The sequence below is a fragment of the Candidatus Eisenbacteria bacterium genome (assembly GCA_018831195.1).
Lineage (GTDB): Bacteria > Eisenbacteria > RBG-16-71-46 > CAIMUX01 > JAHJDP01 > JAHJDP01.
On record JAHJDP010000074.1, the window covers coordinates 1 to 57,671 of the forward strand.

Here is a 57,671-nt window from a genome sequence, read left to right on the forward strand (position 1 = left end):
ACGTCGAATCTTGCCATTTGAATACTGTTGCATTTGATCCTCCAAGCTTGAATGGATATAAAATCCAGCATTTTGCTGGGATAGCTATTTTATAATCCATTGGCTTAGAGGGTGGAAGGCTCCGTGAAATGACCGCTTACAATGCAGATAGATTCGGAAATGTGCTGGGACTGAGTCAAGAAGGTACCGTATTTGAAAACCTTGCATTCACTCAAGGACACATGGACAGAGGTGGAATAGGAATCTTATTATCGCGTGAAATCTGGTTTAGAGACTGTGAATTCTTTGGCAATACAGCCAACATTGAGGGCGGTTGTTTTGCCATCCAAAATAACGCAATCGCTCATTTCGAGAATTGCAGTTTCGAAGATAACCTAGCTTGGGGAACTGGGGGAGGGGCCATTCAGGTCGATGAAGGTGGATCAATAGAATTGGAACATTGTGTATTCAGAGGTAATCATGTGGTTTGGGCTTGCCCCGAAATAATGGACACACAGTTTAGACATCTCTGGCTGCCTCGAAGGCAGTCGGGCTGACGTACCCGAGGTACGAGTGAAGACGTTTCCGATTGTAGAATTCCTCGATGTAACGGAACACGTCGGCCATGCCCTCTGTGATCGTATTGTACCCGTTTTCCGGCATCCACTCCGTCTTGTACGACGAAAAGAAACTTTCAGCCACGGCATTGTCCCAGCAGTCGCCCTTTCGGCTCATGCTCGCCGTGATGCCGAGCCGCTTGAGTTCGTCGGTGAACGCCGTCGCCGCATACGTGCTTCCTTGATCCGAGTGAAAGACCAGGTCGACCCCAGGACACCGATTCTTGACTGCCATATCGAGCGACCGACGGACCAGCTCCGTGTCGTTCTCCGTGCCCATTCCCCATCCGACGATCTTCCGCGAGTAAAGATCCAGCGTCGTGGCAAGGTAGAGCCAACGCTCCCGGGTGGGAATGAAGGTCACATCCGCGACCCACACCCGGTTCGGCTCCGAAACCGTGAACTCGCGAGCGACCAGATTCTCGGCGCAAGGGAGCGAATGGTTCGAGTCGGTGGTCTTGCGGAATCGCTTCTTCCGCCGCGCTCCCAAGCCGTTCTTGCGCATCAGACGTGCCACCCGATGGCGACCGCAGATCTTCCCGCGGGTCCGCAGCTCTCTCGTCATTCGCGGACTGCCGTAGGCCTGCCGCGTCGTTTTCTGCACCGCCCGGATCTGCTCAAGCAACAGCCGATTCTTCAGCTCCCGGTCGCTGGCCGGCCGGGTCCGATACGAGTAGTAACCGGCTCGCGAGACTTCCAGGGTCCGGCACATCAAGCCGAGCGGATACTCGTTGGCATGCTGCTCGATCACACGGAACCTCGCGAGCGTTCCTTCGCGAAGTACGCCGCCGTTTTTTTTACAAATTCCAGTTCCATGCGGAGTTGCCGGTTCTCTCGCTCCAGGCGACGCAGTTCCTCGTCCGCAACCTTGAGACGACCCTTCCCTGGAAACGCCTCCTCTCGGTCGGCCAGAACCTGCTGCTTCCAGCGGCCCAACAGACCGGCACCAATCCCGAGTTCTCGGGCCACCTCCGACATCAATCGATTCTGCTCGACAACCTGGCGCTGCGCCATCAACTCATTGTCCTACAACGCAAAGCCAGGAAACCACGGCTGAAAGACCGGGACCGGCTCCTCTGGAGCCTTCTGGCCCGCTTCTGGACGGACTGGAGGAGGCACCTCATCCTCGTCCAGCCGGAGACGGTTATCCGTTGGCATCGCCAGGGATTCCGTCGGTACTGGAGATGGAAGAGCCGGGGGCCGGGACGGCCGAAGGTGCCGCAAGAGATCCGCGATCTCATCCGTCAGATGTCCCAAGCGAATCTTCTGTGGGGCGCGCCGAGGATTCATGGGGAGTTGTTGAAACTCGGCATCGAGATAAGTCAGGCCGTGGTGTCCAAGTACATGGTGCGTCGTCGGAAACCGCCATCGCAGACCTGGCGCACGTTCCTCTCCAATCACGCCAAGGACATTGTGTCGATCGACTTCTTTACCGTTCCAACAGTGACATTCCGGGTTCTTTATGTGTTCATCGTCTTGAGCAATGATCGCCGGGAGGTTGTTCATTTCAATGTTACCGGCTCGCCGACCGCCGCCTGGACCGGACAGCAGATGATCGAGGCGTTTCCTTGGGACACAGCGCCGAGGTTCCTGATTCGGGATCGGGACAAAATCTACGGCGCAGACTTTATTCGGCGACTCGGATCGATGGGGATCGAGCAGGTTTTCATCGCCCCGAGATCTCCGTGGCAGAGCCCATATGTGGAGCGCGTGATCGGTTCTATCAGAAGAGAATGTCTGGATCATGTGATCATCTTCAACGAACGGCATCTGCGCCGGGTGCTCAGGTTGTACTTTGATTATTATCATAGATGTCGCACGCATCTGGGCTTGGAGAAGGATTGCCCCGTAGCGAGACCGGTGGAACCTCCGGAGCGGGGGTTAGTTGCCTCTGAGCCGATGGTCGGCGGTCTGCATCACCGCTATTTTCGGCAAGCCGCTTAGTTTAGGGATCGGCTGCATGGGCATCGTGTACATGGGATTACTGGCCATAATCCTGACTAAGATTGCTGACGTCATTCCATTCTGTCCCTCCGCCATCCGATCTGATATCATAGAGCCGGTTCCATGGCGAGGCCGGGCTGGGTAAGAGTCGTGGATCTTGGGTTGGATGGCATTTGTGGAAGCGACAGGGCCTGAAAGGATCGGGGGCAATACTGGAGGCGCTGCAGACAGGGTGTTGGATCGGGGTGAGGTGTAATCATTTTCTATACAGGAGCTTAAGACTACCCCACGTAGCATTTTTCGTCGGTGTTTGGTCGCAGGCGGGATCAAGACGGCCGATGAGATCGCAGCCTTCCGGGGAATTTCCGGGAGCACATGGGCTTTGGAATGCAATATGGAAGTCTCCCAATTCAGGATCACAGAACCTGGGGTCAAGTGAAATATTGTCTTCTATAAAGGCGTTATCAGGATTTGTCAACTCGAGTGAGTCGGGCCAGAAGTTGTTGCAGGTTATGTGCATCCCGACAGATGAAGATGCGACAACAGGCGATTCAAAAAATATATTATTGCTGCAAATTGGATGATTCCCATGATCTGAATTGAAGACCACGAATGTACCCACTATGGTGTTGTGATCGAATTGTATTGCGGAATTAGAATAATTCATCCAGAATTGAAAATCAGTTCCCACCGTGTGGCCGACGCTATTCCATACATGATTCTCTGTGAAGATCAGTGAAAAGTGTGGATCTCCCACGGTTAGGCGGGGAGCAAGCTTAATGCGCGTCGCACATGGTCCGTCCAAATCCAAAAACGAATTACCCTTTATAGTCGCTGAGAGGTTGGCCACGCGTAAACCTGTACGGCCATCGCAAGATCCAGATCCTTGAAAACGACAATCAATTATTGATATGGGGCCGGTGCCACTGGAATATAATGCCGCCCCGAAAGCTCGCGATCCTGAGTGGATATAAAAATCACAGTCCTTTACAATGCTCTCTTCAAAATTATAAATGTAAGCAGAGCCACCGACGTCGTCAGCATCATTGTTATCGAATACGCACCCGACCATCGTAACCGTGAAGATGTCCGACAAATAGACGGCCCCGCCTCCCATAGATGAATCATCCAGCAGATAATTGTCATGAAAGTGACAATCTTGAATTGTCGCCGATCCTCCAAGGCCCCGGCTCCACCAAGATATGGCACCACCTGAAATAAGCCCATATTCTTCCGGGGCCCCACCCCCATTCCGGAGCGTAAAACCCTCTACAATGAGATCTTCGGCATCCCCGCCAACCATGTAGATGATACTTTTCTCTCTTCCTTCGATAATGGCTGAACCATCCAATATGGTATTCTCTTTGCCTTCAATGCCAATGAAAGCCAGGGATTTGCTTTCAAGCGGGATGTGCTCATAGTAAGTCCCAGGACCGACAAGAATAGTGTCCCCAGAGGCTGCGATTTCCGCTATGGCGCCGATCTGATTTTCAGGCTGAGCCGGGTTCCACTCCACTGTCCATGTCGTGGCCTTTGAATTGCTGCTGACTAATAACGTTCCAAACGATATTAAGGCAACCATAGCCCGCGATCGGAAAAGCGATAGCAGGCTAAATGGTGAGTCAAGGGGATTCACATTCACCCCATTTCCTGCCATTCCAATTCTCTGCATAGCCCAATTACCGAATTAGGACGAGACGTCGGGATTCGCTTTTGATATCAGTGCTTGCGGTTAACCAATAGACACCCGATGAAAGCATATGGTCGCTATCATCCATCCCATCCCACATAATATCAAAGGCTCCGGGGGCTTTGTGGCCATCAACTAAACGTCTTATTATCCTTCCGGTGACGTCAATAAGAGAAATCTCTACATGACCAGCTGACTCTATTGAGAATCGGAGATTACTATGCGGACGAATTGGGTTAGAGAATGGAGCGATCGATATGGCGCTTGTTGCCAAATTCCCTCCGTCTGAAACACCACTCGTCGGTCCCGTCAAATACACCACGTGTATCTCAAGGTCATCGAGTGATGTCCCGACCCAAATAAAATTTTCGCCTTCATAGTACCCGTATAAATACCCGCTGACAAGAGATTCTCCTGTTTCTTGATTTATCGTTGTCATAGAGCAATCATGTATGCCCTCTTCCACCATTGCGACCAAAATCTCATCGTCCTCAAACGTTGGAAAAGTATTCGAGCTTACGCGCCTCACCCAAGCAACACGATCGGGCGAATGCTCCGGAGAGGGGTTTTGAAGAACAGGTACCCAGAAATAAGCTGATGCCAGCCATTGAAGCCATTCCGTATCGCCTATAGTAAAACTCCTGACCGGTAGAATGGAGTACATATCATCCGCGGTGAAGACTGTCTCATGCCAAATATAGTCCAATGCTGATTCGACCGCGCCTCCAACATTCAGTCTTCCCTTCCCATAATCTTCGGCCTCACAGGTTTCACAAACTCGACTATAAGTATCTGGGTCCCACGGATCCTCACTGAACGGAAGCGCCGTACCTTCCAGTAATCCGATGACATCCTCGGCCTCGATATAATAACCCCTTTCCGCATGATGGATCGCCTGCAATAATCCGATGGCTCCTGACGCTTGCCCGGCAGCCCCTGATGACCCTATCCCAGTTGAAAAGTAGTAGTCGGCATATCCTTCTTCTGGAAGTTCAACTAATAATGGATGAGTTGTAACCGCTCTTCCGGAGGATGGGGCACAAATTTTTACATTGCCTGGTCCTGCTAAATTAAGAGTCGTGTCTGGACACAGGCCTGTACTTTCGGCAGTATAACAGGTGTTATCCTCTTCCCAGAACTGGCCAAGCCAGGTATATCCAGCGACGCCGACAACAAAGGGAAATGCACAGGGATACCCTACTGCCGGCGTTGGATATTCGTGGCCGGCACTGGAGGCCGCTGTCACAATGCCTATTTGAAGGGCATTCCAAAAAGCAAATATCGAATCCTCCAAATGGTCTTCCAATCCGACATCACCGAATGAACAATTCAGTGCAACTGTGCGTCCTGGAATATGTCCATTCAACGTCTCGGTTACCAGATTATTAACGTATGTACGGTACATATCCGTGACATAGCCACAACCCTCGACCAATAGCCCATCCTGATAATCGACGCAATCCCAATAGCTGCAGTGGGGGATGGCAATATCCAGGATTGAGCAATCTGGACAGATCCCCGCAACGCCTATCTCATTATTTGTTAAGGCGGCCGCGAGGCCAGCCATTTTTGTTCCATGATCGCCACAGAAATCAATATCATAGTAATGAAATCGTGAGAAAAGCTCGGGATCCGGCAGCTGGCTGTTGATGGATCTCAAGTCTTCATGTCCAATAGGGTCATGCCCAACCCAATTGTCAAAAATCCCAACATCGGCGACAGCAATGACAATATCCGGATCACCGACCCCTTCATACCAATATTGAAGAGCGTCTAAATCGAGATCGTACTCGGAAAGGGCTTGCTGACAGCATACCTCATCGGTCCTAAGACCTTCGTTTTTAAGATTCCATTGAGCGTCGTCTGAAATGTAGCGCCAACTGTCAAAATACTCGTCATTTGGAATGCTTTGGAGTTTTAGTCCGCGGTTGCCTACGGACCCAATGCTTCTTATGCCTGGCACACGCTTAAGTGCCCGCAGCGCCCCGGTTGCCTCCTCTATTCCGGGGAACGTCACCTGAAAATAGCCCGATAGGTCAATGAGCTGAACTCGCTTGCCGTTAATCCCGACGCCAGTCGTATCTGAAGGGCTGGATTGGGGGAAAGTTTTCATGAGGGTCAGGGCCCCGTGATTGGCCAAAGCTCTCCGAATGTTGGAATTTCTAAAGTCTACCTCCTCAATCGGAATTGAGTTCCCCGTATAGAATGTTGGATGTTGGGGCTGGACACTAGTTGAAAAGCGGATGGACAAAACGTCAGAGGTAGCCACCGGATCCTCGGGCGCGTCTTCTTCGCCTCCATCAGCCCAGGGCTCTTCGTCGTCCCCACCTCCATCTAACCCGCCGGGACAGGGATTATTCCCTGCCACGCCAAATCCCATCACGCCATAATCCATGATTGCGTCTGTCCCGGCTGTTTGAGTGCAGTCAACGAATGCTCCGCCTTGGACTGAATGAGCCGTGAGCGGAATCGTTCCATTCGAATAGGCATAGGTCAGAAACCAATAAACCGGAACCATTTCGCCACCCAGGCAATCAGGCGCCCAACTCACCGCTGTTCCCTCACCGGGATCAGGCCAGTTAGCCGTGGCGACTTCTAGGGGAGATCCAATAATGTCACATGGCCCCCAGCTGCCCATCGCCAAATTTTCTGGATCATATTGTCCAAGCCCGAAGGTGAACGTATTGAGCCGATCAGATACATCATCGGGAAAGGCGGCGATCACAAACCATTTCTGGGGAGTGCCATCGGCGGCTGCGGTTGGATTGAGTTGGCTGCAATCTCCCGGGAGGGTCAGATCCCCGCAGGAAGCAGAGTAGACCAACTGTGGGTCATGGTGGACGACAAGAACCCCGCCTTCATTAATCCCAGCAAATGCGCTTGATACAAAAGCACATAGGGCAAACAGAACTGTTACCGGTCTCATCTCACCCTCCTAAATCACCCCAGTCGTTGAGTCAGCTCACAGTCCAGATAATGGGATTCAAGCGATGCCGGAAGCCTCACCCTAGAAACACAAAATCCGTCACCCCATCGCTGGAATGAACGGATTCATACTTCCTTCGGCTGCTTCGATGGCACGGCTCCATCTACGCCTCCGCTTGATTTCCAACTGCCAATTCAGACTAACGGGCAACCCCTGGAATTGTCCCAGTAATGCGATCTGCAGGAAGGATATGCCAATCCCTACTTGGTGTCAATCCCAATTGTGCGACGGCTGGATTGGGAGGGATTCGCTTGACTGGCGATGGCGAGAGATAGGGAGGGGTGATCCAGTGGCCAAGCCGCCGACGATGGAAGCACATTATTGCCCTTCCAGGTTGTCCGCCCGGCTCTCATCTTATACATCCGGCTAATTCTTAACCCCTGGTACCGACTCGCACGGATGTGGGTTCGTGCGACCAAAGTGGGTTTCGGTGGAGGATCGAATTTATAAGTGACATGCACAATGGCTCGCTTCTTCCCGCCTTCCTCAACTGTCTCCACCCGGATTTGTTCAACCAGGGTCTCGAGGACGGGACCGGGATCACGAAGGAAGGCTTCCAGATCAGCCCAGATCAGGTTCTCGATTTCACTGACACGCCCCCGTCTCTTGGCTGCCAAACGGAGAAACCTCGGGCCGCGCCAGTGGGAGATGGCGTGGCCCACATTTTCCCGGCTCAGCCTCAGCTCCCAATCCTTTGCTGCCCATAGAAATCCAGCCCCGAATCCCGGCCTGGCACTTGGCCCCAATGAATGTTATTATTCTGGTGCGACGATATGCAGCTCAATCCCACTTAAGGGGGGGGTCCCATGTTGATTCGCTTAATACTGTTTGGACTGTTCCTATTCCTTATCCCAGCTATCTGCCCAGCTACTACTTGGAATGTTTACGAAGATAGTTCGGGTGACGCGCCCACTATCCAGGCCGCTATAAATGCGGCTGAGGAATATGAGACCATATTAGTTAGCCCAGGAATCTATAATGAATCAATTGACTTCCACGGCAAGGTGTTACGCATTCTTAGCACAGATGGACCAAGCGTCACAACAATCACGGCGCTGGGCTTAAATAGCAGAGTTGTCACGATGCAGGAATCATGCGGATCTTTCACCGAACTGGGTGGATTCACAATCACACAAGGTAACGACCGCGTGGGTGCAGGCATACGATGCGATGCACCTGCCCTTATACAAGGCTGCATTATTGAGTGGAACACTGCTACGAGAGATTCGGGTTCTATATACCCAAAGGGTGGGGGTGTTTTTGCGGGTGGAGGCTGCCGTATCATTGGGAATGTGATTAGACATAACCGTTCACTCTTTTGGGATCCTGGCCCCGGGCCGGATCCATGTGATATGCCGTACGGTACTGGAGGAGGCGTTGATTGTCGTGGCTGCATATTGGAGCGCAATGAGGTCACCGAGAATATTTCGAAGATGGGCGGTGGTGTATTGGCGTTGGGGGCCAGTCTAAGGGGCAATCTATTCCGTGGAAACGTAGGTGTCTCAGGCTCAATAATTGACCCACGATGTCTATATGCTGGCCGGAGTGGTGGCGTATATGCTGAAGATTCGGAGCTTGAGAGAAATGCATTTCTTGGGAATACCGCCTATGTAGCCAGTGAGCTGGTTGCAACTACAAGCTGTGAAATTAGAAAAAACATCTTTCATATTGAGTCCTGTAGCTACAGAACTTTTTGTCCCGGAGTCAAAATCCATGGCTCGAATATTGTGGTTGAACGCAATACATTTGTCGGACCTGGCGCCCCAGTCGACTTCCCCATTTGGGGTGTGAATGGAGAAAAATCTTGGGTTGGGAATATCTTCTTTAGAGCACATGTTGGTTATGAACCGCCAGGGGGGTTTTTAAATGCTAATAGTGAAGAGAGCGAAATGATGACGCCCGGGCATGTTCTCTTTTCAAATGCTATTCCTCCACAGTCAATGATTCCTGAAGATGACTTTTATCTCACATCAGGCCAGTTCGATCAAGGGAGCTTTGAGGGAAATATCATCCATGATTCCTTGGTCGCCGAGAATGTTAATATCTATTTCCCTGATTGGCAGACCAATAATCTCATTGGCGATCCCCTTTTCTGTGATCAAGAGGAGAGCGATTTTCGCCTACTTCCCGACAGTCCGGCCCTGCCGGGCAACAATCCTTTCGGCTGGCCAGACACGATCGGGGCGTTCGGAATTGGTTGTGATGCAGTTCCTGTATTGCTATGGGGATTTACAGCTCGTTGGGAAAATAATCAAGCGGTGCTCACATGGTTTCTGGCGAGTGATCTCGGAGGCGGAGGGCTGCATATTTATCGGAAGGCCATACCCGAAGGAGAATTCAAAAGACTGACTTCAAGACTGTTGCCGGTGTGCTCATCCTGTTGCTTCACAGATTCAGATCCTCCTGCCGAAAGCTCTATTCGCTATGTCGTCCGGTTCGTCGGCCATTCGGGTTCCGAAATGTTTCTGGGCGAGACTGATCTTCCACCACGAAAAGCAGAGATATCGCTCGAAGAGCCATTTCCTAATCCCGCAACCGGACTTGTTGCTTTTAAGTGTCGGGCGCCAATTGGAAGTTGGGCAACAATTACGGTTTATGATGCCGCCGGACGTCTTGTGCGAACCCTCTGGGATGGTCCTGTTGCGGAGTATTCCAAAATTGTCACATGGACTGGACGAACGGAAGAAGGGATTCCGGTAGTATCGGGTATGTATTTCGTCAGGTTTCAAAGTGGTGGTCAGGCGTTTACGCAAAAGGTGCTCATGATCCAATAGTCTTTTTCGATCCAGCCCGCCAGGGCATGGCCAAAATTGGTTCAAATTTTAGCTATACCCTGGTGTGGTTATAAGGCGGATTTTAACGCCCACTGTGCGTTTGCATGCGTTTAAATTACTGGCCAGTAATCCCCCACATCCACCCACATCCGAACGCAATACGCCGCCCAATTTTTACCCCCGGCACCGACGCGCACGGGTGTCCGTGTGAGCCGTAGGGATTTTGTAAAGAGAAGGAGAATAGCGCCAACTCAGGCTGAGGCGCACCTCGTGACAAACCGCGCCAGATCACTCCAGCTCTGGGCGCGGGAGATATCCGTCTTGGCAATGCCGGATAGGCTCAGTACGCCGGCCGAAGGTGATGAAGAGGAGTCCTTGTACAAAACAGGCGCGATTTGCTCAAGAATCACGCGGCCCAGGGCGGGGAAATGCCGGGCTCTGGAGGCAAGATATCCGGTGGGGTAGATTTCCGGCTTCAATCTATAGATGGCGGCGTCGCGGGCGAACGCACCGGCCGAGCCGCCGCGCATTTCATGAAACCAGAAACCGGATATGGAGCGGGGAACAAGTTGACCTTCCTCAATCGACTGATAGAGACGGGTCAACCCAAGAGTGGCGGAAAGAATCCGCTTGGTGTCGAGCCAGGTGATCTGTTCATCGCTTGCGGCTCGTCCAGCCCGTTTGAAGGCTCGGCGATAACGCCGCCCTCCCGGTTTAACAAACAAACGCTCCACCACCCGCCGCCCTTCGCGAAGAATCGCCTCGCTGAATACCGGCGCTCGCAAAAACTCTCCGGGCGGATGACCCAAAAGACAACATCCGACACGTGTTAAACTGGTTAAATCCATTTCGGAGAGGGGTGAGTTCCACAGAGCGCGGCAGAGCACCCGTCCGTCGGCCCAATGTGTGCGAATTTGGAAGCCGGTGGGGGATATTTCACGGACAATGGCATTGTCATTATTGATGCCGATTTCGCGATCGCCCTTTTCGTCAATGACTCCGGGAACAGGTGTGAAATTGATGACAAGCCGGCGGGCCAACCCCGGATAGGCCCGCACCAGGTGGCTCCACAACCGCAGAGACATGGCGGTGTTTTCAGATGTCATCGGCTCGCTTGAGAAGGCCGTAAGATTGATATCGCTGAATCCACGGGAAAACTCGCCGAGCGCGATGCCGCCGTAGAGCACGAAAGAATATAGATGCGGGACGATATGGCGCGCCTCATGGACGAGGATTTCAAGCAGTGACGCCAGATCTCTATCAAGCGTGTTCAATCCCTGCCAGATTCCGCGGGGGGCGACAACAAGGGGCGTCCATGTCAAAGGCAAGTCTTTCAAAACAAATCTCGCGCGTTTAATGCCGTTGAACAAACATCGGCTCAATCTCAATTATAACACCAATCCCCGGAAAACGCTTCTCAAGAAGTGACGTTATCTTCGCTTTTAATGAATGTTCCTCTTTCTTTCCCAAATGGGACGGGACGGCTATATCAAATAGAACGTTAAAATGCTCTGCCGACCCGATAATCCGGAGATCGTGAAATGACTCGCATCGGGAATCCTCGGCGACGGCCGTATCGAGAAGACGCCGTATCGCTTCGTAATGGGGGTGATCCCGATTGACCGGATCGATATGCGCGACGACCAGACGCGGCTTTCCCTGGGAGATTCGATTCTCCACGATCTCGGATATCGTATGGAGATCCATCGGATCCTCATTGCTGTCCACCTCGATATGCAGCGAGATGACTTCGGATTCGCCGTACCGATGCACGATGATGTCATGAACCCCCTCGACCCCGTCAACAGCAAGGGCTGTGCGGCGAATGTCTTCCACCTCCTCATCGGTTGGAGCCTCGCCAAGGAGATGGCTCACCGAGCGGCGGCCGATGGTGAATCCGGTCCAAACGATAATGATCGAGACGCCGATCCCGGCCACGCCGTCGACCCAGAGGACCCCGAATCGGGCCAAGATGAAGCTGACAATGACCAGTCCGGTGGCGATGGAGTCTGTCCGGTGGTGCCAAAAGTCGGCCTCAAGGGCATCCGATCCGATCTGCCGGCCCAGTTTCCGGGAGAATCGGGCCAGCCATTCCTTAATCACAAGGGTGACAAAGAGTATGCCCAGCATGAACCAGGAGATATTCAAAATCCGCGGGTGGATGAGCCGCTCGATGGAGGAACGAAGGAACTCGACGCCGGCTACGATGAGAAGTACCGCAACAACAAGTGTAGCAATTGTTTCCGCTCGTCCATGCCCGAACGGATGTTCCTCGTCAAACGGCTTTCGGGCGATACGAAATCCGACAATAACAACGATAGATGTGGCCATATCGGCAAGGGTATGAATGGCGTCGGCGATGAGGGCGATCGAGCCGCTCATGACCCCCATGGCCCCCTTGATCAGGAAGAGGATGATATTGACGATCACTCCCACCCAGCCCTCCAGAATGCCGACACGGGTTCGGAATTCAGGATTTTTTACGGGATCCTCTGGTCCAGCGAACCGGTTGACCAGCCGCTTTGTCAGCATTTCTGAAAGATCCTCCTCGCTTTCGAGAATTGTGATCAGGGGGGAACGGCTGTATCTTAAGGGATTATATAGGCCCCGGCAACGCGGTGGCGTTTCGGGGCCTGCCTTATCTGGAAAAGCAGAAGGATGGAATCGAGAACCATGACCGCAAAGTCTGAAAATAAATACGATCCGGCCGCGATAGAAAAGAAATGGCATAAGATTTGGGATGAACAGCGCCTCTTTGCGCCGGATCATAAAACGGCCAAGAAGCCCTTTTACAATCTCGTGATGTTCCCTTATCCCTCGGGTGAGGGGCTGCATGTCGGGAACTGCTTCGCCTTTATCGGGGGCGATATCTACGGCCGCTATCAGCTGATGAACGGCTATGATGTTTTTGAGCCGATGGGATTTGATGCTTTTGGGATTCATTCAGAGAATTTCGCGATTAAAAAGAAAACCCACCCGATGAAGCTCATCCCCTCCAATATTAAAAATTTCCGGCGGCAGCTCAAACAGCTGGGGTTTATGTTCGATTGGGATCATGAAGTTCAAACAATCGACCCCGATTACTATCGTTGGACGCAGTGGGTTTTTCTTCAGTTACACAAAGCCGGATTGGCCTATCGCGACAAGGCGCCGGTCAACTGGTGTCCCGAATGTCAAACGGTGCTCTCCAACGAGCAGGTGATCAGCGGGATGTGCGAACGGCATCCCGAGACGGCGGTGGAGCGGCGCGACACGGAGCAATGGTTTTTCCGGATTACAGACTATGCGCAAAGGCTTTTGGACAATCTGGAGTGGATTGATTGGTCGGATATCACAAAAACGGCGCAGCGAAATTGGATCGGTCGGTCAGAAGGCGCTGATATCGAATTCCAGCTTGAGGGATGCGATAAGCGCATCTGTGTTTTTACAACGCGCCCCGATACGCTCTTCGGCGCCACCTACATGGTGCTCGCGCCGGAGCATCCGATAGTCGACGAGCTGACAGCACCGGCGCAGCGCGAGGCGGTGAAACGGTACCGTGAGGAGGCCTCGCGCAAGAAAGAGATCGATCGCCTGGCCGCCGGACAGGAGAAGACCGGTGTGTCGCTGGGGGCGCACGCGATCAATCCCATTACAAATAAGCCGATCCCCATCTGGATTTCTGATTATGTTCTGATGGATTACGGAACAGGCGCGATTATGGCCGTTCCCGCGCATGATCAGCGGGATTTTGAATTCGCCACGGTCTTTAAGCTTCCTATTGTTCAAGTTATTGACGGACCGGATGTCAAACAGCCGCTGGAGGAAGCCTATACGGGCGACGGGAAAATGATCAATTCCGCTCCGTACGATGGCATGGATTGCCGCGAGGTGATGAAGAAAATCACCGCCGATCTGGAGGCCAAAGGACTGGCGCGGAGCCAGGTGCAATATCGTTTGAGAGATTGGTGTATCAGCCGGCAGCGGTACTGGGGCCCGCCGATTCCGATGATTCACTGCGAGAAGTGCGGGATTGTTCCGGTGCCGCAGGAGGATCTGCCGGTGCGTCTGCCCGAGGCGGATAACTTCATGCCCGACGCATCGGGGCGGCCGCCGCTGGCCCGTTTTGAGGAATTTTACAAGACCACCTGTCCCAAGTGCGGCAAAGAGGCGCGCCGCGACACCGACGTCAATGACACCTTCCTCGATTCGGCCTGGTACTTCCTACGCTATCCCAATACCGGTAATGATAAGGTTGCCTGGGATCCGGAGATCACTAGGAAGTGGCTGCCGGTCGACATGTATATCGGCGGGAATGAACATGCGGTGCTGCACCTGATGTACACGCGGTTCATCTATATGGCCTTCAAGGATATGGGACTGGTTGAAGGCCAGGAACCGTTCAAGAAATTCCGGGCACATGGCCTGCTGATCAAAGAAGGGAATAAGATGTCGAAGAGCCGGGGGAATATCGTAACCCCGGATGATTATGTCGAACGGTACGGCGCCGACACGCTGCGGATGTACCTCATGTTTCTGGGGCCGTTCCAGGAGGGGGGCGATTTCCGGGATACCGGGATCAATGGTGTCCGGCGGTTCCTCGAACGAAGCTACAGGTTCTTTGCTGAACATTGTGAAAGAAGCAAAGACAATGGTGTGCGGATGAAGAATGAGGGAGAGTTGGCGAAGCCGCTCCTCACAAAGATCCATCAGACGATACGCAAGGTGACGCAGGACATCGAAAATCTATCTTATAATACGGCGATTGCAGCGATGATGGAGTTGTTCAATGAGCTGAAAGCCGCAGAAAAGATCAACCGCTGGACGCTGGAATCGTTCGCCCTGATGCTGACGCCTTTCACGCCGCATCTGGCTGAAGAGTTGTGGGAGTTGCTCGGTCACTCCGAAACGATTCATCGAGCGACATGGCCAGAATACGATCAGGCGCTGGCCACGACCGATACGGTCGATATCGCCATTCAAATCAACGGCAAACTGCGCGGCACTATTCAGGTGGCGAGGGATACCAACAGGGAGGTTGTTGAGTCCGCGTGTATGGAACACGAAAAGGTCAAGCAGCACATCGAAGGGAAGACCATACGCAAGGTTATTTATATACCCAACAAAATCGTGAACATCGTCGCCACATGACGCCAAGGGATCGGTGGGGAATGAATCACCGCGGACGGAGCATCGAAAGGTACGGACCGGCCGGCTTGCCCGGACTCCTCCTGCTCGCGATATGTTGTGTCGGCATCGGGTTATCCAGCGGCGCTATATCAAACGACGCCGATTTTTATCCCGCGGTCTACTGGCCGTCGGGCGCCACCCCGGAAGAGGGTGATCCGATCATTCTGGCCGCGGGTGAGATCCGGGAGGACCTTTCTTTCGCCCTAACGCCGAGTGGCGGAGCGATTCAGGGTATGGTGCGCGATCGATTCGGAGCGCCCTTGAGCGGGGTCATGGTTGTCGCTGAATCCGGGCGCTTCAGATCCCACGACCTGACGGATGATCTCGGCGCCTTTCACATTGATGGGCTGCCCCCCGGTCAGCACACGGTCAGGGCCTGGACGTTTGAACCCGCTTCCAGTTTCGGGGAGATGATGCCCCTCTATGCGCCCCAGGCTCAAGACGAGGCCAACGCGCAGATCTATACCGTCGAGGATGGGGGCGTATTAACAGGGGTTGAATTGACCCTGTCGCCCGGAGCGGTTATTATCGGAGCCGTCTTTGACGCGATCACGGACGGGCTGTTACCCAATTACCGGGTTGAGGCGCTGCACATTGAATCGGGAATGGTTTTCTGGACAAAGACCGACGCCATGAGTATTTACCGGCTGGAGGGTTTGCTGCCGGGAGCCTATAAAGTCGTTGTCCGAACGGGAAAGACGACGCATCTGGATGAATATTATGGCGGCGTCCACGATCCTGATGATGCGACGCTGATTTCCCTAAGCGATCCAAATGCAGGTTTTCAAGCGGATTTCGAACTGGATCCGGAGGGCCGGCTGTTCGGCTCTGTCCGGGAAGGAGATGATCCACGGGTTGGCGACGGAATCCCGAATATTGAGGTTATTGCAACAGAGCAAACGCTTGAAGTTGAACGATCCGTCTTCACCGATGAAGACGGGTTTTTTATGTTTGATAAACTTCAGACCGGATCCTATTACATCTATGTTCCGGCGATATCGCGTTTTTTCCCCAATGCCGTTAACATCGAAGAAGCCAGAACTGTCGAGATTACCGAGGGACTCGATAATTACGGCGCGGGGATGGCCGGAAACATCTTGCCGGATTGTCCAGGTATCCCAGAGCTTCTTGGCGGCATCTCAGGAACAATTGATCCGGAGGGTGACGATCCGCCGGGAGGCTGGCTTGTGCGCGCCGCATCTCAAGCATTCACCCGTGAGATCCTCGCCGAATCCGAGGGGATTTATGTGATCGATTGTCTTCCCGACGGCGACTATATCGTCAGTCTCCGGGCCGATTCTTCGCATTCGAGGCAATACTTTGATGAAGTTCCCTTTGAATATGACGCGAGTCTTGTCTCGGTGACCTTGCCCGATACAACCCGGGAGATTGACTTATTCCCTCTCAAATCAGCGGCGATCGGCGGCACGGTCATAGCTATGTCTTCATCTCTTCCTGTAAGCAACGCCCCGGTTCAGCTCCACTTGCAGGAGACGGGCGAGATCATCGACACACGTACCGATGCGTCCGGCCATTTCTCGATCCGGCGGCTCTCTGACGGAACAGGCCTTCCTCCCGGCACCTACACTGTTTCGATCGATTCATTCACAACGGGACAGATTGCGCCGACACCGGTGCGGTCCCTCAGGGCGTGGGTCGAAACGGTCCATCGCGGCGGCCGTTGGATTGTACAAGTTTTCGCTGAGCTGCCGCTCGGGGCCGGACCCTATGATGTTCGGCTCTCGCGCCAACCGGAGAATGGCGATGAAAGCATCGTTGCCATGCAGGAGACGACCGGTGCGGGAGGTGAATCCATCCTTCTTGAAGATGACGAACCGATGCCGGGTGTGTCTATTTACCAAGTTTCAGCCGCCGCCGGCGAGTATCGTTTTGAGTCGGAGCCGATGGAGGTCCGGCTTTCACGGGAAGATCCTCCCGATATTGTCTCATGGTTTTCCTGCCCGAATCCCAGCCGCAAAGAATGGCGGATGATTCTCAATGCCGGCCGGCCGATCAGCGTCGCGCTTCAGATTATTGATGCAAACGGCCGTCTTATCTGGCGGGACGATCGTGATTTGCGAGAGGGTGAGAATACCTTTATCTGGGATGGCTGCCGAAATGACGGTCAGACCTGTGCGCAGGGAATGTACTTCTTCGCATTGCGGGAATCAAGATTACTTGATTTGGTCGGCGGCGGGCAGGCAACAGAGGCCGGGACTGTGCTCGCATCCGGCCGTGTTGTTTGGATTCGGTGACAGGGAATATCAATATGCCTTGGAGTTTGGAGGGCCGAGCGGCGGTTTGTCTTGCTGCCAGCAAGGGACTGGGCCTGGGGATTGCGCGGGAGATGGCGGCGGCCGGGGCGAGAATCCTTCTGGTCAGCCGCCGCCGGGAGCCGCTCGAGTCCGCCGCGGCGCTTATCGTTAAAGATCTTGAATCAGGGGCGGCCTATCCAGGCGTCACGGTATGGCACCGGCCTGAACTTATCGCGGCCGATTTAATGGAGGAGGAAGCGGCGCCATCGATCGTCGCTCAGGCGAAGAAACATTTCGGCCGGCTCGATATACTTGTGAACAATATCGGCGGGCCGCCGGCGGGCCTTTTTCATCAACACTCGATGGAGCGGTGGGAAGAGTCATATCACCGCCTTTTCGGCTCGGTGGTGCGGCAAATCAAGGCCGCTCATCCGTTGCTGCAGAAGAGCGATGCTCCGCGTGTCCTTACAGTGACGTCCGTCGCGGCGCGCCAGCCGATCGAGGGCCTCGTCCTCTCCAACACGTTCAGGCCCGGTCTTGTCGGCCTGGTAAAAACGCTGGCGCAGGAGTGGGGTCCCGACGGGATCCTCATTAACAATTTAGCACCCGGGATGTTTGCAACAGAACGCATCGCCGAGGTTGAGGAAGCCACGGCCAAGCAGAGGGGCATATCCCGCGAGGCCGTCCGCCAAGAGAGACTCGCATCGATTCCACTGGGACGTTTCGGGGACCCGCGGGAACTGGGGCGCGTGGCGGTTTTTCTCGCCTCTCCGGCGAACAGCTACATTACGGGACAGACGATTCTTGTTGATGGTGGATTTTATAAGGGTCTGTAGCGCCGGGAGGTGTGGGGCGGGGCTCCCATTTGGGGTAAATGGAAGCCCCGTGGGGTCAGCGAGGATTGTTAAGGCTCGATCTTGTTTGGGCGCAAGACGGCCTACTTAGCTTTCGCTGAAAATCCTGATATTTCCCGAACCGGTATCCAGCTCAATATCCAGATCGCCGTCACCCAGCGTGAGCTCCAGTTCGTCCTTTGATGTCGTGACATCGACAGCCTCGGGCAGCTTGAAATGAATCTTTCCATTACCGGTATCGGCCTGCAATTCCGCGCTGGCATCGCGGGGGAGTTCCAGATGGATGCCGCCGGAGCCGGTGTCAACGAGGAGCTTCCCGCGGGGGGTTTCATCAAGGATAACCTCGACATCTCCGGAGCCGGTATCGATATTGATATACCCAGCCGAAACCCCATCGAGTGTGACATCTCCGGAGCCGGTATCAACATCGACCTTATCCGAGATGAAATTAAAGAGCTGTACGGATCCGGAGCCGGTATCTACGAGGATCTGAGCGCACTGCATCTCTTTGAGAAAAACATCCCCGGATCCTGTGTCGATGTCAATGGGGCCTTTGATGTCGGTTCCTTCCACATCGCCGCTGCCGGTATCAATGAGTATCTCACCACCGACTTGCTTCACTGAGACGTCCCCTGATCCGGTATCCGCCGTCAGCTCGCCTCTGCAATTGGTAAAGGATAGATTTCCCGAGGCCGTATCCAGAGTGATGTCGCCGACGGCATCGACCGCATCCATTTTTCCGACGCCGTTTTCCACTTTCAAGACTTTCCCCTCGGGAATCTGGATATGAAAATCACACCAAACCTCGACTTCACCGGAATTATTGCTGACGGTGATTTTCTTGTTCGAGGCCCGGAAAACTTTCGAGAGCACCGAAACATCATCATCGAAATTCCAGCCGGAGAAGCTGGTCTTCCCTTTGTGCTCCGGGTATTTGTATTTCCGGTATTTATCCAAGGGATAAACGACATTGAGCAGGGTGCTTTTCCCTTCATCGAGCTTGAACTCCAATAGATGTCCGTCGGAATTTTTGCCTCCGATAACGGCTGTAACAACAAATTCATTTCCCGATGCCGGTTCAACTTTAACGCTCCCGATCATGTTCCGGATCGTCAATGAGCGGGCGTCGATATGCCAGCTCCTTTCCCGATCCGCGGCATTTGTCGGGCTATTGAAGGCCCCGAGGATAGCCAGGATTGTGAAAGCGAAGAGAGTCAGACCAACTATCGAGGCGCGGCCATTGTAACATTTTATCTTTTGCATAATCCCCCCAGGAAAAAAGGCCATCAGCTCAGAGTCTGTAGAGAAATACGCTTTCTGACGCCCAGGGTTGCATCCGATGACGGGCTCCTTTTCCCGCGAATCCTTACCGGAACTCTTTCTGGAAGGAACGGGCATGGAGCGCTAGAATACCCAATGGTTCCTGACGCGGGGACATCAGCCAAGGGCGGGAGACTATAACATGAAGACAGTCAAAAGATTACGTGGTTTGATCGGGTTTGTTCCGGCTTTCCTCCTATGGGGCCTCGGCTTATCGGCTCAGACCGCGATTGCGGATATCTTCCCCATCAGTGCGTACGCGAATTTTGCGGAGGAAGGGGAGTTTGAGGCGGCGATCCCGTCCCCGAGCCAAGGGCTCGGTTACCCGGTGGGCTCCCGGCCGGCGACACACCGGGAAATTCTGGACTATTTCGAGTCCTTGGCCGGCGCCAGTCCGCGGGCCGAACTCATCAAGTATGCAGAAACGCATGAGGGGCGGGAGCTGATAGTCCTCATCGTCTCCTCTGAAAAAAACATCGCCCGTCTAAATGAAATCCAAGCCGCAATGGCCCGGCTGAGCGATCCCCGGGGGCTTTCCGGCGCAGAACGGGAGCGGCTGCTGGAGTCCACTCCCGCCGTCTGTTGGATGGCTTATACAATACACGGTGATGAAATGAGCGGAAGTGATGCGGCGCTGGCCCTGGCGTACAAGCTGGTGGCGGGGAAGGATTCCGACGCCGCCATGATACGCGAGCAGGCTGTTGTCATCATCGATCCCCTTCAAAACCCCGACGGCCGTGACCGCTTCATCGCTCAAATGCGATCGTTTAACGGCAAAGTTCCAAACCCCGACACGCAGAGCCTCGGCCACGAGAGCGTTTATCCCTGGGGACGCTCGAATCATTATCTTTTCGATCTCAACAGAGATTGGTTTACCATGGTGCATCCGGAAAGCCGGGGCCGCGTCAAGTTGATGATGAAATGGCACCCGCAGCTTGTCGTGGACGGACATGAGATGGGAGCCTTTGATACCTATCTCTTTTCGCCGCCGCGGGCTCCATTCAATCCGTATATGACGCCGGAATTGTTGAAGTGGTGGGGTCGATTCGCCGGAGACCAGGCAAAGGCCCTGGATCGGTATGGATGGAGTTATTACACCCGTGAGTGGAACGAGGAATGGTTCCCCGGCTACGGCTCGAGCTGGGCGATTTACTCAGGCGCCGTCGGCATTCTCTATGAGCAAGCCGGAACAGAGGGTACGGTGATTAAGCGGCCCGACGGCACAGTGCTCGAATACGGCGAGTCGGTCCACCATCAATATGTCAGCTCGATGGCGAATCTCATGACGGCGGCCTTGAACCGGCGCGGGCTGCTCGAGGATTATGTTAAAGAAAGAGACGGATCGCTGGCGCTGGGCCGTGACGGCAGGATTAAAGAATTCATCTTTCCGCCCGGGCCGGATCCCGATCGAACACGGCGTTTGATGGAGGTATTGTCAACGCAGGGGATCGAGATTGAAGTGGCGTCGGCCAGATTCAAGAGCGATGACCTCTTTGATCCCTGGGGAGAGGCCGGATCGAAGGAGTTTCCCGCGGGAACTTACAGGATCTCGCTATCCCAGCCTTCAGCGCGGCTTGCCCATGTTCTGCTCGATTTTCATCTGCAGATGCCCGATTCGTTTCTTGTGCAAGAGAGGGACTACCTTGAACGGCGGAAGGGATCGCAACTTTATGAGGTGACAGCCTGGTCGCTGGGGCATGCCTATGGTGTTCCAATCTACTGGTCGGGGCGAAGATCAAGCGGATCGTTTAAAATGGTCTCTTCTTTTCCACCGGTTGAAGGGAAGTTTGAGAATGGTGCTGCCGATTACGGCTTTGTTTTTGACGGCGAAAGTGACGCCGCCATCCTTGCCGCGGCCCGTCTCGCGACCGAAGGGTTTGTTGTCCGCGTTTCAATGGAACCCTTTCGTGTGCAAGGCCACGCCTATCCCCGCGGCAGCTTTCTGCTGCGAAACGACGCCAACCCCGGTGATCTGGCGGAGCGATTGGAGGCGTTGAGCAAAGAGCTGGGGATTACCATTCGAGGTGTCTCGACCGCTCTCGCCAACGGCGGTCCCGATTTGGGTGGCGAGCAGTTCCGCGCTCTTGTTGAACCCCGCATCGCCATGTTGAGCGGAGACGGGGTGAGCGCCGCATCGATGGGAAGCCTATGGTATCTGCTTGATTACGAAATGAATCTCCGTATTTCATTGTTAAAGACATCCTCTTTCCGGGATAAAGATCTTTCAAAATACAATGTGATCATCCTTCCTTCGGCCTGGCGCGGCGCCGGCACGTACCAGCGCATCTTGGGTAATTCGGGTGTCGCCAAACTCCGCGCATGGGTCGAGGCCGGCGGAACCCTCATCGGTATCGGCGCCGGCGCGGCCTTCCTGGCCGATACGTCGGCGGTTTTGAGCCAGGTCCGCCAGAGGCGGGATGTGTTGAAAGATTATCCGATCCCTGATTGGGGGTTGGGTCTGGCGGCGGCGGAGCGGATGGGTCGTTTTCAGGCCACGGGGATAGAGCCGCAGAAGCCGGCGGCCCCCGTCGTTGAGGGCGCCGCGCCGGAACCTGAACCTGAACCCGTGATTGAAGGTCTTGGGATACCCGGTCCGGCCAGCCCGGTTCTCGGCGCGGGGGCCGTTCCCTTCGCCGGTGAAGCCGGTCGCAACGGCGCTTGGACTCCACCCGAGGCTATAGCCCCCACTCTATCCGCGGAGGATTGGCCGCCGGTCGACGAACGGCTGCGCCTATTCCATCCACAAGGGGCTTTTCTCCGCGTCGATGTCGATACGGATGACTGGATGACGAGCGGGCTTCCTGAAAAAATCCCGGTACTTCTCGCCACCAGTTACGCCTATGTCGCAAAGGATCCGGTTCGCACGGTCGCGCGCTTTGCCCAGCCGGATCAATTGCATTTGGGCGGCCTCTTGTGGCCGGAGGCGGTAGCCCGGCATTCATTGACGGCCTGCGTCACACGCGAAGGATTGGGCCGGGGGCAGATTATTCTCATTGCCGTCGATCCCTATTTCAGGGGATATATGCACAGCACAAAGCGGTTTCTTCTGAATGCAGCGATTCTGGGGCCCGGCTTAGGGACAACTCAAACAGTGCCCTGGTAAGGAGTTTGAATCGCCGGGGAATGGATCCCCGGCGATTTTTGCGGCCGCTGTTTTGCAGCCGTTATTTTGTAACCGTCACCGTCCGTGAGTTCACAGTGACAATGCCCGTGAAGATATTGATTATGATATCCAACGGCTGCTGGGACGTTGTGATTTCATAATCTTTGGCTCCGGCCGCCATGACATTGGAGTCAACCTCATTGAGGGGAACCAATCCCCACAGGATATACCATTGGCGCGCTTCAACAATATCATTGCCGGATGGTCCCGCCCCGACCTTATGCACATGCGCCGCGCATCCGGCCAATGTCATTGCGCCCAAGATAAGAACAATAAATACCAGCCTTCTTAACATAAACTATCTCCTTTCTTTGGTATCCAGATGGTTCAAGGAACCGATTGAAGATTCCAGCGCCCCAAGTTCATCTTTATATATGCTTAATGGAAGAAAGTAATCCATTTGATAAAGGATGGTTTCGGGGCGGTCGGCAAAAAGCTTGATCAATACCATTTCGGATGTAATGACCATAAACTGGTTAATAATGAATCCCTTGTACTTGAATGTAGTAGGATGAATTTCTTCTTCCGCATAGGATGTTCGGATGAGCCGCTCTTGGTTTGTGATGATTGAGTCGGAAGACACCTCGGTTTTTGGGTATTTAGAGACGGAGAGATAAGCCCCGGTTTTTTCGTTGCGGAAAACAGCGCGTAGAACCGGGGTGACAGGGGGATCATATGCCTCCGCCCGGCGGACGTGTTCCATTACCGCCCAAACGATTGAATCGGGAAGCGCCTTCCAGCCCGACGGCGCGTACAGAGAAAATCCGGAGGATAAATCCAATAATGAATCCCCCAGCAGGGCCGGATTGACATTGAAGTTCATATCACTGGATTTGTCGGGAGCGTCGGACGAGCACCCGCACAAATAGAGATATATGATCACGAGACATGGGATCCAGCGATAAGCAGGTCTCGATACACACGGTGATTTCATGGCAAACGAATTTCCTCGATTTTCCGGTCAAGCGCTTTAAACAATCGGGTATTGCCTTGGCGGCGGGAATGGTCGTTCCTCATATTTTTACGGTAATAGGGAAGACCTTCAAGAAACATTAAAAATCGTTTTCGGATGGGGACAAGATCATAAAGCCCGAAACCCAATTTCTCGAGATAGTACCCATTCACCATCTGCTCGAACTGCCGGCGAATGGGGATAGAATACACCGGCTTGCCCAGACAGATCGCCTCACTCATGAGGGTGTAGCCGCCGTTTGTGACGACCGCGGCGGCCGAAGCCAAATCATCGAGAAATTCCCCTGTGCCCGTCTTTTTAAATGTAATATTGCCCTTTGTGCCGCTGCCTTCGTCGAATCCGTATCCGATGTATTGATATTTCGTTTTCTGAACGACATCCAGCACCATTCTGGCGTCCGTTGTTGTCGCGTAGATCAATATGGGTCCGTTGTCCGCCAATTTGCGATCTTGAACTTCATTCCTCAGGATCGGAGGGATCAATGTAGATTTCTTGCGAAACATTTCTCTCGCTCTGGGATAATAGAAACTCGTCACATAGTAGTGGTCGGCGAACCAGTACATATTGTCTACTATTGTTTTTGCCCGCAGATAGTCGGCTCTCCATTTATAAGGGTACTCAAGATGATATTGGGAAATGATATGTTGATGATTGATGCTGAGGAAAGGAATATTTCCGAGTCCTTTTAAATAGGGCACAAAAGGTTCGAAATCCGTAATAGCGAGGTGGGGTTGGAATTCCTTGAATGTTTTGTATAATAAGTACATCGTCTTGCCGGCATCGATAGTCCCATCCTGAAGATTCTGCTGCAATGTCTTGGAAATATCGAGTTTGCCGCCATCAAAAACAAAGCCCAGCCCGAGGATATTGGTCACGTCGTCGAAGATTGTGCTCAGGTAATCGTAACCCTTGTGCGAAGTGAAGATCTTGACGTCATGCCCCTGTTGGAGAAGGTGCTCAATAATGATTTTGCTGCGCGAGCTATGCCCCCGTCCCTCGCCCTGCACGCCGTAGATGATCCGCGCCATTAGTTCCCCCGAAATGAGCGGACGATATGTAGGTGGTGTGAACGCTTCGCCCTTGTACCCTAACCAGTTTAAATACATAACCTTCTCCGGGCAAAGAAGATTCGAGCCCGGTCATCCCCGAGACTGGCAACGCGGGGTGATGAAATGGTAGAATGAGGCATCGACTTCCCGTCTTCATATGGAGGCCTTCGTGATCCGCCCGCAGAAGGGAAAGATCATCTCTCATCCCGCCAGATGGTGGTCGCTGGAAGAGGATGGAAAGATTCGGTGCGAGCTCTGTCCCAGATTGTGCCGGATCGGCGAGGGGCAAGCCGGGTTTTGCACCATCCGCCAAAACCATGGCGGGAAACTCGTGTCGCTCGGCTATGGGCGGCCCACCGGGTTCGGTGTCGATCCCATCGAAAAAAAGCCTCTTTTCCATTTTTATCCCGGAACTCAAATTCTCAGTTTCGGGACCGTGGGCTGCAATTTGGGTTGCCAGTTTTGCCAGAACTGGGATATGAGCAAGGCCAAGACCGAGAACCATCGAGCCATTGAGGTCACGCCGGAAAAGGTTGTCGGTTTGGCGCTGCAGGAGCTGTGCCCCGGCATTGCCTATACATATAATGATCCGGTGATCTTCGGCGAGTTCGTCGTCGATGTTTCAAAATGTGCTCATGAAAAAAATATAAAGAATGTCATGGTCACGGCCGGCTATATTGAACCCAAGGCGCGGGAAGAGGTATTTCATTATATTGATGCGGCGAATGTCGATCTAAAATCATTCTCCGAGGAATTTTACTTTAAGTTGACCTTATCGCACCTGAAACCGGTGTTGGACACCCTCGAATGGCTTCATCGTGAAACCGAGGTCTGGATTGAAATCACGACACTTCTCATCCCGGGGCGGAACGATTCCGATGATGAGATCCGTCGGGAAGCGGAATGGATTCTGAAGCATGTCGGCGACGCGGTGCCTCTGCATCTCACCGCGTTTCATCCAGCATACAGAATGACCGACATCCCCCGTACGCCCGCGGATACCTTATTGCGGGCCCGCGCCTTGGCCAGGAAGGCGGGGCTTAAATTTGTATACGTGGGGAATATTCTTGATACCGAGGGGTCAACGACCTATTGCCCATCCTGCCAGGAAGTTCTTATCGAGAGAAATTGGCACACTATTTCAGAATTCCGTCTCATAGAGGATCGGTGTCCTGCTTGTGGTCTGAAGGTTCCTGGCCGGTTCGATGCCGCCGGAATTCCGCGAAAAGGATAAGGGCCAGGCCGGATAAGATCAGCATATCCGCAACATTAAAGATCCCGGTTCGCACCACTCCAATACCGACATTCATGAAATCTCTGACAACGCCGTGAAACATCAAACGGTCGATGAGATTGCTAAGGCCGCCACCGAGAATCAGGGAAACGGCGATTATATATTCTGTTCGAAGTCTGCGATTCCAAAGGGTGTAGAAAAACAACGCCGACAGCGCCAGAGAAACCAAAATGACAAAGACAAGAAATCTGGCGCCTTCAGATAACCCGGATCCCATTCCCAGCATGGCGCCGGCATTTTTGACATGTTGCAGCCGGATCGTTCCCCAGAGCCAAACAATGGGAGTTCTTGAGGGAATGTACCGTTCCGATATGATTTTGGTGGTTTGATCAATGAGGATCGAAGTTCCAAGGATGGAGAGGATCAAACTCAGGCGATATTTAAGATTTCTTCCCGGCATTTCCATACTCTGCATACCTTCAACCTCGGTTCATACTTGAACTGGCTTGGGCGGCGCGGGGAAGATCCCCCTTGAGGCGGTCCAAACGCAGGCGATGTCGGGCATCGAACAATCTGTGCGACGCCAGCCAAATAGTCAGTATTGTTCCGAATCCTGTGCCCGCCGTGATGAGAAACATAATAAGGATTTGGTATTTCACCGCTTCCACAGGCGGGCTTCCAGCCAGAATTTGACCGGTCATCATCCCCGGAAGACTGACAAGTCCCGCGGCCGACATGGCATTGATCATTGGGATCATACCGGTTCGCAAGCATTCACGACGGATGTCGGAAATAGCCTGACTCCTCGTATGACCCAGCATCAACCGTTGCTCGATGACCATGCGCTGCTGCCAGGCGCTCTGCGTCAGGCGGTCCGTCGCCAGCGCGATCCCGTTCATAGTATTGCCCAGCATCATACCGAGAAGGGGGATCGCATATTGCGGCGTATACCACGGATCGGGCTTGATGATGAGATTCAGGGCGAGGATGGTAATGGCGAAGGAGGAGATGAACATTGAAGAGGATCCGACACCGTAACCCCGCCATCCGGCCAGCGGCCGCTTTTGCCGTGAAACCACCTCGCGGCCGGCCGCCGCGAGCATGATCAAGGCCATGAGGGCGACCCATCCCAGGTGGATATGGGCAAAGAGCGCCTTGAGCACCCATCCGATCAGAAGCAATTGTACCGTGGTGCGCAGCGCCGCGATGAGAATTTGCCGGCCGACACCGAGACGGATCCAGGCGCTGAGACCAGCCAATCCCAAAATGAGGAGCGCGGCAACGCTCAGGTCGACGGCCGATAGGGAGATGACATTCATCGTTTCGACGACTCCGTGAGCTGTTTCCCTGAAAATGTAAAAGCTCTATCTGCGATTCGGTGAATCTGATCCGGATCGTGGCTGACCCAGATGACCGGCGCCTCCATCTTGTGTTTGTATTCTGCGACCATGAGTTCCACTTCCTTTGCATTGGCGGCGTCGAGGCCGGAGGTCGGCTCATCGAGGAGCAGTACCATCGGCTCATTCTCGAGAAGCCTGAGAAAGGAGAGGCGCTGGCGCTCCCCAGTGGAGAGCCGGCGGATCGCCCAGTTCATTACATCCACATCGAAACCAAGACGGTTCAAGCAATCACCTTGAACATTCGGCATGTGCGGGCCGACATGATCAAACCACCAGCCGCTCTCGGCCGGGAGGAGGCTGACACGGCGCCGCCAATCCGGCGCGTCGAAACTTTCACAAGCCTTGTCATTCAGAAAAATCCGCCCTTCGTGGAGGTCGAGATCGGCGATCGACCGCAGCATCATCGTCTTCCCGGAACCAGAGGGTCCGGAGAGGGCGATACATTCACCCGGTTCAATACTGAGATTGATAGGTTCGAGGTCGAGGAATCGAAGCGCCTCGATCCGAAAGCAGCTCAATGGAAAGGTCTCCTTATGACGGATAAATCGGCGCGAATCCCCCATCAGTCGATTCCAGGGATCCTCGGGCGCTGTAGGGCCCCGGTCCTTTGCGGCTCCGGCACCCTGTTTTTCCGGATCGAAATGATCACTCCGGTACTCTACCATTCCCGAATGAGATCTCCCAGGGTGCTGTTGTCCCGCCGGCCCGCCAATACTTCATCTCCTGAAAGCTCATCTTGTCCTGCGGCTCATCCTCAGGGAGAATCGAGACCAACCTGAAAGAAGTGATTTTCGGGTCTCACCTCCAGCATCCGGCAACTTCCGGTGCGGGAGGGATTTTATGGCGATTCAGGCCTTGGAACGATAGGCCCCATATCAAGTTACCTTGATTTTGAACCGATCAGAAGTGAAGAGCCTGGCGAGCCTGTCAGGCAAGTCAACTGAGGAACCGATGCATATTTTGTATCTCGCCCAATTCTACAATGAGCCCACCGATCCTGGGGGCGGGCGGCATTATGCGTTTACGCGGGCATTGATTGGACGCGGGCATCAGGTGACCCTCGTGACGGGGCAGGAAAACTATAGAACGGGAACGATTTCCGAACGGTATACGGGGCGCCTGGTTCATCGCGAGGAGAAGGAGGGCGTGACCCTTCTGCGCACCTGGGTGCTCACCGGTCACCGCCGCCGGTTCGCCCTACGGTATATCAATCAACTTTCATTTTTGCTGACCGGTCTATGGGCCGGCGCGCGGGTCAAACCCAAGCCGGATCTTATCGTCGCTTCATCACCCCCCCTCTTCGTCGGCATTGCCGGAGCCCTGTTGTCAAAATTCCACCGGTCGCCCTTGATTACAGATATTAGAGATCTGTGGCCGGAATCTGTGGTGGCGATGGGCCTTCCCGTACACCCCCTCATGGTGAAGAGCGGATATAAAATGGCCCGATGGATCTACCGCAGCAGCCGGCGGATGATTGCTGTGACCGAAGGAATATGCTCCGGTCTTCAGAAGCAGGGCAAGCGCCTGGACGAGATTACTCTGATTCCGAATGGTGTTGATCTTGGAATTTATGAAAACATTCCTGATGCCGCCGAAGCCGTCCGTGATCAGGAGACAGCCGGGAAATTCGTCTGCATTTATGTGGGGGGGATGGGGCCGGTTCACAATGTGGGGACTTTGGTGGAGACGGCGGCGCGGTTGCGGGATAATCCAAAGATACACTTTTTATTGATTGGGGATGGGCCGGAAAAGAATTTGCTTGTACAAAAATCGAAAGAGATGGGTTTGAACAATGTAACTTTTCGCCCGGCAGTGCCGAAACAGGAAGTGCCCGCGACACTTGCATCCGCCGATCTCTGTATTTACTCCCTGCGCAATGATCCATTCTTCCGCGGGACCTTCCCGAACAAGAATTTTGATTATATGGCAAGCGGCCGCCCGCTGGTGCTTGCTGTTGAAGGGGAATCGCGGCGGCTTGTGGAAGAGGCCGGCGCGGGGTTCGTCGTGACACCTGAGTCGGCCGATGAAATGGCCGATGCGATTTTGCGGATGGTGTCACTACCGCCGGAGGAGCGGGAAGCGATGGGTCGGCGGGGTCGTGAGCATGTCTTAAGGCATTATCATCGCCGTATGCTGAGCGACCGTTTTGTTGATCTGGTAGAGTCGGTCGGAGCGGGTTCCCGGGGCGGGAATCGTGAAGCTTCCGCGTCTGGAGATCGGTCCGCTTTCTCTGGGAGAGATTGAGCCGGTGAAGGACCTGGATGATGCGGCCGAAAGAAACCGGGAAATGTGGAAACGCCGGGTCGAAGAGGGGATGTTGTACACCCGTCCCTGGTTGGATCTTGATCCCGCGGTTCTGCATGCGTTCATCCGCAAGGAAATCGATGAACTGCCTGACCCCTGCTCCTATATCTATCCTTCCGAGGTTCTAGAGAACGTTGAAGGCAAAGAAGTGCTGTGTCTCGCTTCGGGCGGGGGACAACAGTCCGCCGTCTTCGGCCTCCTCGGCGCCCATGTGCATGTTGTCGATTTGTCACCGGAGCAACTGGAGGGCGACCGCAAGGCGGCGAAGCATTACGGATATCCCATTGTCACAATCGAAGCCGATATGCGCCGGCTGTCAATTTTGGAGAATGAATCCATTGATTTGATCTACCAGGCGATATCCCTTCCTTTTGTGCCTGATGCCCGCGATGTATATCGAGAGGCCGCCCGTCTTTTGAAACCGGAAGGCCGATATCGCGTCGGGCATTGCAATCCAGCGACCTATGGTGTCGACCCCACTTTCTGGAATGGTGAGTTTCATAAAATCAAGACGCCCTACCACGGCGGCGGTGAAGGCGCAGGGCAACGGACACGGGCAAGCATGGATCGCCTGGGAGAGAATGACCGGGATATGATTCTATGAAAAGAGATGACTACACGGCCTTCAACAGAAAAGCTTGGAATCAGGCCGAGCCGATTCATCGCAAACAGAACTTTGAAAGGCTGCTTCAGGATTTTAAGAAGGCGGGCTATAACCAGCTTGACAAGACAGCCACAGAACTTTTGCAGGCCATCGGCCTGGCCGGCAAGAGTGTGGCCCAGGTTTGCTGCAACAACGGAAGAGAGCTTCTCTCCGTCAAGAATTTGGGCGCGAAAAGATGTACGGGGTTTGATATTTCAGAACGTTTTATCGCCCAAGCCCGGGAGCTGGCCGATGCCGGGGGAATCGATTGTGAATTTGTTTCCTGTGATGCCTATCATGTCCCTTCCCAATACAATGAATCATTCGATCTTGTGTTTTGCACCGTCGGGACGCTTGGCTGGATGCCCGAGCTGGACAAGTTTTTTGACGTGGTGAAGCGGCTGCTGGTTTCCAACGGCCGGCTTTTCCTTTACGAGATGCATCCGATTTTAGATATGTTCGATCCAGAAGAATCAAAAGATCCTCTCCAGATCCGCCATTCCTATTTCCGGAAAGAGCCCTTTGCCGATACCACGGGATTGGATTACTACGGCCATGAGCGATACGAATCCGTGCCGCAATATTGGTTTCCTCATACAATGGCGGAAATCTTGTCTCTTTGCTTGCGCGGGGGCTTTCGCCTGGAGGCCTTCCGGGAATATGACCATGACATTTCTAATGCCTATGCTCATTTCGAAAAATTCGATGCCAGGCCGCCATTGTCCTATTCATTGACGGCGGTGTTGGAAAAGGAAAACTCTGATTCCCGGAATAGCGGCCGTAAATAGCAAATCCTGAATGGGATTTATCAGGCAATCCGGCGGCGGGCCGGCAGCTTCAAACTCTTTCGCAAATGATCAGATGATGGGTCGATCACAAAATTCTTTGATCCCTCTTCGCTCAGCCTGACAACCAGCGTCTTGAGGAGATCGGGGCTGAAGTAATGCTGCATCTGATCCTGCATCAATCGAATCGCCGCAAAGGAGTTGAGGGCTTTGCGGTAAGATTTGTTGGTTGTCAAATTGTCAAAGGTATCGACAAGGCTCGTGATTTTTGCGTAGGGATGGATTCTTTCGGCCTTTAATCCGTGGGGGTACCCCGTTCCCGCGCAATTTTCATGATGCTGATGGATAATATCAATCGTCGATGGCTTCGGATCCGGGAAACGCTTCAGGATATCAACACCGAGCCTGGGGTGTGTTTGGAGGATTTTCCACTCCTCTTCCGTCAAGCGGTCGCCTTTCCGGAGAATGTTCGGATCAATTTCCGATTTCCCCAAATCATGCATGAGAAGACCGGCTCCCAACTCCCTTAATTCCCAGGTGTCAAGCCCAACCGATTGCCCTAATGCGATGCCGTAAACGCAGACATTCACAGAGTGCGAATAGACGCGGTAATCAGCCGACATCAAATTGATTAAACTTGTGAGATGAGCGGGGTTCTTCAGCAAATGCGTGACCGTATTATTGACGATACCGTGAGCTCGTTTCAGGCTTTTCTTGATCCATGGTTTCTCAAATATTTCTTGCGCTAAATGGGTGGCGCAATCGTAGACGATCTTTGATCTTTCTAGATTTGAAAGGCGGTCATCATCAATGATTTCACCAAGATTGTTTTCCAGGTAGCGAAGATACCGGAACCGATCTGCGGCATCGATATGAATGGCCTTGACCCTGCTCTGGTTAAGCTTGGTCCTGTGCTCTTCATTAAAGGGAAGATCGCCCCGTCGATAGAGAACATATTTGCCGCTTTGTTGGTTCTGCAGATAAATATCAAATTCGGTTACCGTGTCAATGCGGAGACTATCGATAGGGATGGCTATGTAATCCTTATCTTTATCAATAGCCAATTTCTTGAGAGGGTTGTCGTCCGCGGAGTGATTATTAAAGTCGGTATTGTTAGGGACCTTTCCGCTGATGTCATTTCGTTGCTGTTCGGGCATTGAACACTCCCAAAGAAGCGAACCTCTCTGATCCTTGAGAGATCGCACATCCAATCAGAAGGTGGAAACATTCGATTCCGGTTGAATCCGGCCGGCCTCAAGCCGGCGGGTTTAACCAGGCAAGATCAAGCCCGTGCCGGACTTAAAGCTCTTTCTCTAGAGTTCGGCGGATCTCGGAGGAACATGAGGATTCACAAGGAAAAGATCTAAAGTTTTTATGGGGGCGCCCCCATCCTGATAGGAGAAAAGGCGTTACGGATAGCGCTCGATCGGGGTGCCGGCCCCGCGCTCCCCCCCCCCGAGGGGGGTAAGGAGAAGAGCCGAAATGGAAACGACCCTTCAAGGGGCCGTTCTTTAGGCCCTGCCTGTTTTTCTGGATCTGGACCGGAGCCTGAAACGCCGGCGACAGGGCCCGGCCGGAAATCTATTATTCCAATCCTTGTTCTCTGAAATCTTCTTCTTCAATCCCCAGGGCGTGTCCCATCTCATGGGTGAGAGTGACACTGATCTCACAGATCAGATCCTCTTTGGTGGGGCAGAAGAGTTCGAGATTTCTTTGATAGATCAACAAGGCTTCCTGCGGCGATGGAGGAGAGAATGAACTACGTTCCCTCATATCCCGGCCGACAAAAATCCCGAGGATATCAGGGCGAAGCGGCGGGCGTTCCACGCGCAGTAGTTTTGAATCGGGCAGCTCCTCGACAATGACAGGGATTTGAACCAGGGCATCGCGCAGTTCTTTCGGAACGAGATCGATCGCTTCTTTAACGATCGCTTCAAAGAAAGAGCGCTGCATACGAACAGGAAGTGGGCAGGAGAAGGGATCGAGATGATAGGCGTGTGTGTAATACCGATCCGCCAAATCGTAACGCTTTGCAAAATCGGCGCAACGGCCCAGGCCGTAATAGGCATATCCAAAATCGGTTTCTTTCTCGACGGCGGCTTGGAAACAGCGCCGGGCTCGAATGAATTGGGCTCGTTCGAAATAAGCTATACCTTCATAACATTGACTGAGCGGGAGATCTTCAACATTATCGCCGGCTTCGCGCAAGAGCCCCAATCCGGCACGTATAAAACCGAGTTCGACAAGCGCCGCTCCTAAAAGCTGCAGCGCATCGGGGTGGCGACCCGTTTCATCGACGAGGACTTCTGCCGTTTCTGCTGCGGATTCAAAATCACCGGTTTCAAGGGCACGCCAGGCGCCGTCTAAACGACCTTTTTCCTTTTGGGCAAGGGGAGATCGTTTTTGTTGATCCATGTTGCTCCTCCACCTGACCTCGATACCGAATAGATGCAGGTTCCACTCTCCCTAAGTGGTGATTAGGCAATGTCCGATGGGGAGTTGTCAAGACGTCAATTCTCATCTCCCAAGAGAAGGGAAAAGGTGCTGACGACCCCCCATCGGATCAGGATAATAGTAGAGCCTGATCCTCGAAAATTCCAGATGAATAGAATTAAAAAGTATGAATCTTGTCCTGTAATCACGGCGCCTTCGGACAATTTTCTGCTGTTGTTTCATCCATTGGATGGTCTTGGTAGAAGTGAAGGTATAGCCTTGGGCGCAGCCGCGGTTTACGATGAATGACGGATTGTCGACAGCGGTTGAATCGTCAACACGAGAGGATCTGCCATCTTGGATCTATCGGCCTCGTTTAGGGGTTGAGCCTAGGGTTGTGGATCAGAAAGAGATGCGGAGCAGATCGAGTTTCTGGAGGTAAAAATGAGATTCATAGGCCGGATGTCAGTCACAGGGCGTGAATCTTCGACGCACACCGGACGCCTTCTGCTACCCATGATCTATCTCATTTCCTTGTCCCTCGGTCTGCTCCTTGCGTATCTTGGGCCGGCCCCGGCCGGGCTTCCCCTCATGGAAGGAAGCCGCCTGGAAGCCCGGTACGCCTTTATGCACCTTGGCCGGCAGATGGGGCATGAAATCGCGGTCTGGGAGGCTGATCGCGCCGGGGGTTGGAAGCTGGAGAGCCGGGGAGAGGTCCATTTGGGCGGAACGCCTTTTCCTTTTGAGCAGGAAACCATCTACAACAGGGCCGGCGCGCCTGTTTCCTACAATTATAGGGCGATCGTTCAGGGTGACACACAACGTGTTACGGCGCGGTTTGACTCCGACTCCCTTCATATCTGGGCTTCGGCAATGGGCGAGAGTCGTGGGCGGGACCTGATCCGGCCCGAACATTCCGTCCTTCTGGATAATTTCCTCACGAGCCAGATGCAGACCTATCTCTGGAGTCTGCCTGCGGGTCAACCACCCTTGGCGCACGCCGCCATCCCTCAATCCCTCGTCTTCTATCCGGTTGTCATAACGCTCGGCGGCGATTTTATCCCCCCCGAATCGTTCGAGGATGATCGCGGGCAGTTGATGCCCGTCGATATCCCCGCCGAAACACTGACGCTTCGAATGGGGCAGACTGAGATTTCTGTTCTCCTCTCAAAGGTGGGGCATTGGGTGCTCCAGGCCTCAATCTTCACGCAGGCTTTTCGTTTTGAACTGCGCGAATTGAGTCGTGATGGGGAGATTCTCTACCGCTCCCGGGCTCGAGAGGCGGAGCCGATCGGTTACCGGGAGATGGAAAGCTATTTCCATAGTGAGGATCTGATTCTTACCGGGACACTCTGTCTGCCGGATGGGGAGGGCCCGTTTCCGACGGCCTTGCTGTTGCAGGATGCCGGCCCGCTGGATCGGGATGGCTTGATCGATGCGCACGCTCCAATGAGGGAACTGGCCAGGGGCTTGGCCGGCCGCGGCATTGCCTCCTACCGTTTTGACAAGCGGACTTATCTCTTTCCCCACCGGTTTGAGTCTGCTGGGATGCCCCTTGAGGAGGAGATTCTGAAAGATGCGGTGGCTGCCATGGAACTGATTGCCGGACATTGGCTTGTGGATAGCGATCAGCTCTTTATTGTCGGACACGGAGAGGGTGGGGATGCCGCCCTGCAAATGCCGGAGATCCAGGGGATCCAGGGGGTTCGAGGGATTGTCTTGATGGCGGCCTCGAACCATGACGCTACGCCATCCGCCCTGGCGCGAAATGTCCCTATTCTCATTCTCCAGGGATGGAAGGACGACCAGGTAACGGTCGCTGACGCCTCGGCGTTGGAAGATCACCTCCGGCGGAATGGGGCAAATGATGTTATAATTGACCTGTTTCCGGAACTGGGGCATTTCTTCATTCCCGAAAATGGCAGGATTCACGAGGAGGCCGATCTCGAACTGGAGCGAGAGCGCATACCGGATGGTCTTCTTGACACAATTTCCTTTTGGATGATGGATCGGTTGCCGCCGAACTGATGGCCGGTGCGGAACGAGGAGCGCCCGCCGAACGGATGGCCGGTCTTGACGGGGGGCATACAGATGAAAAAAACCGGGACCCTGGTGGGGCTCATATTCCTCTTTGCCATCGCCATCCTCACCCTTCCCCAAAGTGAACCGTCCAAGGAGAAGGGCAAGATACCCAACGAATATTTCTTTCTTCAGCGGTCCTACCCGATCGGCGAGATCCCCCATGACGCCTATCAGAAAGCCTTGGCCGAAGCCCGGGCGCTGCGATCGGGCGGTGTCCCCGCCGGTGATTCGCGAACCCCTCATCGCGACCAATCCTCAACTCCGTCGCGCTGGGGCGGCGCTTGGATTCCATCCGGCCCCACCAATATCGGCGGACGGATCACCGCGGTTGATATTCATCCCGACAGACCCAACGTGATCTATGCCGGAGCGGCGGCCGGGGGTGTCCTTCGCTCGACAGACACCGGCGCGACCTGGACCTTTCTGATGGATGATGGTCCAAGCTTATCCATTGGTGACTTGGACATTGATCCCAACGACGACCAACATATTGTCGTTGGAACCGGGGAGGCGAATGCCAGCGGCGATTCGTATCCCGGAACCGGTGTTTATATTTCCCATGACGGCGGTGATTCCTGGAGCTTCAGCGGTCTCGCCGAAACCCGTCATATCGGCCGGGTCGTGATCAGTCCCGCAAACTCCGACCATATATATGTAGCGGCGATGGGAACCCTCTTCGGCACCAACCCCGAGCGCGGCGTCTACCGCTCGCGCGACGGAGGCGACAGCTGGGAGCTGGTCCTCTTTGTCAGCGACTCGACCGGCTGTATTGATTTGGCTCTCAATCCTGATAATCCGTCGATCCTCTACGCGGCGATGTGGGAGCGTATCCGCCGCCCGACGGCCCGCCGTGTCGGCGGCGTGACATCGGGTGTCTACAGATCCACGAACGGCGGCGATACCTGGACGCTTCTTGGCAACGGGCTTCCGGCGCCGGGAGCGACCGTGGGACGGATCGGGCTGGATATCAGCGAGTCAAATCCCGCGGTGGTCTATGCGATCTATGCTGATGATCCCGGTTATTTTATGGGATTGTACAAGACCTCGAACGGCGGCGACAGCTGGAGCCGGGTGAACGACGGCGCTCTCAGTGATCTCTACTCCTCCTACGGTTGGTATTTTGGTAATGTGCGGGTCGATCCCAATCTCCCCGACCGGATTTACGCAATGGGACTCTATGGATACAAATCGACCAACAGCGGTGGTTCGTGGAGCGGCGTTACTTTTTCGGTGCACGCCGACCAGCACGATTGGTGGATTTCCCCCAATAATTCAAATTGGATCATCTCCGCCCATGACGGCGGCTTGGATATATCGACAAACGGCGGCGGCACCTGGTCGAAAGTGTACAACCTTCCCGTGACCCAGTTTTACGCCGGGACGATTGATTATACTTATCCTGAACGTCTTTACGGCGGAACCCAGGACAATGGAACACTGCGAACCCTCACCGGCGGCCTGGATGATTGGGATGAGATACTTGGGGGTGACGGGTTTTATGTCATCGTCGATCCGACAAATCCCAATACGATTTATGCGGAATGGCAGTGGGGCAATCTGAATAAATCAGTTGATGGAGGATTTTACTTTTCTGATGCGCTGAATGGGATCTCCTCATCGAACCGACGTAACTGGTCGACACCGGTCGTCATGGATCCGTCGGATCCGCAGACACTCTATTATGGAACATACAAAATCTATAAAACGACGAATGGCGCCTCCTACTGGAGTCCCATCAGTCCTGATCTAAGCAACGGCCCTGGTTCAGGTAATTTAACATTCGGGACGATTACAACGATCGCCGTGGCTCCGAGTGATCCCGCCGTGATCTATGCCGGCCTCGATGACGGCAATGTTTGGCGCACCCTCAACGGCGGATCGGAATGGCTGAAGGTGTCCGGTGATTTGCCGGTACGATGGGTCACGCGGGTCGCCGTCGATCCACTCGATCCCCTGACGGCCTATGTTACCCTGTCGGGTTACCGGCAGGATGAATCCCTCCCGCACATTTTCCGGACCACCGATGCCGGCGCCCTGTGGGAGGATATCAGCGGCAATCTTCCCGAGGTGCCGATCAACGCCGTCGTCATCGATCCGGAGCATTCCACCTGGCTATATGTCGCCACGGATGCGGGGGTTTACTTCACCGGCGATCTCGGTGCGACATGGGCCGCCCTTGGCGAGGGTTTACCGCTGGTCACCGTCCACGATTTGACACTGCATGCGCCGACACGAACATTGGTCGCCGCCACCCACGGGCGTTCCCTGTTCCGATTAAATTTGGGCACCGTTTCCGCGCCGGAACACGAAAACACGGCATGGCGTCTCTTGCGCATCGAGCCCCCCTCACCGACTCCGTTTTCGCTGCTGACGACGCTGCGATTCCATCTGGAGACGGCGCACACGGTCACGGCATCGGTTTATGATGTTCGGGGCCGGCGGGTGAAGAGTTGGGAATACGTTTCTTACCCGGCCGGCAGCCATTCCCTGGTCTGGGACGGATGTGATGAATCGGGCCGCCGGTTATCATCGGGGACCTATTGGATCCGCCTGCGGGCCGGCGACGAAAATCGCTCGGTTCGCGCATTGCTGGTCGATTGAGTTTCTGGAGCGTTGGATTTCAGTTTTATCCCGCGGCAGGCACTCCCCTGAGCAGTGGGTCCCGATAGCAGCCTGAGCAGATCCAGATCATTCGGATGCATTGGCTCGGGCGGAAACGAGATCCATTCCCAGATCCGCCAAGCGCCCTGCTCCTCCCGCAAAAATATCCGGCCGCGATTATCATGCGATGCGATGTCAAAAGTTCCATCATGAATGTGACGGGTCCGGCTGACATCCAGGTCTTCCAGTTCAACCTTGGCGAATGAAACCCCATCGATCTCAAACAGTTCAAGCGGACCCCATCGCCATGACCAGGAGACCCGGCTCAGTAAGGTATCCTCCAGAAAATACTCAAAAGCTTCCAGCGCCGCCCCCTGTCCCCATACCACCGGGATGGAGTTGTCATCGCATCGGCAGGTTGCCGCGCCCCATTCACCTGTACAAAAGGTCCAGAGCAGATTCGGACTCAGCACCCGGCCGATCATTGCGGTGTCCCGCGCCCGAACGGCGAGACGGAACGTTGCGAGGGCATCCTCAGGTTGGTTTTGTAAAGGATAGCGAAAAATCGTGACGTGGCGATGATCGCGGGCGAACCGGCCCCATCGGTCGCAAACCTCTACCCGGATGGTTCGAGGCCCTAAATCAAGCATTGGCGCCCGCAGGATCCGACCGTTGCCCAAGGGGCCTGTGCCGTCTTCCGACCAGGTGATCCATGCGTCCGGGACAGAATCGACATCAGGATCGACGGCCTGGCAAAGCCAATCCCGTGGAGAGACGGAATCCACGGCCATAAAGTGATCCTGATAAGGGAAGAGAATCTGGGTCATGGGGGCATGATTGGGGACAAGAAGGATATAGACCTGTGGCGAGACGCCGACACCGCCTTTAATGTCATAGGCATGAACCTCCACCGTGACCCATGTGCTATCCTCCACCGCGATGTCATTCTGGAAAAAATGCCAGGGCGGCATGTAAAGTGTCGCTATCTCAACACCATCGATGAGAAGGGTGAGGTGATCCAGGTCGTAGGTGGAGACGATATGGGATTGAACACTCAACGTGTCGGCCGTGACAAACCCATCCGTCGGATGGAGAAGATCGACCCAGGGGCCGGTGCCGGTATTGTCGGTCGGATCGGTTTCCTTCTGGGAGCATCCGGCAAGAGGCAGGCTGAATAGAACCAGCAACAGAGTGGCCAGGATGAGATGGAAGCAGCAAGGAATCGCATGACATTCGGCAAAGATGATCCGGGCGCCGGCGCCGGCAGGCTGGTTGATGCGCCGGCCCCGCCATTGGATTCGATGACGATATTGTGACATTCTTTACCTCCCGGCCCGATCTAACGCAAGAAGCGGGCCGGGAGCGCGGGGGTGTGTTGCACAGAGAGAGCCCCCGGGATGGATAGGGCACAGACAGGAAAGAAGGGAGGACGGATGCCGGACACAAGGCAACTGGTCCTGGCTTCATCATCGCTTTATCGCCGCCGATTGCTGAAGCGCCTGGAGATCCCCTTCCGCTGGGCGGCGCCGAAATTTGAAGAACGAGCGCCACGCGCCCATGAAAAACCCTCCGCCTACACCATCGAGATGTCGCTTGGGAAGGCGCAAAGTCTTATCCGGCGATATCCAGATGCCTTGATTCTAGGATCGGATCAGGTCGCCGTCTGTGCAGATGAGATTCTGCGCAAGCCACGGACCGTCAAAAGGGCGGTGGACCAATTGTTGAAGCTTTCCGGCCGGGAACACCGGCTGGTCGGCGCGGTCGTCCTGATCGATGCAAGGAGCGGGCGGAAGTGGTCTTCCGCCGTGACGAGCCGGTTGCGGATCCGGCCGCTGACCCGGCGACAGGCGCGGAACTATATCGAGAGAGAACGACCCCTCGATTGCGCCGGGTCGTATAAAACCGAAGGGCTGGGTATCACAATCTTCGACTCTATGCGCGGTGATGACCCCACGGCATTGGAAGGGATGTCGCTGATCAGCGTGTGCCGGTTCCTGCGCGAAGCGGGGGTGGATCTGCTGGGGAAAAACCACGACGGATAACGATTCATAACGCGAAGGCACCCGGGTTGGATCTGAGGTGAATCGCGCCCGTATAGAAAGAGGCCACCGGTTTTACCCGGCAGCCTCTTTCACGGTATTGTGTCAAACCGAAGCACGATGGTGTCAGATTAGTATGTGCTCTTAATCTGTCCCCATGTCGTTTTCGACGTCGGCGTCGGTTCCGGACAGGTGATTGTGTAGTTCAGCGTAAAAGGACCACCCGAAGCAGCGCTGTAGGCATCCAGAATCACATAGTAACGCCCGGCAGTGGTCGCTGTGTAAGCAAGCACCTCGGGGCCACCCGTGTTGTAGTTGTCATCTGCGCCGGCGACACAGCTGTTCATGTTGCCGCAATCGGTGACGATATAGAAGGAGGCATCCCACTCGAGTTGTGTGTAGGTCATGGAGACCTGGTCACCCGCCTCGAGATCCATGTAATACACGACATCTGTCCCGGCGGCGGACCAGCCTGTACAGCTGGGGCCGGGGATAGCTGGATTGTAAGTATCCATGGCAAATTGGGTGCTGCCTTCAATCAGACCCGCTGTGCACCGTTCGATGAAGTATTGGAATTCTTCCGCTCCGCCACAGTCGTTGTTCTCCGGCGGGGGCTCAACGCCAATGCAATCAAAGAAAAGTTTGTAGGGGCCCACCGATGTACTGTTGTAGCCACGGACCATCGCCACATAATCCCCTGCTGCGAGGTTTATATTCAGCAATGAATAAAGTCCGGGGCCGCCATCATCGTCACCCGCAAGATAGGTCAAGCAATCGCCTGACCATAGTTCGATGTAGGTGTCCGTGCCATCCGGTGCGCCGGGATCGACGTCATCGGTGCCAAGCGTAACTGCCGTGGGACCGGTGAGCGTGAATGGGAAATGATCAAGATCGCCGCCGAAATCCAGGGCTGCAGGGGTGATGATATCACCGCAAGCGATGACCTGGGTTCCGGGACATGTATCATTAGGTTCGATCTCGGGGTACTCATCCCGCCCATCAAACTTCCCATCCGGATAGGTCCACGGCCTCTCCTCTACATTAAAAGGATCAGCCGCAACCATCCCGGCACAAAGCGCAAGCGCAGCGATGGCGCAGAGTATTGTGCCAGTTCTCATGTATGCGTACCTCCAGATGTTGTTAACCATCAGCTTCTTCTAGAAGAAACACTTGTTCACACCATAAACATAAAAGGTGCTTTGCAAGTGGAAGTATAATAGATGGTTTGCGGGCATATGTCAAGAAGTTGATTTCAATGGAAAATGGAGCCGGGCGGCGATATACCTCTTTATCCCACACAAAACAAGAGACCCCCGGTTTGACCCGGCGGCCTCTTGCGAACTTCTGTGCCGCACTTCTGTAGAACACGGAAGCGCGATGGCGTCAGATTAATAGGTGCTCTTAATCTGTCCCCATGTTGTGCTGTTGGCTGGTGTCGGCTCAGGGCACGTAATGGTGTAAGCAAGTGTCCAGTCGCCACCGATATCGGTCGGATACGCGTCAAGGATAATGTAGTAACGACCCGTCGCTGTGCAGACCCAGTTGATGACTTCAGGATCATCCGCGCCAACAACGCAGCTGGTCATATCACTGCAATCCGTAACGACATAGAACGATGCATCATAGCCGGTTCCGGTGTAAACCAAGTGGACCTGGTCACCTGTCTCGAGATCCATATAATAAACGACATCTCTACCGTTGGCGGAATAGCCTGTACAGCTAGGGCCGGGAACGCCAGGGTTGTAGTCGTTGAAAGCGGTCGCTGTTGAACCAGCCACTTGACCAGTTGTGCAGCGCTCGATGAAGTAACCAAATTCCTCGGCACCCGCACAAGTGTCGTTCTCTGGCGGAGGCTGGACGCCGGCGCAATCGAAGAACATCTTGTACGGACCTGTGGCGCTATCACCATAGCCACGGACCATCGCTGCGTAATCACCGGCCGGTAGGTCGGTAATCAACAGTGAATAGAGCCCAGGGCCGCCGTCATCGTCACCCGCGAGATAGGTCAAGCAGTCGCCGGACCACAGCTCGATATAGGTGTCGGTGCCATCGGGAGCGCCCGGATCAATGTCATCCGTGCCCAATGTGACCGTCATCGGACCAGCAAGGGTGAACGGGAAATGATCATGATCGCCGGAAGGATCCAGGGCCGCCGGAGTGATGACATCACCACAAACGATGGTCTGGGTTCCGGGGCATGTATCATTCGGCTCAACTTCTGCGTACTCATCCCGCCCATCAAACATCCCATCAGGATATGACCAGGCCTTCTCCTCCACGTGGAAGGGATCGGCTGAGACCATACCCGCACAAAGTGCAAGCGCCGCGATGGCGCAGAGTATTGTGCCAATTTTCATGTGTGTACCTCCAGATGATGTTTTCTTGGCTTCTGCTAGCAGAAACACTTGGTCGGTCTCTCGCCAAGATGAGGGACTTTGCAAGCACTTATGATATTACTAGTTTTTTGACAGATTGTCAATGGATGTGAAGGGGAAAAATCGCATAAGTGTCAGGGAATCAATGGGAAATACCCTTGTTGGGCGTAAGCAAAAGTGGGATTTTTTGTCTCTTTATTAGGGTATTTAATATACATATCTATGAATATGAGTGACGAATCTCATGGCTTTGAATGGCAGGAGAGGCGGGAGAGAGCCCAAAGAATTCACAGTATTCCAGCGCCTAATTCCGGTCGGGATGGTGGAATCGGGATATTCCTTCTAACCGTTGCTTTGGCAAGGGATTATTATGATGAGTTGGGTTCTCGGGTCGGAACCGGGCAGCCGTAAGAATATTGGGCGGATCAGGAAGTCTATGCCTCTGCCGGCGGGGATTCCGGTGGATCAGATGCCGGATCAGCCGGTTCGACGCCGGTTTCGTAATCCGTGAGGAACTGATGGATAAGATGTTCTGCTGACCCTGCATCCTTCTGAAAGACCAGGATTTCATGGCTCAGCGCGGGATAGGGGCTGATTGAGGTGAGTCCACCCCGAGTTTGCAGGCGTTCGACGATCCGGCATGCGATGCCCGGGTCGGATTCCCGGTGAATCACAGAGAGATCGCGATCGGAGGGCGATTGCGGGCCGGGTTTATCCATGGGATGGAAATCTCCTCATCCTGATCGCACCCTCCGCTGACGAGCGCCCACTTCCTGGACAGGCCCTCACTTCGCCCCGCATCCGCCGGCGATCCGGTCAGGTCATCTTCGGCTCGGCCCGGAATTGCTCCCACAGACGGCGAAAACGGCTTCCATAGATCATATCAAAGAGATAGACCCTGTCGGGAAAGAGTTCTTCGCATCGGTTGCGGGCCTTCCGTCGCTCGGCCTCGATATCCACGGCAGGGTAATCGGTGGACATAATGAGGAACGAGACGTGATCGGCCAAGGCTCCCATCTCTTGGATATTATGCTCTTCAGTCATTAAGGCATGGCGTGCGACGTCTTTAAGGCGCTCCCTAAGTTCGGGATGGGGATTCTTGGTGGTCTGGACATGGAGGACCACGCCGCCGCGGCTCTGCGGCTGAGTATTCGCCGTAACGCGATGAGAGGTGTCCACCAGCTCTCCGCAATCACAACGAATGCGAATCCCGAACGTAAAGAGGGAAGGGTTGAACGACGCACCGCATCTTGGACAGAGTACCGTCATAACCCACCTCCTGGTTGCTATCCTTGTCATGAATATACACCGGAGCCGGGATCCTTATCCAAGAATTATATGGAATGCAGATTGTAAACATTGAAGTTGTCGTCTTTACTGATGTTGGCAAGCAATGGCGTTCGATTGCCGGATGAAGGGGGGCTCGCGATGCATATTAGGGCCTTTGTTTTTGTTGCGATTCTATTATTCGTTCTTTTAACACAGTCCGCCTTAGGCGACGTTGTGGTGCTTCAGGACGGCACCCGCATTCAGGGAATAATTGTAAAAGAAGACGAAACCCTCGTCGTCATTGAGTCGAAATCTATGGGGCGATTGGAACTGGCGCGCCGGGATGTGAAATCGATCGAGTATCTGAAGCCCGGAACATTTTCAGAAGTCGATCCTTGCTATAATTCGATCATGTTTTGCCCGACAACGGCGACTCTGCCAAAGGGGTCTTTTTATTTTCGGGATTTTGAACTTTTTATCATCAATTTCGGTTATGCCATGACCAACACGACCAACCTGAGTTTTGGAACTCATTTTCCCGTTACCGGGTCTCTCGAATTTTTTACGGCGGGTGTGAAACAGCAGATTCTGGATCGTGAAACAAATCCCATCGGCCTGGCCGCATCGTTGAGCGGCACCTTTTATGATGATGGAAGCTTCGGAACAGGAGCGATAATCGTGGGGGTCGGTGATAAAAACCGCTCATTGAATGTTTCGCTAATGGAGGGGTTCAATGAAAATGACGAAAGCGGGATTATTCTGCTGGTCGGCGCCGACGCCCGGCTTTCACAAAATATCAAATTGATCGGCGAGTATGTTGATGTCAGTTCGTTTACGAGTTTTGACGATGATGACGAATATATCGGGCTCATCAATGTCGGGATCCGGTTCTTCGGACGCCAAATGGCCTTTTCATTGACCGGCTTCAGGCCCCTGAGAGACACGGGTGATTTTATCGCTTTTCCAATGGCGAGCTTTTCTTATCTGTGGTGATGACGGCCGTTCGTTTTCCGCCGCTTCGCTTGTTTGTCTATTGGCTATAGCTCCGTCCGCAAGGTCAGGAGAGTATTTCGCATTTCAATGAAACCCAGGGATTTATACAGCTCCTTGGCGTGTTCATCGTCTATGCCAACGCCCAGAAGGACGTTGGAACAACCCACACGGGCGGAGAAATCGCAGATCCTTTCCATTAGCATTTTGGCGATACCGTGCCCGCGATAAGCCTTTTTTACATAAAGATCGTCGCACCAGGCAAAAGGAGCCGCCTTATAGCTGCTTTCGCCGAATGTTACCGAGACGATGCCGACCAATTCGCCATGATCGATGGCGCACATCATGTGATAATTCTTCTCTTCGTCGATGGCTTTGTCCCATAATCGGCTGGTTTCTTCATCGTCGAGGATGTCATTGCCCGCATAGACAAAGAACTCCATGAGAAGCTGGATCAGTTGTTCATAGTCATCCGGTTTGAGTGCTCTAATCTCTATCATGGCGCCGGTCCACTCCATCAATGCAATTCCGTTTCCTGTGCGTGCAACAATTCCCTGAACATGATGAACCGCACCAATTCGTCCATGCCAAAGACAATATGGGGGTTGAGAGTGTAGGCCCCTTTATCCGGCGGCTTGTCGAACCCCTTTGGGATTTTCATATTGCCTTTTCGATCAAACTGAAGAAGAAATTGTTCTTCCTCGACAGCGCGCCAGGGCTGATACATAACGAGAAGCTCCTGCCTCATGTCATGATAGATAAAATTGGTATCCACAAAGCTCTTGCCGTCGCATTGCTTGCACTGAAAGATGTTTATTTTCCCCTCCAGCAGTTCAGCCCGGAGCTCGGGATTCTGAGTCGCATTGATGGATCCATAGACAGTCATCGTTTGGCTCACCTTGCAGGAGGGGCACTCCAGGGTAATTTCACGAGAGGCTGACATTTTCGACTCCTTTGTGCGTCACGGGTGCTCAACTTCGTTGTTTGCAATTCATCGGCTCCAACCAACCGACGGCATTCAGAGCCAATTTGATTGTGAAGCTTTTTGGAGTTTATGGCTCCATTGAAGGGATAACAATAGACGATGTGCCTTTTGACCGGATTAAATGTCTTTATCCGAGAGACTCCTGCCGTAGATATAAGTCTGAATGATGGGGATGAAGAGAATCACCGGCACGGAAAGCCCCGCCCAAATGAAGATTGACTGCGGCGCAATCAGATTCATTAATATCGCCGCACCCAAAATAACGAAGACAATGGACCAGATGAAGAGTCTTCTGCCGCCGAAGCGGTTGATAGCAAACCAGTTTGCATCCGACTCCAACGATTGGGGAAACCGGAAACCATAGAACCGATTACGCGGCACCCGCCCCCGTATCAGGGGTATACAAAGAGCGGCGATCACCAGTCCCAAAATGATCTGCGCCAAACCGAGGGTGTATAGATCCGTCAAAGGAATCCGCCCTCCTTTGCTTCGGTCGCCCGGGGTTTATGAAACGGCCGCCGGAGGAACTTCCAAGAGGCGGCACCGTCGCATATGCAAAAGGATAAAGATATTGTAGGCAAGCTGTATCAGCAGAAATAGATACATTAACGAAAGCCCTCCGGCAATGCCGGCTCCCGCGCGCCATGCCCTGGCGATCTCATCAATCATGACTTTGTCGCCGTAGAGCAGTACGAGACAAAGAACGCCAAAGAGTATACCGAAGATGCGCCGGGCGCCTCTGTCGCGGGTTCTGTTGGACTCGGAAGTGAGCCAAAGTATCGATACGAGATTAAAAACGAAGACCAGAAAGAATCCGAAAATCATGAGGATCTCGGTATTCGAAAGGTGTCCGTGAACTGAAAGCACGAGCTCTTTGTGGATGGGGATCGCTGCTATATTGAAGAGGAGACCGGCGATCGAAGCCAGCGCAAACCAGAAGACAAGCCTGTCGTATCTGTCAATATTCATGATCTGTTCCTTGCCTGCCGCCACCCCGCGAGAGCTGCGCCTTGTGTTTTAATTATTCTCTTTCATCCAATAATCCGCAGGGCAAAGTAGGGCACAAGATTAAATAGAAAGAGGGAGATCTTTAAAAACATCAGGCCTCCGTAGTGTATCGCATTGAATGATGAATCGGAAAGATTAAACCATTTACCATGGAATCGCTTCAACCAATCCCGTGTAAAAGTGAACAAAAGAAACCAAAACACAAGCAGCGCCATGTTGATGACGGAACACCAAGCAAAGAAAGACCGAACCACTTCAAGCGTCATCCGTCCACCCTCCCTTGTTTCATGATCTTACAAAAGCGATCGGGTACCGATGCTACTGGAGATGGTCAGCCTGCCCGGTCCGAATCGCCTTATAAACCATCTTTCCTTGAAGCTTCAATTTTCCCAAGCGACTCTTCTTTTTGGCCATGATGATGTCGTAGAGATCTTCCCGCGTCGGGGGTGGTTTAACTTCGGTTTGCTTTTTTACCAATGTGATGGCTTCTGTCGGACAGAGACTGACACAGACGCCGCACCCGAGACAGCGATTCAGATCCACCACGGCGGTTTGGCTGTCTTTGGAGACGGTCACGGCCTGGACCTGGCAACGTTCCTCACAGACGCCGCATCCTTCGCATTTGCCGCTGTCCGCCTCGGCATAAAAGTTCGAGGCCCAGAAATCCAGGGGATTGGGGAGTCGCTTGTGCATGAGGAGCATGCCGCAACAGCAGCCGCAGCAGGAACAGATGAATTCGGCCCGCTCCGTGTTTGATGGCTGCAGGATCAACCCCTCTTGCTGATTCTTCTCAAGAATCGTCATCGCCGCTTCCCTTGAGATTTCCCGCCCGAGCCCGCATTCCCTGGCGGATTGGGCCATGGGACCGATGGCGAGGCAGGTCTCATGGCGATCTGTTACTTTGCAGGTTCTGCCCTGCAGAGATTTCTTTTTGCGGCAGATGCATTCAAGGATAACAAAGGGCTCCTCGGCCTTTTGCATCAGGGTCCTTACCTCATCAAAGGTGCTGACATTGCTCTCCACGCGGAGACTCTCTTCAATGGGGATCGTGCGCATTTGGGGAAGCTCAGTGCTCAGCAGATCGATTCCGAATTTCTTGTCTGATGTATATTCGTCGAAATTTTTGATAAACTCAGGAGTGAGCCGCCCAAGCTGAAATTCATACATCCCCACGACGAGGGGAGCGTTGCAGTATTGCCGCTTGCCGTCCTTGATTTTGCACTCGAGGCCGCCTTTTTTTTGCGTCGATTCGAGAATCTTTTCCAGCTCTAAGGGCGTTTCAACGAGATGCCGGGCTCTATTATAAATTGTTTCAAGCGGTTCGAACTTGTACGTTAAACAGGTGGCGATCTCGGCTTCACTGGGCGTGAAGATATGCTTCAGAATTTTAATCTCGGCGCCGGACTGTGTTGCGGGAAATCCCACCGCTTGATGATCCAAATGTTTTTGTAGTCTTGTATAGGCTTGTTCGGTTGACTTCATAGCGCGCCTCCATTCGCAATCATAATCGATTCTTCTACAAAAACGATCCTCGCCCAAGCTAATTTTCTATAAGGGCCCGCTAACCGTCACACCCTGCGTCCGCGGCTTCCTTATCCCGGCCCAACGCTTTTAGACAACGGCATTTGCCCGCTTGCGCCTTGTCCCGCATGTGGATATCCCCGGAGGCGATAATCTGCTCATAGGCGGCCAGCGCCTCGCCCGGGAGAGGGTCATCAAGATGATTCCCCGGCCGGGACGGCAAGACAACCGCCAAAGATAATCGACAATAGAATGGATATCAGAATTGATCCTGGGGATTGTCCGGTCTTCATTCTATTTTTCCTCTCCTGATGATGTTTTTGCTACAGGGGATTTCGAAGTGTAGCATGAAAATGAGCGTTTCATAAAATCATCCAGGAATCCCGGATCACCTTGACGCCGTAAACCCCAAGGGGCCCCGGGTCGCTAAAATGCCTGCAAGCCTTTAAATTTTGTCGCATAACGTAGAAGTTTATAAATCCTCGTCGATGGGGTAATCTTCCGCTATGCGGGCCGGTGCATTTCATGGAAGACCGCGATCCCGGAAAGGCCGAAAAATGCATCCCCATGGTGATATTACAGATGTTCCCGGAATTCGTGTCGGGCATGCCCAGGATCCGGAAGCGTTGACCGGCTGCACCGCCATCCTCTTTCCGCCGGATGGCGCCGTCGCCGGTATGGAGCAGATCGGTGGCGCACCCGGGACACGTGAAACCGATCTGCTGCGAACGCGGCACCTCGTACAAAAAATCCATGGCCTCGTCTTTGCCGGAGGAAGCGCCTTTGGATTGGATGCCGCATCGGGTGTTGTGACCTATCTGGAGTCGCAGGGCGTCGGATTTCCCACAGGCGCGGCCCGCGTGCCGATTGTGCCCTCCGCCGTGATCTATGATCTGGGGATCGGCGATGCTTCCATCCGGCCCGATGCTCAAATGGGCCGCTGGGCGGCCGAACGAGCGCGGGGTGCGGAGGCCGGACCCCTGCAGCAGGGAAATGTCGGCGCGGGGACGGGCGCGTCGGTCGGCAAGGTTTTGGGCAAGGAGTGGGCGATGAAGGGTGGTGAGGGATCCTCCTCGGCCAGGCTCCCCAATGATGTCTTTGTCGGCGCGCTGGCCGTGGTGAATGCCTTCGGTGACATTATCGACCGGTCGACCGGCGAGATCGTTGCGGGAGCGAGGAACCCCTCCGGCGATCCTCCCTTTGTGGATACCCTCTCGATCCTCCGCGAGCGGACGGGAATGGGCGAGCTTCAGTTCGGCCGGCAGGGTCAGAAGGAAACGCCGGGTACGGTGCTGGGTCTTGTTGCCGTGAACGCGCAACTCACGAAAGAGGAAGCAAACATTATTGCCAGGATGGCGGTTGCCGGATTGGCGCGTGTCATCCGCCCGGCTTTCACATTACTCGATGGCGATACGGTCTTTGCCGTGTCGATGGGGGGGGCGCGGGCCGATACGAGCACACTCGGAGCGGTTGCCGCAGAGGTTTTGGCCGATGCGGTGATGCAGGGTGTGCGCCAAGCCAAGTGGGCGGGTGATCTGCCGTCCTGCACCGACATCTCCAGGGGGGGCTCGTGAAAATCGCGTTTATCGGAACTCACGGTATTGGAAAAACGACCCTCTGTTTTGAACTGGCGGCGGAGCTTAAGAAGCGGGATCAATCGGTGGACATGGTCAAGGAGGTAGCCCGCAGCTGCCCCCTTCCGATTAATCAGGAAACAACCCTCTCCGCACAGACCTGGATCCTGCATACGCAAATCGCGAATGAGATTGCCGCGGCGGAAGCTTATGAAATCGTCATCTGCGACCGTAGCGTCATGGATAATTACGCCTATTTGATTCACCGATTGCAGCCGATCGGCCATCTGGATGAATTGATCCGCGGATGGATCGCCACCTATGACCATTTGTTCAAGGTCCCCATCATCGGCCGCCCGACCTACGACGGCACCCGGGACACGAATAAGGAATTCCAATGGGGTATTGATGAGGAGGTCGAGCGGCTTGTCGCGCGATTCGGTCTCGTTCCGCATCGGCTGGATCCCACGCGCCGCGGGCATTGGATGGCGGATATCCTCAAGATCGTCGTGCCGGGGCTGGTCATCCGCCAGGAAAGCCTCTTCCCGGAGGACTAACAACTCTATCGATGCCCTGTCGCTGATCCGCGATAATCTTAGCGACACTTTTTGTCCGCACTTTCCGGCCGAAGAGGGAGCCATCGGCGATAATACGGACTCCCGCGGCATGGCATTGTTTGATGATCCTTTCAACTCGCTTTGTTTTCTATCCCGTAATAAATGACTTGAAGGAGTTGATCGATATGCTCCTCGATGGAGAGATCCGATCCCTCGAGCGCCCAGGGGAATTCTAAAGAACGGAAAGAAATGACAAGGACATGCGCCGTGAGATCCACCCTTGGGACATTTAATTCATTCGTCTCGATTCCACCTTTTAGTATCGATTGGAGGATTTTATTTTCTTCGATAATGCAGGTTACCCGGGCATCGCGGATATGCGGCCAAAATCCATCCTCGGAGAATCGTGTCACCTTATATAGGTTCGTAAGATCACGGATGAAGAGGGCTTTGGTCAGAAGGTAGGCGCGGAGCTTTTTGAGAGCCGTTGTCTCGAGTTCGACGGCGTTTCTAATTTTCAGGAGGAGGAACTCCGTTTCGAGTTGAACGACATCCGCCAAAATCTCATCTTTATTCGAGTAATATTTGTAAACTGTTGCCTTAGATACAGATGCCTTCCGCGCAATATCATCCGTCGTGACCTTTTTTAGCCCAAAGCGAGCAAAAAGAGATTGGGCCGCCTCTAAGATCTGCTTCTTTTTGTCCATTCGTCCCTCCTTAAAAACTAAACTTAATATATATAAATCGTTTTTTGGTTCCCAAAATTTTCTGCCGATAGGATAGAGGCGGGGTGGCGTTGGCATATCCTACTGTTTTTTAGTGAATGGGACGAAAGGGTAGGGATGAGCGCCCTGCCTCCATCTTCTGGGAGGGCTCACCGAGTCACCCCGAGAGGTCTCAGATTGAGATATCGGGGGGGGATACCGAAGTATGACATGGAACGCCCCGGTTGCCGGCCGCAGATGGAGGGTTCCATTCTTGTGGGGCGAGTCACTTCACCAAGTATAGAGGGAAATTTATGAAGGCGACCGATTTTAACCTCGCCAGGAATTTAGAGTTTAATTTTAAAACGGGTATCACAAAATTTGAAGATTCCCGCCTGGTCATCTTCGATACTAATGCCATCGGCCTCTTGCGGCAGCTTATCGTATTGGAGCTCGGACTTGAGAGGGCCAGAGATCTATTTCTAAAATTCGGCTTTCAGAATGGGTTTTCCGACTTTCTTCAAATGAAGGTCAACTATGAATTTGAAAATGAAATGGAGCTCCTGGCATCGGGGCCGGTGATACACACCTGGGAGGGCATTGTCCAGGCAACGCCCGCAGAAATAAATTTTGATCGAGAAAAAGGGGAGTTCCTCTTTACCGGTATCTGGACGAACTCCTACGAAGCTGAGCAGCATCTCTGTTTCAATCCGCCAGTGAAGGATCCGGTCTGTTGGACTTTAATGGGATATGCCTCTGGATGGTGCACTGCTTTCTTTGGTGATCTGCTGATTGCGATAGAGCCCGCTTGCGTCGGGATGGGTGATGATCATTGTGAGTGGAAGATTCAACCCCCCGGTGTTTGGGGCGATGAAGCAAAACCCTATTTGAAGGCTTATCAACAAATATATCGAGGAATCAGAGATGGCAGAAAGGCTGCTTAAGTATTACAAGTACATAGCTGAGGAGATGGGTGGTGAATGCAAGGTCAAGCTTGCGATGGAAACCAAAATCCCCTCGACCATGGCCGCCACAGAGGATGATTCCTTCGAGAATATTGAGTTATTCAAAGAAGCCGTGCTGAAACTCACTGGGAGGCGCGCGCCGGAGTTTTAATCCGTCAGAAAACTTCTAACTGGTTCAGCTATCTTCTGGCTTCGGATCCCCAATGCATTTATATTATCCGCTGAATATCCTTGAAACCGAATGGGGGCCGGGCGGAATGGATACCAAAGAACACTATTATCAGGATGATCCGAAAATCGGCCCGCCGGATGTGAGAACCGATTTGCCGGGCATTGATTATTATTTTATCGGGAATGGGCATATCCTGGCGGCGATTCAGGTCTGCACATCAGGAAGCGCGACCCCGCTTGGCCTATTGGTCATGCATCCGGAGAGATTCGGCTCCAAGAGGCAGGCGCTGACCATGGATTCCAGGGATGGCTTGAGGCCGACAATGATCAGGTTGCGCGAGGGCCGGGAACTCCGCCATCCCCTCGCGGAGCGGGTGAGATCGGCTTGGATTCAGATCAATGATATTCCCGCCGTCCTGGCGTCATGGTCGCATGGTGATCTTGCCGTAGAGGAACGATTCTATTGCCCGGATCGCTCCTCGCCTGCATTGATCCGTGAGATTCGGATAGTTTCATCCACCGGATCACCGCGTGATTTGATCCTTGTCACCGGCCCGGAGAAGGCTCAGCTGGAGGCCGGCCTTCAACTTTATGAAAACACTCCGGTAACGCTGACATTGGAATACAGTCTCGAAGAGCTGGATGCACAAACGATGTGCCGGACTCGTTTGAGAAAGACGCCGGTTAAGAATATACCCGCAGCGGACTATTGGAACACTTTGGGAACATTCCAATCGTCATCAAAGCTGTTGGATCATCTCTTTGCCGTCTCCCGGAACCAGATCGCTGCTGTTCCCGCGGCATCGGGAGCGATGGATGCCAGCATATGGCAATACAATCGAGAGTGGCTCCGGGATCAAACAATGGTTGTGATGAGCCGGATTATGCTGGGGGAATTTGAATCATCGCAAGTGGCCCTCCGCCGCCTCATGAACGATTTTGTAAGCGAGGGCGGTGATACCGTTGATTCAGGCTGCCTCCGGCCCGCATTAGAGACGGAGCTTGATCAAAACGGGGAGATCTTGACCGCATTGAGGACATATGTGGATTGGACGGGTGATTCATCGATTGTGGAAGAGTTCTGGCCCAAGATAGAAGCGACGGCGGAATTTCCTCTTCGAAAGATGTTCCGCCATGAGCCCTCCGGTCTGTTGCACAATCAGCGCGATTATTGGGAGCGGCATATTGTCCACGGAATTCAAGACGGATTGGAACTTGCCCACCAGCTCTATGTCTCTGCCGGATTATCCGATGCGGCCCGCCTGGCGCGTTTGATGGGGCGGGAGGAAAAGGCTCAGCGCTGGGAATCGGAAGGGCGCCGGTTGCAGCGGGCCATAATGATGGATAAGCAGTACTCCCTGATAGATGAAGGCCGCTTTATCAAACGGAGGGATATTTCCGGATCGGTGCAACGGGAGATTCGTCCCCGAGAGGGGGCCGATCTTCCTTCTGAGATTCCCCTTATGCGCGAGGGCCCCCATTTACTGGATCCAGATTCTGCATCAGTGATTCCCATTGCGATGGAGTTCATTGATCCCAAATGTGAGCTGGCGCGTTGTACATTAGAGCAGACGGAGGAATTGTGGAATCAGCAGTGGGAAGGGGGAGGGTACAGCCGGTACAATATCACTTCTGAGGCCGGATCGCCCGCGCCCTGGCCGATCGCCACGGTTCGCATTGCAGCGGCCTATTTTGAAAACGGTGATGACGAAAAGGTGTGGCGCGCCCTTGAATGGATCGGCTCGGCGCCGGGTTCACGATCCGGATCCTGGTTTGAATTTTACGGACCCAGCCCTGTTCCGCCGTATCCCCAGGTAGGCGTCATCCCTTGGACATGGGCTGAAATCGTACGCTTCCATATCCATCATCTTTTAGGTGTCCGCCCTGAGTTAGACCACCTCATCCTCAGGCCGAGGTTGCTTCCCGGCATGAAAAGTATGAGCGCCGATTTGAGGTTGCGGAATTTTCGTTTGCGTCTGAAAATATCGAAGGCCGAGCCCGGCGAACGACCGGGATTCACCATGGAGAATCGGTATTTTCCCTGTTCGGCGGCAGGTGTTAAAATCCCGTGGCCCGAAAAGGATTTGGCCGTGACAGCTGTGCTCGATTGATGGGCGGCCCATCGGCTCCCGGGCGGCAATGATGCGTTCCGTTAAGACCGCCGGGTTGTTAATCCGATTTCCTTCCAATAAATCCCGGCCCGCCGCCGGATATTCTCTGGATTCACTTTCCCCGTTGTCGTGATGACTTCTGTCAGTCTCTTAGGCAGGTTTATCTCATTCGGATTCCAGCCACATTTGATTTTAAACTCGTATTTTCGCCGGAGCGTGTCAGAACAGAAGGCGTCCAGCTCGTCCTGCGCGCACGGCCGCCACAACAAATCCAATCCCTCTTTGATAATTTCCGGTTTGTAAATATTCCGGGCAAAGAGGCATATCACGAGGGAATTGAGCAGCATCCTGAACTTTGCTTCAGATGCCAGTTTCTTTGTCTGATCCTCCAGGCTCATGTCCGCTTTGAGAAGGGCCTGGTCAATTGAATAACCGGCGCCATCAAGGTGGGAATGGCGGACACCGACAATCCAATCGGTAAAAGCGTTTTCTCCGGTGATATAACCGGCTCCCTCGTTTCCTCCGAAGCATATCGCCGCGTCTTCCCCACCGTAGATGCGGCTGCACGCCGCGGCCCCCTTCTCAAGGTCTTTGTAAAAGGGGGTGGCATGCCGGCTCATCTTTTCCATGGATTCAAGGTAGGTCTCTGCATCCCCAAACCTGAGCACCAAGCCGTCAGTTTCATCGGTCCCGATCAACCCGCCGAGAAAGGCGTCGGTCGCCCAGGCCAGCGTCACACCGACCGACATGGCGTCCCAACCCTCCTTCTCTGTTTTGTGAAGCAGCTTGAGGATGCACTTGGGATCATTGATCGATAAATTTGTGCCGAGCGCGTAAATTAACTCGAAGTCGTAGGAAACCTGAAAGGTTTTAAAGCCGTGTTCTTTGTGGAATTGTTCGCGCAGCGTCGCCAGATGGATACATCCGCATTGGCAATGAGCGCAGGCGATTTGCCGGGAAAGATGGTCATTGCCGAATACTTCACCTGAAATTTGCTCCGAGCCTTCAAACCAACCCTGGCTGAAGTTTCTTGTGGGCAGTCCCTGAATCTTGTTTAATGCAAGGATATTTCCGGCGGTCCCCAGATCGTGGTATTTCTTCATCTCTCCCGATGCAACAACAGTGTCATAGAGGGAATCGTAATACTTCTTGAATTTCTTCTTGTCAGGTACGGTCAAATAGCGGTTGCCGCCGATAACCATTGCCTTGAGTTTCTTGGAACCCATGACCGCGCCCAAACCGAGCCGGCCGAAATGCCGCTGTGTGTCAACGGTGGCGCAGGCATAAGTCGACAGGCGTTCCCCGGCGGGGCCGATTCTAAGAATACTTCTTTTGCCGCCCGCGCCGATGTCCCGTCCGCGCAGCACCCGTTCGGTCGCGGAAGAAGAATAACCCCAAAGACTACCGGCATGAAGAAACTCCACTTGATCATTGTAAATATTGAGAAATACCGGTTCCCGGGCCGCGCCGATGATAACAATGGCGCTGAAGCCGGCATTGTACAGCGCCATGGCGAGCCGGCCGCCGGCGTGGGATTCGCCCAATTCTCCTGTGTGCGGCGATTTGAACAGAGCGACTGTTTTGGTGGCGACGGGCAGGATATTGCTGAACGGGCCGATGGATAAAATAATCGGGTTGCCTGCGTCGAAGGGATCAATCGAAGGGTCACAGTAGCGCTCGAGGAGATGTGTCCCGGCTGCCGTCCCACCCATCGTTCTGTGAAAGAGCTCTTCTTCTTCGAGAACCCGGCTTTTCTGAGAGGAGAGATCGATTTCAAGAATTTGCTTCCACACGGCTCTCCTCCTTCCTCTCACCCATCACAAGGACCTCATTGGGGCAATACCGGACACAGACGCCGCAATGTGAACAAGGGAGGGGAAGCTTTGTTTCGTCATCCCATTGCAATGCCTGAATCAAACAGGCCTTCACGCAATCTCCACAAGATGTGCATTTTTCCGCATCGAGCTTTAGAGCGCCATTGGAGCGCTGGGTCAGTGCGCCCGTGGGGCAGGCGGCGACACAGCCTGGATTTGTACAAGCCCGGCAGGCTCTGATTGAAAATGCGCCCTCGGTTCCCATATAGGTTCTGATGCGTATTGCTGATTTTGATGTTGTCAGCGCTTCGTGCCATGTGCGGGAACAGGAATACATGCAAGAGAGACAGCCGATGCATTGATCGCGGGCTGCGACTTTAAGAACCTTGCCCATCCGGCACCTCCGCTGTCCCTGGGCTTGCTTGCCGATATGCTGCCGGCAAATGAAATCCGAATATCCGGAGATGCGCGTTAGGCGGCGAGTAATTCCGTGATCGCCTCGAGAAGCTCATCCCGCAGGATAGGTTTGGGGAATATCCGGGCGGCCCCGATTCCTTTTGCAATCCCGAGATACCTCTGCGGAGTATCGCGGCCCCCACCGGAAATCGCAATGATTGGAAGCTTCGACCAGCGGCGGTGAAGATCCATAATAGTTTCGATTCCTTCCTTCTCCGGCATGATGATATCGGTTATGACCAGATCCACGGGGTTTTCCTCTTGTATCTGAAGCGCGACAACTCCGTTAGGCGCTTCTTCGACATCATAACCGGCCTCCTCCAAGGTCATACGAAGCATGATCCGGATACGTTCATCATCATCTACCACTAATAGACGGGCCATGGCCTATGCCTCCCTAACGTTTGTCTTGTGAAGCACCTCTTGAATTTCTTTCAGGAACAGCGATCTTGTAATCGGTTTTTTGAGATACCGGCTTATTCCAATTTCCTTTGCCTGCCCTTCGTCAAATACTTCGCTATACCCGGTAAAGAGGATGATGGGCATATTCGGGCGGATTTTTAAAACGGCCCGGGCGATCTCGGGGCCGGTCATCTCCGGCATGGTGACATCACTGATGATGAGATCAAATTGATCCGGGTCCGCCTTGAAATGCTTCAGGGCATTCAGGGGGGATGTAAAGCAGCTGACGGCATACCCGGCCCCCTCAAGGGAAATCCTTCCCAGCTCGGTAATGACTTCCTCGTCATCCAGAAGAAGTATATGTTCAATTCCCTTCAGTGATTTGGCATCCGTAGGGCTGCCAGGCCGCTTTACTTCCTTGATGATGGATGGGAAAAGGATTGTAAACGTTGTTCCCTTCCCGGGCGCGGAATCA

Annotated in this window: 52 protein-coding genes (1 of these 52 running past the window's edge); 19 read left to right on the top strand and 33 right to left on the bottom strand. The window is 53.8% G+C overall.

The features are described 5' to 3' along the window. Window positions 1–498 precede the first annotated feature (498 nt). Together KJ970_12345 and KJ970_12350 are read right to left on the bottom strand one after the other, a co-directional pair. Window positions 499–1,308: an IS3 family transposase gene (locus KJ970_12345; protein MBU2691707.1), complete on the bottom strand. Its 810-nt coding sequence runs from the start codon at window positions 1,306–1,308 to the stop codon at window positions 499–501. A gap of 35 nt (window positions 1,309–1,343) precedes the next feature. Then, a complete protein-coding gene (locus KJ970_12350; protein ID MBU2691708.1) occupies window positions 1,344–1,565 on the bottom strand; it encodes a transposase in 222 nt (73 codons plus the stop codon). On the opposite strand from KJ970_12350, the gene KJ970_12355 reads away from it, so the two are divergent. After that, window positions 1,515–2,540, top strand: coding sequence for an integrase core domain-containing protein (locus KJ970_12355; protein ID MBU2691709.1), 1,026 nt, complete (start codon window positions 1,515–1,517; stop codon window positions 2,538–2,540). The genes KJ970_12350 and KJ970_12355 overlap by 51 nt on opposite strands. A gap of 256 nt (window positions 2,541–2,796) precedes the next feature. Here the strand turns inward: KJ970_12355 and KJ970_12360 are convergent, their stop codons facing one another. The 3 genes from KJ970_12360 to KJ970_12370 all read right to left on the bottom strand — a co-directional run bounded on the left by KJ970_12360 (window position 2,797) and on the right by KJ970_12370 (window position 7,833). Then, a complete protein-coding gene (locus tag KJ970_12360) occupies window positions 2,797–4,122 on the bottom strand; it encodes a hypothetical protein (protein ID MBU2691710.1) in 1,326 nt (441 codons plus the stop codon). A 97-nt stretch (window positions 4,123–4,219) separates the two neighbouring features. Beyond that, a complete protein-coding gene (locus tag KJ970_12365) occupies window positions 4,220–7,156 on the bottom strand; it encodes a S8 family serine peptidase (protein MBU2691711.1) in 2,937 nt (978 codons plus the stop codon). Window positions 7,157–7,416: 260 nt separating this feature from the next. Continuing rightward, a complete protein-coding gene (locus tag KJ970_12370; GenBank protein ID MBU2691712.1) occupies window positions 7,417–7,833 on the bottom strand; it encodes a hypothetical protein in 417 nt (138 codons plus the stop codon). Between the two features lie 189 nt (window positions 7,834–8,022). Here KJ970_12370 and KJ970_12375 point away from each other — a divergent pair, with 189 nt between their 5' ends. Beyond that, window positions 8,023–9,990 (top strand): T9SS type A sorting domain-containing protein, encoded by a 1,968-nt coding sequence (locus KJ970_12375; GenBank protein ID MBU2691713.1) that lies wholly within the window; start codon window positions 8,023–8,025, stop codon window positions 9,988–9,990. Window positions 9,991–10,241: 251 nt separating this feature from the next. Here KJ970_12375 and KJ970_12380 read toward each other — a convergent pair whose 3' ends face one another. Both KJ970_12380 and KJ970_12385 read right to left on the bottom strand, forming a co-directional pair. After that, window positions 10,242–11,327: a hypothetical protein gene (locus KJ970_12380; GenBank protein ID MBU2691714.1), complete on the bottom strand. Its 1,086-nt coding sequence runs from the start codon at window positions 11,325–11,327 to the stop codon at window positions 10,242–10,244. A gap of 16 nt (window positions 11,328–11,343) precedes the next feature. Next, window positions 11,344–12,522 (bottom strand): cation diffusion facilitator family transporter, encoded by a 1,179-nt coding sequence (locus KJ970_12385; GenBank protein MBU2691715.1) that lies wholly within the window; start codon window positions 12,520–12,522, stop codon window positions 11,344–11,346. Window positions 12,523–12,663: 141 nt separating this feature from the next. Here KJ970_12385 and leuS point away from each other — a divergent pair, with 141 nt between their 5' ends. Genes leuS through KJ970_12400 form a run of 3 tightly spaced genes read left to right on the top strand, consistent with a single transcriptional unit; the run spans window position 12,664 to window position 18,250 of the window. Beyond that, a complete protein-coding gene (gene leuS, locus KJ970_12390) occupies window positions 12,664–15,120 on the top strand; it encodes a leucine--tRNA ligase (protein MBU2691716.1) in 2,457 nt (818 codons plus the stop codon). A gap of 20 nt (window positions 15,121–15,140) precedes the next feature. Then, window positions 15,141–17,414: a carboxypeptidase regulatory-like domain-containing protein gene (locus KJ970_12395; protein MBU2691717.1), complete on the top strand. Its 2,274-nt coding sequence runs from the start codon at window positions 15,141–15,143 to the stop codon at window positions 17,412–17,414. Continuing rightward, window positions 17,411–18,250 carry an SDR family oxidoreductase gene (locus KJ970_12400; GenBank protein MBU2691718.1) on the top strand — a complete coding sequence of 280 codons (840 nt, stop codon included), beginning with the start codon at window positions 17,411–17,413 and terminating at the stop codon, window positions 18,248–18,250. Before KJ970_12395 ends, KJ970_12400 begins: the two co-directional genes overlap by 4 nt. Window positions 18,251–18,355: 105 nt before the next feature. Here KJ970_12400 and KJ970_12405 read toward each other — a convergent pair whose 3' ends face one another. Beyond that, entirely contained in the window at window positions 18,356–19,531 is a 1,176-nt protein-coding gene (locus KJ970_12405; protein MBU2691719.1) for a DUF4097 domain-containing protein, read from the bottom strand. A gap of 199 nt (window positions 19,532–19,730) precedes the next feature. Here KJ970_12405 and KJ970_12410 point away from each other — a divergent pair, with 199 nt between their 5' ends. Beyond that, window positions 19,731–22,691, top strand: coding sequence for a hypothetical protein (locus tag KJ970_12410; protein ID MBU2691720.1), 2,961 nt, complete (start codon window positions 19,731–19,733; stop codon window positions 22,689–22,691). A 61-nt stretch (window positions 22,692–22,752) separates the two neighbouring features. On the opposite strand, the gene KJ970_12415 is transcribed toward KJ970_12410, so the two are convergent. From KJ970_12415 to KJ970_12425, 3 genes are all read right to left on the bottom strand, one after another. Continuing rightward, window positions 22,753–23,004 carry a hypothetical protein gene (locus KJ970_12415; GenBank protein ID MBU2691721.1) on the bottom strand — a complete coding sequence of 84 codons (252 nt, stop codon included), beginning with the start codon at window positions 23,002–23,004 and terminating at the stop codon, window positions 22,753–22,755. Between the two features lie 45 nt (window positions 23,005–23,049). After that, complete coding sequence (locus KJ970_12420; GenBank protein ID MBU2691722.1) at window positions 23,050–23,574, bottom strand: hypothetical protein; 525 nt, start codon at window positions 23,572–23,574, stop codon at window positions 23,050–23,052. Window positions 23,575–23,681: 107 nt separating this feature from the next. Continuing rightward, a complete protein-coding gene (locus KJ970_12425; GenBank protein MBU2691723.1) occupies window positions 23,682–24,752 on the bottom strand; it encodes a hypothetical protein in 1,071 nt (356 codons plus the stop codon). A gap of 178 nt (window positions 24,753–24,930) precedes the next feature. Here KJ970_12425 and amrS point away from each other — a divergent pair, with 178 nt between their 5' ends. Next, window positions 24,931–26,007 (top strand): AmmeMemoRadiSam system radical SAM enzyme, encoded by a 1,077-nt coding sequence (gene amrS / locus KJ970_12430; GenBank protein MBU2691724.1) that lies wholly within the window; start codon window positions 24,931–24,933, stop codon window positions 26,005–26,007. Here amrS and lspA read toward each other — a convergent pair. Genes lspA through KJ970_12445 form a run of 3 tightly spaced genes read right to left on the bottom strand, consistent with a single transcriptional unit; the run spans window position 25,928 to window position 27,925 of the window. After that, on the bottom strand, window positions 25,928–26,467 hold the full coding sequence (gene lspA, locus KJ970_12435; protein MBU2691725.1) for a signal peptidase II: 540 nt from the start codon (window positions 26,465–26,467) through the stop codon (window positions 25,928–25,930). The two genes, amrS and lspA, sit on opposite strands and share 80 nt — an antisense overlap. A 19-nt stretch (window positions 26,468–26,486) precedes the next feature. Next, window positions 26,487–27,326, bottom strand: a complete 840-nt coding sequence (gene fetB, locus KJ970_12440) for an iron export ABC transporter permease subunit FetB (GenBank protein ID MBU2691726.1) — start codon at window positions 27,324–27,326, stop codon at window positions 26,487–26,489. Next, window positions 27,323–27,925, bottom strand: a complete 603-nt coding sequence (locus tag KJ970_12445) for an ATP-binding cassette domain-containing protein (protein ID MBU2691727.1) — start codon at window positions 27,923–27,925, stop codon at window positions 27,323–27,325. The genes fetB and KJ970_12445 overlap by 4 nt, the downstream gene beginning before the upstream one ends. 388 nt (window positions 27,926–28,313) lie before the next feature. Here KJ970_12445 and KJ970_12450 point away from each other — a divergent pair, with 388 nt between their 5' ends. From KJ970_12450 to KJ970_12460, 3 genes are read left to right on the top strand one after another with little or no spacing between them, the layout of a single operon-like run. After that, window positions 28,314–29,651: a glycosyltransferase family 4 protein gene (locus tag KJ970_12450; GenBank protein ID MBU2691728.1), complete on the top strand. Its 1,338-nt coding sequence runs from the start codon at window positions 28,314–28,316 to the stop codon at window positions 29,649–29,651. After that, window positions 29,602–30,315: a class I SAM-dependent methyltransferase gene (locus tag KJ970_12455; GenBank protein MBU2691729.1), complete on the top strand. Its 714-nt coding sequence runs from the start codon at window positions 29,602–29,604 to the stop codon at window positions 30,313–30,315. Before KJ970_12450 ends, KJ970_12455 begins: the two co-directional genes overlap by 50 nt. After that, window positions 30,312–31,142: a class I SAM-dependent methyltransferase gene (locus KJ970_12460; protein ID MBU2691730.1), complete on the top strand. Its 831-nt coding sequence runs from the start codon at window positions 30,312–30,314 to the stop codon at window positions 31,140–31,142. The genes KJ970_12455 and KJ970_12460 overlap by 4 nt, the downstream gene beginning before the upstream one ends. Window positions 31,143–31,162: 20 nt before the next feature. On the opposite strand, the gene KJ970_12465 is transcribed toward KJ970_12460, so the two are convergent. Together KJ970_12465 and KJ970_12470 are read right to left on the bottom strand one after the other, a co-directional pair. Next, complete coding sequence (locus tag KJ970_12465; protein ID MBU2691731.1) at window positions 31,163–32,296, bottom strand: HD domain-containing protein; 1,134 nt, start codon at window positions 32,294–32,296, stop codon at window positions 31,163–31,165. Between the two features lie 427 nt (window positions 32,297–32,723). Beyond that, complete coding sequence (locus tag KJ970_12470; protein MBU2691732.1) at window positions 32,724–33,554, bottom strand: metallopeptidase family protein; 831 nt, start codon at window positions 33,552–33,554, stop codon at window positions 32,724–32,726. Window positions 33,555–34,016: 462 nt separating this feature from the next. Here KJ970_12470 and KJ970_12475 point away from each other — a divergent pair, with 462 nt between their 5' ends. Continuing rightward, window positions 34,017–35,600, top strand: a complete 1,584-nt coding sequence (locus tag KJ970_12475) for a prolyl oligopeptidase family serine peptidase (protein MBU2691733.1) — start codon at window positions 34,017–34,019, stop codon at window positions 35,598–35,600. Between the two features lie 63 nt (window positions 35,601–35,663). Next, the gene (locus tag KJ970_12480) at window positions 35,664–38,255 is read left to right on the top strand and encodes a glycosyl hydrolase (GenBank protein MBU2691734.1); all 2,592 of its coding nucleotides are present in this window, start codon (window positions 35,664–35,666) and stop codon (window positions 38,253–38,255) included. Here the strand turns inward: KJ970_12480 and KJ970_12485 are convergent. After that, window positions 38,192–39,574 carry a hypothetical protein gene (locus tag KJ970_12485; protein MBU2691735.1) on the bottom strand — a complete coding sequence of 461 codons (1,383 nt, stop codon included), beginning with the start codon at window positions 39,572–39,574 and terminating at the stop codon, window positions 38,192–38,194. The two genes, KJ970_12480 and KJ970_12485, sit on opposite strands and share 64 nt — an antisense overlap. 114 nt (window positions 39,575–39,688) lie before the next feature. Here KJ970_12485 and maf point away from each other — a divergent pair, with 114 nt between their 5' ends. After that, on the top strand, window positions 39,689–40,297 hold the full coding sequence (gene maf / locus KJ970_12490) for a septum formation protein Maf (GenBank protein ID MBU2691736.1): 609 nt from the start codon (window positions 39,689–39,691) through the stop codon (window positions 40,295–40,297). 128 nt (window positions 40,298–40,425) lie between these two features. Here maf and KJ970_12495 read toward each other — a convergent pair whose 3' ends face one another. From KJ970_12495 to KJ970_12510, 4 genes are all read right to left on the bottom strand, one after another. Beyond that, complete coding sequence (locus tag KJ970_12495) at window positions 40,426–41,412, bottom strand: PPC domain-containing protein (GenBank protein ID MBU2691737.1); 987 nt, start codon at window positions 41,410–41,412, stop codon at window positions 40,426–40,428. A 270-nt stretch (window positions 41,413–41,682) separates the two neighbouring features. Continuing rightward, window positions 41,683–42,651 (bottom strand): DVUA0089 family protein, encoded by a 969-nt coding sequence (locus KJ970_12500; GenBank protein ID MBU2691738.1) that lies wholly within the window; start codon window positions 42,649–42,651, stop codon window positions 41,683–41,685. Between the two features lie 452 nt (window positions 42,652–43,103). Further along, window positions 43,104–43,388 carry a hypothetical protein gene (locus KJ970_12505; GenBank protein MBU2691739.1) on the bottom strand — a complete coding sequence of 95 codons (285 nt, stop codon included), beginning with the start codon at window positions 43,386–43,388 and terminating at the stop codon, window positions 43,104–43,106. 97 nt (window positions 43,389–43,485) lie between these two features. Next, window positions 43,486–43,938, bottom strand: coding sequence for a hypothetical protein (locus KJ970_12510; protein ID MBU2691740.1), 453 nt, complete (start codon window positions 43,936–43,938; stop codon window positions 43,486–43,488). Between the two features lie 111 nt (window positions 43,939–44,049). Here KJ970_12510 and KJ970_12515 point away from each other — a divergent pair, with 111 nt between their 5' ends. Further along, entirely contained in the window at window positions 44,050–44,931 is an 882-nt protein-coding gene (locus KJ970_12515) for a hypothetical protein (GenBank protein MBU2691741.1), read from the top strand. A 44-nt stretch (window positions 44,932–44,975) separates the two neighbouring features. Here KJ970_12515 and KJ970_12520 read toward each other — a convergent pair whose 3' ends face one another. The 7 genes from KJ970_12520 to KJ970_12550 all read right to left on the bottom strand — a co-directional run bounded on the left by KJ970_12520 (window position 44,976) and on the right by KJ970_12550 (window position 48,677). After that, window positions 44,976–45,428: a GNAT family N-acetyltransferase gene (locus KJ970_12520; protein MBU2691742.1), complete on the bottom strand. Its 453-nt coding sequence runs from the start codon at window positions 45,426–45,428 to the stop codon at window positions 44,976–44,978. A gap of 17 nt (window positions 45,429–45,445) precedes the next feature. Continuing rightward, window positions 45,446–45,871, bottom strand: coding sequence for a CpXC domain-containing protein (locus KJ970_12525; protein ID MBU2691743.1), 426 nt, complete (start codon window positions 45,869–45,871; stop codon window positions 45,446–45,448). Between the two features lie 159 nt (window positions 45,872–46,030). Beyond that, on the bottom strand, window positions 46,031–46,381 hold the full coding sequence (locus KJ970_12530; GenBank protein MBU2691744.1) for an SdpI family protein: 351 nt from the start codon (window positions 46,379–46,381) through the stop codon (window positions 46,031–46,033). 36 nt (window positions 46,382–46,417) lie between these two features. Further along, complete coding sequence (locus tag KJ970_12535; GenBank protein ID MBU2691745.1) at window positions 46,418–46,882, bottom strand: hypothetical protein; 465 nt, start codon at window positions 46,880–46,882, stop codon at window positions 46,418–46,420. Between the two features lie 62 nt (window positions 46,883–46,944). Beyond that, a complete protein-coding gene (locus KJ970_12540; GenBank protein ID MBU2691746.1) occupies window positions 46,945–47,187 on the bottom strand; it encodes a hypothetical protein in 243 nt (80 codons plus the stop codon). Between the two features lie 52 nt (window positions 47,188–47,239). Next, on the bottom strand, window positions 47,240–48,403 hold the full coding sequence (locus KJ970_12545; GenBank protein MBU2691747.1) for a 4Fe-4S binding protein: 1,164 nt from the start codon (window positions 48,401–48,403) through the stop codon (window positions 47,240–47,242). 79 nt (window positions 48,404–48,482) lie between these two features. Next, window positions 48,483–48,677 (bottom strand): hypothetical protein, encoded by a 195-nt coding sequence (locus tag KJ970_12550; protein ID MBU2691748.1) that lies wholly within the window; start codon window positions 48,675–48,677, stop codon window positions 48,483–48,485. Between the two features lie 322 nt (window positions 48,678–48,999). Here KJ970_12550 and KJ970_12555 point away from each other — a divergent pair, with 322 nt between their 5' ends. Both KJ970_12555 and KJ970_12560 read left to right on the top strand, forming a co-directional pair. Next, a complete protein-coding gene (locus tag KJ970_12555; GenBank protein MBU2691749.1) occupies window positions 49,000–50,016 on the top strand; it encodes a P1 family peptidase in 1,017 nt (338 codons plus the stop codon). Then, window positions 49,986–50,573, top strand: coding sequence for an ATP-binding protein (locus tag KJ970_12560; GenBank protein ID MBU2691750.1), 588 nt, complete (start codon window positions 49,986–49,988; stop codon window positions 50,571–50,573). Before KJ970_12555 ends, KJ970_12560 begins: the two co-directional genes overlap by 31 nt. 131 nt (window positions 50,574–50,704) lie before the next feature. On the opposite strand, the gene KJ970_12565 is transcribed toward KJ970_12560, so the two are convergent. Further along, a complete protein-coding gene (locus KJ970_12565) occupies window positions 50,705–51,280 on the bottom strand; it encodes a TetR/AcrR family transcriptional regulator (GenBank protein ID MBU2691751.1) in 576 nt (191 codons plus the stop codon). A gap of 311 nt (window positions 51,281–51,591) precedes the next feature. Here KJ970_12565 and KJ970_12570 point away from each other — a divergent pair, with 311 nt between their 5' ends. From KJ970_12570 to KJ970_12580, 3 genes are all read left to right on the top strand, one after another. After that, complete coding sequence (locus KJ970_12570; GenBank protein ID MBU2691752.1) at window positions 51,592–52,221, top strand: XylR N-terminal domain-containing protein; 630 nt, start codon at window positions 51,592–51,594, stop codon at window positions 52,219–52,221. Then, complete coding sequence (locus KJ970_12575) at window positions 52,202–52,393, top strand: hypothetical protein (GenBank protein MBU2691753.1); 192 nt, start codon at window positions 52,202–52,204, stop codon at window positions 52,391–52,393. Before KJ970_12570 ends, KJ970_12575 begins: the two co-directional genes overlap by 20 nt. Before the next feature lie 106 nt (window positions 52,394–52,499). Then, window positions 52,500–54,524, top strand: coding sequence for a hypothetical protein (locus KJ970_12580; protein ID MBU2691754.1), 2,025 nt, complete (start codon window positions 52,500–52,502; stop codon window positions 54,522–54,524). 41 nt (window positions 54,525–54,565) lie between these two features. Here KJ970_12580 and KJ970_12585 read toward each other — a convergent pair whose 3' ends face one another. The 4 genes from KJ970_12585 to KJ970_12600 all read right to left on the bottom strand — a co-directional run. Then, on the bottom strand, window positions 54,566–56,317 hold the full coding sequence (locus tag KJ970_12585; protein MBU2691755.1) for an aldehyde:ferredoxin oxidoreductase: 1,752 nt from the start codon (window positions 56,315–56,317) through the stop codon (window positions 54,566–54,568). Next, window positions 56,298–56,732 (bottom strand): (Fe-S)-binding protein, encoded by a 435-nt coding sequence (locus KJ970_12590; protein MBU2691756.1) that lies wholly within the window; start codon window positions 56,730–56,732, stop codon window positions 56,298–56,300. Before KJ970_12590 ends, KJ970_12585 begins: the two co-directional genes overlap by 20 nt. 77 nt (window positions 56,733–56,809) lie before the next feature. Next, window positions 56,810–57,178: a response regulator gene (locus KJ970_12595; GenBank protein MBU2691757.1), complete on the bottom strand. Its 369-nt coding sequence runs from the start codon at window positions 57,176–57,178 to the stop codon at window positions 56,810–56,812. A gap of 3 nt (window positions 57,179–57,181) precedes the next feature. Beyond that, window positions 57,182–57,671 carry the end of a response regulator gene (locus tag KJ970_12600; protein ID MBU2691758.1) on the bottom strand. Its footprint extends 560 nt past the window's final position, so the window shows 490 of its 1,050 coding nt (coding positions 561–1,050); the start codon falls outside the window, past its right edge — the gene reads right to left on this strand; the stop codon is at window positions 57,182–57,184.

Bases quoted from the DNA above. Each gene is read 5' to 3' on its own strand.
- KJ970_12470 (MBU2691732.1), bottom strand. From the start codon at position 33,554: ATGGATCAACAAAAACGATCTCCCCTTGCCCAAAAGGAAAAAGGTCGT.
- KJ970_12520 (MBU2691742.1), bottom strand. From the start codon at position 45,428: ATGATAGAGATTAGAGCACTCAAACCGGATGACTATGAACAACTGATC.
- KJ970_12595 (MBU2691757.1), bottom strand. From the start codon at position 57,178: ATGGCCCGTCTATTAGTGGTAGATGATGATGAACGTATCCGGATCATG.
- KJ970_12535 (MBU2691745.1), bottom strand. From the start codon at position 46,882: ATGAATATTGACAGATACGACAGGCTTGTCTTCTGGTTTGCGCTGGCT.
- KJ970_12410 (MBU2691720.1), top strand. From the start codon at position 19,731: ATGAAGACAGTCAAAAGATTACGTGGTTTGATCGGGTTTGTTCCGGCT.
- fetB (MBU2691726.1), bottom strand. From the start codon at position 27,326: ATGAATGTCATCTCCCTATCGGCCGTCGACCTGAGCGTTGCCGCGCTC.
- KJ970_12480 (MBU2691734.1), top strand. From the start codon at position 35,664: ATGAAAAAAACCGGGACCCTGGTGGGGCTCATATTCCTCTTTGCCATC.
- KJ970_12525 (MBU2691743.1), bottom strand. From the start codon at position 45,871: ATGTCAGCCTCTCGTGAAATTACCCTGGAGTGCCCCTCCTGCAAGGTG.
- KJ970_12365 (MBU2691711.1), bottom strand. From the start codon at position 7,156: ATGAGACCGGTAACAGTTCTGTTTGCCCTATGTGCTTTTGTATCAAGC.
- KJ970_12495 (MBU2691737.1), bottom strand. From the start codon at position 41,412: ATGAGAACTGGCACAATACTCTGCGCCATCGCTGCGCTTGCGCTTTGT.
- KJ970_12590 (MBU2691756.1), bottom strand. From the start codon at position 56,732: ATGGGCAAGGTTCTTAAAGTCGCAGCCCGCGATCAATGCATCGGCTGT.
- KJ970_12475 (MBU2691733.1), top strand. From the start codon at position 34,017: ATGAGATTCATAGGCCGGATGTCAGTCACAGGGCGTGAATCTTCGACG.
- KJ970_12580 (MBU2691754.1), top strand. From the start codon at position 52,500: ATGGATACCAAAGAACACTATTATCAGGATGATCCGAAAATCGGCCCG.
- KJ970_12545 (MBU2691747.1), bottom strand. From the start codon at position 48,403: ATGAAGTCAACCGAACAAGCCTATACAAGACTACAAAAACATTTGGAT.
- KJ970_12500 (MBU2691738.1), bottom strand. From the start codon at position 42,651: ATGAAAATTGGCACAATACTCTGCGCCATCGCGGCGCTTGCACTTTGT.
- KJ970_12505 (MBU2691739.1), bottom strand. From the start codon at position 43,388: ATGGATAAACCCGGCCCGCAATCGCCCTCCGATCGCGATCTCTCTGTG.
- KJ970_12540 (MBU2691746.1), bottom strand. From the start codon at position 47,187: ATGACGCTTGAAGTGGTTCGGTCTTTCTTTGCTTGGTGTTCCGTCATC.
- leuS (MBU2691716.1), top strand. From the start codon at position 12,664: ATGACCGCAAAGTCTGAAAATAAATACGATCCGGCCGCGATAGAAAAG.
- KJ970_12465 (MBU2691731.1), bottom strand. From the start codon at position 32,296: ATGCCCGAACAGCAACGAAATGACATCAGCGGAAAGGTCCCTAACAAT.
- KJ970_12385 (MBU2691715.1), bottom strand. From the start codon at position 12,522: ATGCTGACAAAGCGGCTGGTCAACCGGTTCGCTGGACCAGAGGATCCC.
- amrS (MBU2691724.1), top strand. From the start codon at position 24,931: ATGGAGGCCTTCGTGATCCGCCCGCAGAAGGGAAAGATCATCTCTCAT.
- KJ970_12510 (MBU2691740.1), bottom strand. From the start codon at position 43,938: ATGACGGTACTCTGTCCAAGATGCGGTGCGTCGTTCAACCCTTCCCTC.
- KJ970_12405 (MBU2691719.1), bottom strand. From the start codon at position 19,531: ATGCAAAAGATAAAATGTTACAATGGCCGCGCCTCGATAGTTGGTCTG.
- KJ970_12515 (MBU2691741.1), top strand. From the start codon at position 44,050: ATGTTGGCAAGCAATGGCGTTCGATTGCCGGATGAAGGGGGGCTCGCG.
- KJ970_12345 (MBU2691707.1), bottom strand. From the start codon at position 1,308: ATGTGCCGGACCCTGGAAGTCTCGCGAGCCGGTTACTACTCGTATCGG.
- KJ970_12460 (MBU2691730.1), top strand. From the start codon at position 30,312: ATGAAAAGAGATGACTACACGGCCTTCAACAGAAAAGCTTGGAATCAG.
- maf (MBU2691736.1), top strand. From the start codon at position 39,689: ATGCCGGACACAAGGCAACTGGTCCTGGCTTCATCATCGCTTTATCGC.
- KJ970_12575 (MBU2691753.1), top strand. From the start codon at position 52,202: ATGGCAGAAAGGCTGCTTAAGTATTACAAGTACATAGCTGAGGAGATG.
- KJ970_12395 (MBU2691717.1), top strand. From the start codon at position 15,141: ATGAATCACCGCGGACGGAGCATCGAAAGGTACGGACCGGCCGGCTTG.
- KJ970_12485 (MBU2691735.1), bottom strand. From the start codon at position 39,574: ATGTCACAATATCGTCATCGAATCCAATGGCGGGGCCGGCGCATCAAC.
- KJ970_12570 (MBU2691752.1), top strand. From the start codon at position 51,592: ATGAAGGCGACCGATTTTAACCTCGCCAGGAATTTAGAGTTTAATTTT.
- lspA (MBU2691725.1), bottom strand. From the start codon at position 26,467: ATGCCGGGAAGAAATCTTAAATATCGCCTGAGTTTGATCCTCTCCATC.
- KJ970_12555 (MBU2691749.1), top strand. From the start codon at position 49,000: ATGCATCCCCATGGTGATATTACAGATGTTCCCGGAATTCGTGTCGGG.
- KJ970_12425 (MBU2691723.1), bottom strand. From the start codon at position 24,752: ATGGCGCGGATCATCTACGGCGTGCAGGGCGAGGGACGGGGGCATAGC.
- KJ970_12360 (MBU2691710.1), bottom strand. From the start codon at position 4,122: ATGGTTGCCTTAATATCGTTTGGAACGTTATTAGTCAGCAGCAATTCA.
- KJ970_12375 (MBU2691713.1), top strand. From the start codon at position 8,023: ATGTTGATTCGCTTAATACTGTTTGGACTGTTCCTATTCCTTATCCCA.
- KJ970_12565 (MBU2691751.1), bottom strand. From the start codon at position 51,280: ATGGACAAAAAGAAGCAGATCTTAGAGGCGGCCCAATCTCTTTTTGCT.
- KJ970_12415 (MBU2691721.1), bottom strand. From the start codon at position 23,004: ATGACATTGGCCGGATGCGCGGCGCATGTGCATAAGGTCGGGGCGGGA.
- KJ970_12420 (MBU2691722.1), bottom strand. From the start codon at position 23,574: ATGAACTTCAATGTCAATCCGGCCCTGCTGGGGGATTCATTATTGGAT.